Origin of the sequence: Periweissella ghanensis, from assembly GCF_918814755.1 — a bacterium.
Taxonomy (GTDB): domain Bacteria; phylum Bacillota; class Bacilli; order Lactobacillales; family Lactobacillaceae; genus Periweissella; species Periweissella ghanensis.
Window position 1 is genome coordinate 57,672 of sequence record NZ_CAKKNT010000003.1, and the last position, 56,600, is coordinate 114,271.

Annotated in this window: 63 protein-coding genes and 2 pseudogenes (2 of these 65 cut by a window edge); 21 read left to right on the forward strand and 44 right to left on the reverse strand. The window is 40.1% G+C overall.

Features of this window, described 5'->3' with window-relative positions:
• Together LQZ76_RS01940 and LQZ76_RS01945 are read left to right on the forward strand one after the other, a co-directional pair.
• Positions 1-1,781: the 3' portion of a sucrose-specific PTS transporter subunit IIBC gene (locus tag LQZ76_RS01940; RefSeq protein WP_230098082.1), read on the forward strand. 196 nt of this gene lie to the left of the window's left edge; only the last 1,781 of its 1,977 coding nucleotides appear in the window; the start codon falls outside the window, past its left edge; the stop codon is at positions 1,779-1,781.
• A 2-nt stretch (positions 1,782-1,783) separates the two neighbouring features.
• On the forward strand, positions 1,784-3,037 hold the full coding sequence (locus tag LQZ76_RS01945; protein ID WP_284706036.1) for a glycoside hydrolase family 32 protein: 1,254 nt from the start codon (positions 1,784-1,786) through the stop codon (positions 3,035-3,037).
• Between the two features lie 65 nt (positions 3,038-3,102).
• Here LQZ76_RS01945 and LQZ76_RS01950 read toward each other — a convergent pair whose 3' ends face one another.
• The 4 genes from LQZ76_RS01950 to LQZ76_RS01965 all read right to left on the reverse strand — a co-directional run bounded on the left by LQZ76_RS01950 (position 3,103) and on the right by LQZ76_RS01965 (position 7,438).
• The gene (locus LQZ76_RS01950) at positions 3,103-3,429 is read right to left on the reverse strand and encodes a hypothetical protein (protein WP_230098083.1); all 327 of its coding nucleotides are present in this window, start codon (positions 3,427-3,429) and stop codon (positions 3,103-3,105) included.
• A gap of 34 nt (positions 3,430-3,463) precedes the next feature.
• Entirely contained in the window at positions 3,464-3,784 is a 321-nt protein-coding gene (locus LQZ76_RS01955; protein WP_230098084.1) for a hypothetical protein, read from the reverse strand.
• A gap of 144 nt (positions 3,785-3,928) precedes the next feature.
• Positions 3,929-6,157 (reverse strand): Cna B-type domain-containing protein, encoded by a 2,229-nt coding sequence (locus LQZ76_RS01960; RefSeq protein WP_230098085.1) that lies wholly within the window; start codon positions 6,155-6,157, stop codon positions 3,929-3,931.
• A 300-nt stretch (positions 6,158-6,457) separates the two neighbouring features.
• Positions 6,458-7,438, reverse strand: coding sequence for a DHH family phosphoesterase (locus LQZ76_RS01965; RefSeq protein ID WP_230098086.1), 981 nt, complete (start codon positions 7,436-7,438; stop codon positions 6,458-6,460).
• 211 nt (positions 7,439-7,649) lie between these two features.
• On the opposite strand from LQZ76_RS01965, the gene LQZ76_RS01970 reads away from it, so the two are divergent.
• The 3 genes from LQZ76_RS01970 to LQZ76_RS01980 all read left to right on the forward strand — a co-directional run bounded on the left by LQZ76_RS01970 (position 7,650) and on the right by LQZ76_RS01980 (position 9,536).
• Entirely contained in the window at positions 7,650-7,877 is a 228-nt protein-coding gene (locus tag LQZ76_RS01970; protein ID WP_230098087.1) for a hypothetical protein, read from the forward strand.
• Between the two features lie 199 nt (positions 7,878-8,076).
• Positions 8,077-9,255 (forward strand): MFS transporter, encoded by a 1,179-nt coding sequence (locus tag LQZ76_RS01975; RefSeq protein WP_230098088.1) that lies wholly within the window; start codon positions 8,077-8,079, stop codon positions 9,253-9,255.
• A gap of 185 nt (positions 9,256-9,440) precedes the next feature.
• The gene (locus LQZ76_RS01980) at positions 9,441-9,536 is read left to right on the forward strand and encodes a putative holin-like toxin (protein ID WP_432443418.1); all 96 of its coding nucleotides are present in this window, start codon (positions 9,441-9,443) and stop codon (positions 9,534-9,536) included.
• Positions 9,537-9,688: 152 nt separating this feature from the next.
• On the opposite strand, the gene LQZ76_RS01985 is transcribed toward LQZ76_RS01980, so the two are convergent.
• Both LQZ76_RS01985 and LQZ76_RS01990 read right to left on the reverse strand, forming a co-directional pair.
• Positions 9,689-10,420, reverse strand: a complete 732-nt coding sequence (locus LQZ76_RS01985; protein WP_230098089.1) for a DUF4767 domain-containing protein — start codon at positions 10,418-10,420, stop codon at positions 9,689-9,691.
• Entirely contained in the window at positions 10,360-10,692 is a 333-nt protein-coding gene (locus LQZ76_RS01990) for a hypothetical protein (RefSeq protein WP_230098090.1), read from the reverse strand. The genes LQZ76_RS01985 and LQZ76_RS01990 overlap by 61 nt, the downstream gene beginning before the upstream one ends.
• Before the next feature lie 360 nt (positions 10,693-11,052).
• Here LQZ76_RS01990 and arsC point away from each other — a divergent pair, with 360 nt between their 5' ends.
• On the forward strand, positions 11,053-11,481 hold the full coding sequence (gene arsC, locus LQZ76_RS01995; protein WP_230098091.1) for an arsenate reductase (thioredoxin): 429 nt from the start codon (positions 11,053-11,055) through the stop codon (positions 11,479-11,481).
• Between the two features lie 420 nt (positions 11,482-11,901).
• On the opposite strand, the gene LQZ76_RS02000 is transcribed toward arsC, so the two are convergent.
• The 3 genes from LQZ76_RS02000 to LQZ76_RS02010 all read right to left on the reverse strand — a co-directional run bounded on the left by LQZ76_RS02000 (position 11,902) and on the right by LQZ76_RS02010 (position 16,774).
• Entirely contained in the window at positions 11,902-14,001 is a 2,100-nt protein-coding gene (locus tag LQZ76_RS02000) for a methyl-accepting chemotaxis protein (RefSeq protein WP_230098092.1), read from the reverse strand.
• Positions 14,002-14,184: 183 nt separating this feature from the next.
• Positions 14,185-15,507 (reverse strand): 6-phospho-beta-glucosidase, encoded by a 1,323-nt coding sequence (locus tag LQZ76_RS02005; RefSeq protein ID WP_230098093.1) that lies wholly within the window; start codon positions 15,505-15,507, stop codon positions 14,185-14,187.
• 13 nt (positions 15,508-15,520) lie between these two features.
• Positions 15,521-16,774, reverse strand: coding sequence for a PTS sugar transporter subunit IIC (locus tag LQZ76_RS02010; RefSeq protein ID WP_230098094.1), 1,254 nt, complete (start codon positions 16,772-16,774; stop codon positions 15,521-15,523).
• A gap of 165 nt (positions 16,775-16,939) precedes the next feature.
• On the opposite strand from LQZ76_RS02010, the gene LQZ76_RS02015 reads away from it, so the two are divergent.
• Positions 16,940-17,692, forward strand: coding sequence for a MurR/RpiR family transcriptional regulator (locus LQZ76_RS02015; protein ID WP_230098095.1), 753 nt, complete (start codon positions 16,940-16,942; stop codon positions 17,690-17,692).
• A 179-nt stretch (positions 17,693-17,871) separates the two neighbouring features.
• The gene (locus LQZ76_RS02020) at positions 17,872-18,390 is read left to right on the forward strand and encodes a hypothetical protein (RefSeq protein WP_230098096.1); all 519 of its coding nucleotides are present in this window, start codon (positions 17,872-17,874) and stop codon (positions 18,388-18,390) included.
• A gap of 154 nt (positions 18,391-18,544) precedes the next feature.
• On the opposite strand, the gene spxB is transcribed toward LQZ76_RS02020, so the two are convergent.
• Positions 18,545-20,260 (reverse strand): pyruvate oxidase, encoded by a 1,716-nt coding sequence (spxB, locus tag LQZ76_RS02025; RefSeq protein ID WP_230098097.1) that lies wholly within the window; start codon positions 20,258-20,260, stop codon positions 18,545-18,547.
• A 677-nt stretch (positions 20,261-20,937) separates the two neighbouring features.
• Between spxB and LQZ76_RS02030 the strand changes: the two genes are divergently transcribed.
• From LQZ76_RS02030 to LQZ76_RS02040, 3 genes are all read left to right on the forward strand, one after another.
• Positions 20,938-21,486: a helix-turn-helix domain-containing protein gene (locus LQZ76_RS02030; RefSeq protein ID WP_230098098.1), complete on the forward strand. Its 549-nt coding sequence runs from the start codon at positions 20,938-20,940 to the stop codon at positions 21,484-21,486.
• Positions 21,487-21,495: 9 nt separating this feature from the next.
• Positions 21,496-22,458, forward strand: coding sequence for a multidrug resistance efflux transporter family protein (locus tag LQZ76_RS02035; RefSeq protein ID WP_230098099.1), 963 nt, complete (start codon positions 21,496-21,498; stop codon positions 22,456-22,458).
• A gap of 93 nt (positions 22,459-22,551) precedes the next feature.
• Entirely contained in the window at positions 22,552-22,701 is a 150-nt protein-coding gene (locus LQZ76_RS02040; RefSeq protein WP_230098100.1) for a hypothetical protein, read from the forward strand.
• An 81-nt stretch (positions 22,702-22,782) separates the two neighbouring features.
• Here LQZ76_RS02040 and LQZ76_RS02045 read toward each other — a convergent pair whose 3' ends face one another.
• Together LQZ76_RS02045 and LQZ76_RS02050 are read right to left on the reverse strand one after the other, a co-directional pair.
• Positions 22,783-23,577, reverse strand: a complete 795-nt coding sequence (locus LQZ76_RS02045; protein ID WP_230098101.1) for a hypothetical protein — start codon at positions 23,575-23,577, stop codon at positions 22,783-22,785.
• Positions 23,578-23,656: 79 nt separating this feature from the next.
• On the reverse strand, positions 23,657-23,845 hold the full coding sequence (locus tag LQZ76_RS02050) for a hypothetical protein (protein WP_230098102.1): 189 nt from the start codon (positions 23,843-23,845) through the stop codon (positions 23,657-23,659).
• A 210-nt stretch (positions 23,846-24,055) separates the two neighbouring features.
• On the opposite strand from LQZ76_RS02050, the gene LQZ76_RS02055 reads away from it, so the two are divergent.
• A complete protein-coding gene (locus tag LQZ76_RS02055) occupies positions 24,056-24,337 on the forward strand; it encodes a helix-turn-helix domain-containing protein (protein WP_230098103.1) in 282 nt (93 codons plus the stop codon).
• 111 nt (positions 24,338-24,448) lie between these two features.
• Here the strand turns inward: LQZ76_RS02055 and LQZ76_RS02060 are convergent, their stop codons facing one another.
• The 3 genes from LQZ76_RS02060 to LQZ76_RS02070 all read right to left on the reverse strand — a co-directional run bounded on the left by LQZ76_RS02060 (position 24,449) and on the right by LQZ76_RS02070 (position 25,185).
• Complete coding sequence (locus tag LQZ76_RS02060; protein ID WP_230098104.1) at positions 24,449-24,589, reverse strand: hypothetical protein; 141 nt, start codon at positions 24,587-24,589, stop codon at positions 24,449-24,451.
• Positions 24,590-24,693: 104 nt separating this feature from the next.
• Positions 24,694-24,861 carry a hypothetical protein gene (locus LQZ76_RS02065; protein WP_230098105.1) on the reverse strand — a complete coding sequence of 56 codons (168 nt, stop codon included), beginning with the start codon at positions 24,859-24,861 and terminating at the stop codon, positions 24,694-24,696.
• A gap of 96 nt (positions 24,862-24,957) precedes the next feature.
• Positions 24,958-25,185 carry a hypothetical protein gene (locus LQZ76_RS02070; protein ID WP_230098106.1) on the reverse strand — a complete coding sequence of 76 codons (228 nt, stop codon included), beginning with the start codon at positions 25,183-25,185 and terminating at the stop codon, positions 24,958-24,960.
• A gap of 222 nt (positions 25,186-25,407) precedes the next feature.
• On the opposite strand from LQZ76_RS02070, the gene LQZ76_RS02075 reads away from it, so the two are divergent.
• Complete coding sequence (locus LQZ76_RS02075) at positions 25,408-25,851, forward strand: GNAT family N-acetyltransferase (RefSeq protein ID WP_230098107.1); 444 nt, start codon at positions 25,408-25,410, stop codon at positions 25,849-25,851.
• An 81-nt stretch (positions 25,852-25,932) separates the two neighbouring features.
• Here the strand turns inward: LQZ76_RS02075 and LQZ76_RS02080 are convergent, their stop codons facing one another.
• From LQZ76_RS02080 to LQZ76_RS02115, 8 genes are all read right to left on the reverse strand, one after another.
• Positions 25,933-27,198 (reverse strand): PH domain-containing protein, encoded by a 1,266-nt coding sequence (locus LQZ76_RS02080; RefSeq protein WP_230098108.1) that lies wholly within the window; start codon positions 27,196-27,198, stop codon positions 25,933-25,935.
• Between the two features lie 25 nt (positions 27,199-27,223).
• Positions 27,224-27,700: a PH domain-containing protein gene (locus tag LQZ76_RS02085; protein ID WP_230098109.1), complete on the reverse strand. Its 477-nt coding sequence runs from the start codon at positions 27,698-27,700 to the stop codon at positions 27,224-27,226.
• Complete coding sequence (locus LQZ76_RS02090) at positions 27,694-27,924, reverse strand: hypothetical protein (protein ID WP_230098110.1); 231 nt, start codon at positions 27,922-27,924, stop codon at positions 27,694-27,696. The genes LQZ76_RS02085 and LQZ76_RS02090 overlap by 7 nt, the downstream gene beginning before the upstream one ends.
• A gap of 150 nt (positions 27,925-28,074) precedes the next feature.
• A complete protein-coding gene (locus LQZ76_RS02095) occupies positions 28,075-28,386 on the reverse strand; it encodes a hypothetical protein (RefSeq protein WP_230098111.1) in 312 nt (103 codons plus the stop codon).
• Between the two features lie 44 nt (positions 28,387-28,430).
• Complete coding sequence (locus tag LQZ76_RS02100; protein WP_230098112.1) at positions 28,431-29,696, reverse strand: hypothetical protein; 1,266 nt, start codon at positions 29,694-29,696, stop codon at positions 28,431-28,433.
• Positions 29,674-30,270 carry an ATP-binding cassette domain-containing protein gene (locus LQZ76_RS02105; protein WP_349304828.1) on the reverse strand — a complete coding sequence of 199 codons (597 nt, stop codon included), beginning with the start codon at positions 30,268-30,270 and terminating at the stop codon, positions 29,674-29,676. The genes LQZ76_RS02100 and LQZ76_RS02105 overlap by 23 nt, the downstream gene beginning before the upstream one ends.
• A gap of 379 nt (positions 30,271-30,649) precedes the next feature.
• Positions 30,650-30,790: a hypothetical protein gene (locus LQZ76_RS02110; protein WP_230098114.1), complete on the reverse strand. Its 141-nt coding sequence runs from the start codon at positions 30,788-30,790 to the stop codon at positions 30,650-30,652.
• Between the two features lie 41 nt (positions 30,791-30,831).
• Positions 30,832-31,089: an NUDIX hydrolase gene (locus LQZ76_RS02115; protein ID WP_230098115.1), complete on the reverse strand. Its 258-nt coding sequence runs from the start codon at positions 31,087-31,089 to the stop codon at positions 30,832-30,834.
• Between the two features lie 152 nt (positions 31,090-31,241).
• On the opposite strand from LQZ76_RS02115, the gene LQZ76_RS02120 reads away from it, so the two are divergent.
• The gene (locus LQZ76_RS02120) at positions 31,242-31,484 is read left to right on the forward strand and encodes a type II toxin-antitoxin system RelB/DinJ family antitoxin (protein ID WP_230098116.1); all 243 of its coding nucleotides are present in this window, start codon (positions 31,242-31,244) and stop codon (positions 31,482-31,484) included.
• The gene (locus LQZ76_RS02125) at positions 31,477-31,755 is read left to right on the forward strand and encodes a type II toxin-antitoxin system YafQ family toxin (protein WP_230098117.1); all 279 of its coding nucleotides are present in this window, start codon (positions 31,477-31,479) and stop codon (positions 31,753-31,755) included. Before LQZ76_RS02120 ends, LQZ76_RS02125 begins: the two co-directional genes overlap by 8 nt.
• Before the next feature lie 156 nt (positions 31,756-31,911).
• Here LQZ76_RS02125 and LQZ76_RS02130 read toward each other — a convergent pair whose 3' ends face one another.
• The 10 genes from LQZ76_RS02130 to LQZ76_RS02175 all read right to left on the reverse strand — a co-directional run bounded on the left by LQZ76_RS02130 (position 31,912) and on the right by LQZ76_RS02175 (position 42,912).
• Positions 31,912-32,208 (reverse strand): type II toxin-antitoxin system Phd/YefM family antitoxin, encoded by a 297-nt coding sequence (locus LQZ76_RS02130; RefSeq protein WP_230098118.1) that lies wholly within the window; start codon positions 32,206-32,208, stop codon positions 31,912-31,914.
• Between the two features lie 43 nt (positions 32,209-32,251).
• Positions 32,252-33,238: a type II TA system antitoxin MqsA family protein gene (locus LQZ76_RS02135; protein WP_230098119.1), complete on the reverse strand. Its 987-nt coding sequence runs from the start codon at positions 33,236-33,238 to the stop codon at positions 32,252-32,254.
• A gap of 250 nt (positions 33,239-33,488) precedes the next feature.
• Positions 33,489-34,676: an MFS transporter gene (locus LQZ76_RS02140; protein ID WP_230098120.1), complete on the reverse strand. Its 1,188-nt coding sequence runs from the start codon at positions 34,674-34,676 to the stop codon at positions 33,489-33,491.
• Positions 34,677-35,051: 375 nt separating this feature from the next.
• Positions 35,052-36,371, reverse strand: coding sequence for a 2-hydroxycarboxylate transporter family protein (locus LQZ76_RS02145; RefSeq protein WP_230098121.1), 1,320 nt, complete (start codon positions 36,369-36,371; stop codon positions 35,052-35,054).
• A gap of 157 nt (positions 36,372-36,528) precedes the next feature.
• Positions 36,529-37,911 carry a triphosphoribosyl-dephospho-CoA synthase CitG gene (citG, locus tag LQZ76_RS02150; protein WP_230098122.1) on the reverse strand — a complete coding sequence of 461 codons (1,383 nt, stop codon included), beginning with the start codon at positions 37,909-37,911 and terminating at the stop codon, positions 36,529-36,531.
• 51 nt (positions 37,912-37,962) lie between these two features.
• Positions 37,963-39,501 carry a citrate lyase subunit alpha gene (gene citF, locus LQZ76_RS02155; protein WP_230098123.1) on the reverse strand — a complete coding sequence of 513 codons (1,539 nt, stop codon included), beginning with the start codon at positions 39,499-39,501 and terminating at the stop codon, positions 37,963-37,965.
• Entirely contained in the window at positions 39,491-40,405 is a 915-nt protein-coding gene (citE, locus tag LQZ76_RS02160; RefSeq protein WP_230098124.1) for a citrate (pro-3S)-lyase subunit beta, read from the reverse strand. The genes citF and citE overlap by 11 nt, the downstream gene beginning before the upstream one ends.
• A gap of 2 nt (positions 40,406-40,407) precedes the next feature.
• Complete coding sequence (citD, locus tag LQZ76_RS02165) at positions 40,408-40,701, reverse strand: citrate lyase acyl carrier protein (protein ID WP_230098125.1); 294 nt, start codon at positions 40,699-40,701, stop codon at positions 40,408-40,410.
• Positions 40,691-41,746 carry a [citrate (pro-3S)-lyase] ligase gene (gene citC, locus LQZ76_RS02170; protein ID WP_230098126.1) on the reverse strand — a complete coding sequence of 352 codons (1,056 nt, stop codon included), beginning with the start codon at positions 41,744-41,746 and terminating at the stop codon, positions 40,691-40,693. Before citC ends, citD begins: the two co-directional genes overlap by 11 nt.
• Positions 41,747-41,763: 17 nt before the next feature.
• Positions 41,764-42,912, reverse strand: coding sequence for an NAD(P)-dependent malic enzyme (locus LQZ76_RS02175; protein WP_230098127.1), 1,149 nt, complete (start codon positions 42,910-42,912; stop codon positions 41,764-41,766).
• A 224-nt stretch (positions 42,913-43,136) separates the two neighbouring features.
• On the opposite strand from LQZ76_RS02175, the gene LQZ76_RS02180 reads away from it, so the two are divergent.
• The 3 genes from LQZ76_RS02180 (at position 43,137) to LQZ76_RS02190 (ending at position 44,956) form a co-directional block, all read left to right on the forward strand.
• The gene (locus LQZ76_RS02180) at positions 43,137-44,084 is read left to right on the forward strand and encodes a sugar-binding transcriptional regulator (RefSeq protein ID WP_230098128.1); all 948 of its coding nucleotides are present in this window, start codon (positions 43,137-43,139) and stop codon (positions 44,082-44,084) included.
• Positions 44,085-44,244: 160 nt separating this feature from the next.
• Positions 44,245-44,451: a helix-turn-helix transcriptional regulator gene (locus tag LQZ76_RS02185; protein WP_168721207.1), complete on the forward strand. Its 207-nt coding sequence runs from the start codon at positions 44,245-44,247 to the stop codon at positions 44,449-44,451.
• Positions 44,438-44,956 carry a DUF3278 domain-containing protein gene (locus tag LQZ76_RS02190; protein WP_230098129.1) on the forward strand — a complete coding sequence of 173 codons (519 nt, stop codon included), beginning with the start codon at positions 44,438-44,440 and terminating at the stop codon, positions 44,954-44,956. The genes LQZ76_RS02185 and LQZ76_RS02190 overlap by 14 nt, the downstream gene beginning before the upstream one ends.
• Positions 44,957-45,039: 83 nt before the next feature.
• Here the strand turns inward: LQZ76_RS02190 and LQZ76_RS02195 are convergent, their stop codons facing one another.
• Entirely contained in the window at positions 45,040-45,198 is a 159-nt protein-coding gene (locus LQZ76_RS02195; RefSeq protein WP_230098130.1) for a hypothetical protein, read from the reverse strand.
• Positions 45,199-45,506: 308 nt separating this feature from the next.
• Here LQZ76_RS02195 and dld point away from each other — a divergent pair, with 308 nt between their 5' ends.
• Positions 45,507-47,192 carry a D-lactate dehydrogenase gene (dld, locus tag LQZ76_RS02200; protein WP_230098131.1) on the forward strand — a complete coding sequence of 562 codons (1,686 nt, stop codon included), beginning with the start codon at positions 45,507-45,509 and terminating at the stop codon, positions 47,190-47,192.
• An 86-nt stretch (positions 47,193-47,278) separates the two neighbouring features.
• On the opposite strand, the gene LQZ76_RS02205 is transcribed toward dld, so the two are convergent.
• Both LQZ76_RS02205 and LQZ76_RS02210 read right to left on the reverse strand, forming a co-directional pair.
• A complete protein-coding gene (locus tag LQZ76_RS02205) occupies positions 47,279-47,806 on the reverse strand; it encodes a GNAT family N-acetyltransferase (RefSeq protein ID WP_230098132.1) in 528 nt (175 codons plus the stop codon).
• Positions 47,807-47,917: 111 nt separating this feature from the next.
• A complete protein-coding gene (locus LQZ76_RS02210) occupies positions 47,918-48,259 on the reverse strand; it encodes a hypothetical protein (RefSeq protein WP_230098133.1) in 342 nt (113 codons plus the stop codon).
• A 389-nt stretch (positions 48,260-48,648) separates the two neighbouring features.
• Here LQZ76_RS02210 and LQZ76_RS02215 point away from each other — a divergent pair.
• Positions 48,649-48,765: pseudogene (locus LQZ76_RS02215) on the forward strand (hypothetical protein); the annotation flags it as partial.
• Positions 48,766-49,278: 513 nt separating this feature from the next.
• Here the strand turns inward: LQZ76_RS02215 and LQZ76_RS02220 are convergent.
• Positions 49,279-49,806 (reverse strand): DDE-type integrase/transposase/recombinase, encoded by a 528-nt coding sequence (locus tag LQZ76_RS02220; RefSeq protein WP_230098135.1) that lies wholly within the window; start codon positions 49,804-49,806, stop codon positions 49,279-49,281.
• A gap of 19 nt (positions 49,807-49,825) precedes the next feature.
• A complete protein-coding gene (locus LQZ76_RS02225) occupies positions 49,826-50,020 on the reverse strand; it encodes a transposase (RefSeq protein ID WP_230098136.1) in 195 nt (64 codons plus the stop codon).
• A 91-nt stretch (positions 50,021-50,111) separates the two neighbouring features.
• Between LQZ76_RS02225 and LQZ76_RS02230 the strand changes: the two are divergent.
• Positions 50,112-50,393 (forward strand): annotated as a pseudogene (locus LQZ76_RS02230) (DUF4352 domain-containing protein); the annotation flags it as partial.
• Between the two features lie 38 nt (positions 50,394-50,431).
• On the opposite strand, the gene LQZ76_RS02235 reads toward LQZ76_RS02230, so the two are convergent.
• The 6 genes from LQZ76_RS02235 to LQZ76_RS02260 all read right to left on the reverse strand — a co-directional run.
• Entirely contained in the window at positions 50,432-51,238 is an 807-nt protein-coding gene (locus LQZ76_RS02235; protein WP_230098137.1) for a hypothetical protein, read from the reverse strand.
• Positions 51,239-51,380: 142 nt separating this feature from the next.
• The gene (locus LQZ76_RS02240) at positions 51,381-51,812 is read right to left on the reverse strand and encodes a hypothetical protein (RefSeq protein WP_230098138.1); all 432 of its coding nucleotides are present in this window, start codon (positions 51,810-51,812) and stop codon (positions 51,381-51,383) included.
• A 188-nt stretch (positions 51,813-52,000) separates the two neighbouring features.
• Positions 52,001-52,879: a hypothetical protein gene (locus tag LQZ76_RS02245; protein ID WP_230098139.1), complete on the reverse strand. Its 879-nt coding sequence runs from the start codon at positions 52,877-52,879 to the stop codon at positions 52,001-52,003.
• 384 nt (positions 52,880-53,263) lie between these two features.
• The gene (locus LQZ76_RS02250) at positions 53,264-54,154 is read right to left on the reverse strand and encodes an ABC transporter permease (RefSeq protein WP_230098140.1); all 891 of its coding nucleotides are present in this window, start codon (positions 54,152-54,154) and stop codon (positions 53,264-53,266) included.
• Position 54,155: 1 nt separating this feature from the next.
• Positions 54,156-55,091, reverse strand: coding sequence for an ABC transporter ATP-binding protein (locus LQZ76_RS02255; RefSeq protein ID WP_230098141.1), 936 nt, complete (start codon positions 55,089-55,091; stop codon positions 54,156-54,158).
• Between the two features lie 525 nt (positions 55,092-55,616).
• Positions 55,617-56,600 carry the 3' portion of a DUF3644 domain-containing protein gene (locus LQZ76_RS02260; RefSeq protein WP_230098142.1) on the reverse strand. Its footprint extends 12 nt past the window's final position, so only the last 984 of its 996 coding nucleotides appear in the window; the start codon falls outside the window, past its right edge — the gene reads right to left on this strand; it ends in the stop codon at positions 55,617-55,619.

Below are 56,600 nucleotides of genomic sequence, written 5' to 3' on the forward strand. Positions count from 1 at the left end.
CTGGAGACGTTAATAAGGTTTATGATGAATTCATTAAACAAACTGGTGTTAAGACGGCCACACCGGAAGAACTTAAAGAAATTGCGGCGCAACAAGGTGCTAAACAAAATCCTTTGATGGCCATCATCAAAGTTTTATCTGATATTTTTGTGCCCCTTATTCCAGCCATGACTGCCGGTGGTCTCTTGATGGCCTTAAATAATATTCTAACTGGTAGCAATTTATTTGGGGCCAAGTCACTCGTCCAAATGTATCCACAAATTGCCGATATTGCTGCCATGGTTAATTTAATGGCTTCAGCCCCCTTTGCATTCTTGCCAATTTTAATTGGATTTACGGCAACGAAACGGTTTGGTGGTAGTGAAATTCTTGGGGCAACTGCCGGCATGATGTTAGTAATGCCATCACTTGTTAATGGCTATAACGTGGCCGAAGCGGTTGCCGCAGGTAAAATGCCATTTTGGCACATTCTTGGCCTCGATGTTGCTCAAGCTGGTTATCAAGGGCAAGTCCTCCCAGTGATTGGGGTGGCCTTCATCTTGGCAACCTTAGAAAAATTCTTCCATAAACGCCTTAAAGGGGCCATTGATTTTACATTCACCCCTATGCTTTCAATTATTATTACCGGCTTTTTGACTTTTATCGTTGTCGGCCCAATCTTACGCACCGTTTCAACTGGGATTACTGATGGCTTAGTTGCCTTATACAACTCACTCGGCTTTATCGGGATGGGGATTTTTGGAACTTTCTATTCTGCCATCGTGGTTACTGGGCTACACCAAAGTTTTCCAGCGATTGAAACCACGTTATTAGCTGACATTTCAAAAACGGGTGGTGATTTCATCTTCCCTATCGCGGCTGTTTCAAACGTGGCTCAAGGAGCTGCTACTTTTGCGATTTTCTTCCTTGCTAAAAATAATGAAAAAGTACGGGCCCTCGCTTCATCTGCTGGGGCGTCTGCAATGTTAGGTATCACTGAACCCGCGATGTTTGGGGTCAACTTAAAATACAAGTTCCCATTCTTTATTGCCCTTGGTTCAGCTGGGATTGCCGGCCTTGTGATTGGGCTATTCCATGTTCTTTCAGCCTCACTTGGCCCTGCTGGGGTGATTGGTTTCATCGCCATTCCGGCTAACAAATGGATTGGCTTCTTCATTAGTATTGCCATTTCATTTACGCTTGCCTTTACCTTTACTTACTTGTACGGTAAGAAAAAATTCGCGCTTGCAACCGTAAATGTTCCAACCGCTAGTCCCGCAACTGCAACATCAACTAATGTTACCGCCACTGAAAATGCAAGCTACACCCCTAGTGAAACTGATTTACTCGTTACCGCCCCAGTCAGTGGAACCACAACTGAACTTAAGGATGTTAATGATCCCGTATTTGCCAGTGGTGCGATGGGCGCAGGTATTGCAATTGATTCAAGTAACGGCCATGTTACGGCACCGGTTACTGGTACAATTAGTGTCGCATACCCAACTGCCCATGCCTACGGACTCGTCAGTGACGACGGTGTCGAAGTATTAATTCACATTGGCATTGATACCGTTAACTTAAATGGAACTGGGTTTACCAGCCAAGTAACCCAAGGCCAACGCGTAAAACAAGGTGATGTCCTCGGTAGTTTTGATAAACAAGTCATTACAGATGCCGGCCTTGATTCGCATGTAATGGTAATTATTACCAATTCCGCTAATTACACGGCGATTAAGACTACTATCACTGGGACCGTTAAAGTTAATGAAACGTTATTAGCCTGTGTGAAGAAAGGAGTTTGATTTTGATTGTAAATGATCAACAACAATACGAACAATATCATATCTATCCCACTCATGGCCTACTAAATGATCCGAACGGTTTAGTTTACTTTAAAGGCCAATACCATGTTTTCTATCAATGGAATCCGCATGCAACTAATCACAAATATAAGGTTTGGGCCCATGTAGTTAGCGATGATTTGCGTAACTGGGAACGCTTGCCAATTGCCTTAGAGCCAAGTCTGGCTGAAGATCAAGGCGGCGTTTACTCCGGAACGGCTTTGGTTGTCGCAGAAAAATTATACCTATTCTATACTGGTAATGTCCGCAATGATGCTGGTGAGAGTATTGCTTCATATCAAATGGCTGCCGTTTCCGATGACGGGATTCACTTTGAAAAGTTAGGGAAATTATTTGACCAACCTGCTGGTTACACGCGCCATGTTCGTGATCCTAAAATCTTGCACGTTGACAAAATGTATTATCTTTTACTCGGTGCGCAGCGACAGGATTTGACTGGTGATATCATCATATACTCATCCCCAAATCTTAAAGACTGGCAATTTCGAGGCTCATTACTTGATGAGCAATTACCAGCTTTTCGCGGTTACATGATTGAATGTCCTGATTTACTATTTATTGATAATCAAGCCGTGCTTGCATTTTCACCCCAAGGCTTAGCTGCTGATGGTAATCATCTACAAAACATTTATAACACTGGCTATGTTTTAGGCGGATTTGACGCTGAAAATGCGAAGTTTAAGGTGCACGGTGCTTTCCAGGAATTTGATAACGGTTTTGAATTTTATGCGGCCCAATCGTTAACCCACCATGCACGGACCCTTTTGTGGGGCTGGGCTGGAATTATGCCCCCTGAGCGTGAACAAACTTTGCCAACTATTGGTCAAGGTTGGGCCCATGTCTTATCGTTACCACGTGATTTAACAATTCAAGATAGACGATTACATCAAAATCCGTTACCTGAAATGGGCATTTTTAAGCTGGTGAATACTACGAACGAAATTTCAGGACCTGGCTTATGGGAATTACCCGCGACTGCAGATAAGTGGTTATTGAATCTCACCTCAACCTTTCAAATTGAACGCCAAGCCGATTGTTTAACGATGCGCCGCCGACAATGGGAGTCAGGAATTTGGGAAACTCGCATTATTGAAGGTGATCTTGCCAGCATTAAGCTAGTTATTGATACTGATATCGTCGAAATATACGCTGGTAAAGGTGCCTTTGTCATGACAGCACGGTACTTTAATAATTAGCAATGACCTTTAAAGCACAAAACCCCTTAGATTACTGCATCGCAGCGATCTAAGGGGTTCTTTTTTTACAAGACGACGGATAGCGTACCGGCACCAAAGTGATGAAGCCACATCCCCACCATATAAATAAGCAAGCTACTAACGGGACTGGCGATTAATGCCAAGCCTGCTGCAACTAGATGACCGTCTTTGTACCAAATGTAAGCTTGCGCGGCAAATTCAAACAGTGCACAGATTGACACCGCTGAAACGGCAGGCAGTAACATGCCAAACAGGGTAAAATCACCAGCTGAAAAAATTGCATAGGCAATCGCCCAAAGCATGATAATACTATATAATTGCCAGTTCGCCAAACGTTTAAAATAGCGTGTTGGCGCTTTTTTGTGTTGCATTTCTAATCCCTCATTATTCACCCAACAACTTGCTTTAATGGGTTAAGTGTATTTTAGTCGTAGTTATGTCCGCTTGTTTATTGACATGATTTTGCCACACAACTAGCCCGGTCGTTAATAAATAGATTACGATTAACCCGAGGATGCCACTTTTTTTCAAATCAAGCCGCTTAGTGCGATATTCAAACGGGGCTACGTATAAGAAGAGCCACACATTGGCCCCCATCCACAAAGTATTAATCAAAGAATCATACAAATTAATGCTTAATGTCCACGTAAATTCCCCGACCGATAGTAATAATAGTGCTAATAACCACGGGCGCTCCGTTCTGATTAGTTGCTTAACTAAATTCATATTGTCCTCAATTTACCTTTTACTTATTATCATCGTTAATTTTGCTTTGTAACCATTATACTACAAGCACCCCTATGCGCACGTAGCTAATAGCTACAAAAAAAGATTAGGCAAATTAATTCCTAATCTTTTACCGTATTGCTATTAATCTTTGCGTTTTTGTAACTTTAAGAATTGCGCAAACGTAATAATAATTAATCCCACCCCAGTCGCTAACATTAACGTGTCTGATGTTTGGTCAGTCCGCGGTAATGTTTTACCTTCGGGTTTCTTAACATAATTCATGGGATTGAACTTAACCTTTTTTTGATTAACCACGGGCGCCTTAGTTGGTGCCGTTGGTTTAACTGGTTGCGGTGCTTTGGGGATTGCCGGTGCACTTGGCGTTGGCTTTGGTGCCACCGGTTGTGGATCTGCTTGATGCGGCGTTACCGGTTGTGGGTGGACCGGATCTGGTGCCACCGGTGTTGGTACTTTGGGATCTGTGTTCGTTGGGGTACTTGGTGTATCCGGTCCCGCAATCGCGGTTGACGAACTCGTACTACTATCAGATGGGTCAACCGGATCTGGGGCAATTGGCGTTGGCTCATCTGCTGAAGATGTATCATCCGGTGGTAGGATTGGCTCAGTTGGTGGCGCAATCACCGGTGTGGTGCTACTGTCTGTGTTGCTTGGATCAACTGGATCTGGTGCCACCGGTGTTGTTGGTGTAGTTGAGCTAGTGTCCGTGCTGCTGTTTGTTGGTTCTGGTTCTGGTTCCGGTTCTGGTTCTGGTTCTGGTTCCGGTTCTGGTTCTGGTTCTGGTTTTGGTTCTGGTTCTGGTTCCGGCGTTGGTTCTGGTTCTGGTTTTGGTTCCGGCTGTGGATTGTACGTATTGGTAATATCATAATTACCATTTGCACCATCCCCACCGGTTACTGAATAACCATTCGGAGTTGGCACTTCTTTTACAGAATATTTAATGGGCGTACCATTACGATCATTTTTGAGTAAATTAGCAAAGTCAAATTGCCAGCCATTTCCCGTAGAAACTTCAATTGATGTTGGTCCATCGATTTGCCCAGGTTTTACTTCCTGATCGTTTGCATAAAGTTGGACGTTAACACTTGCTGGCCGCGTTTGGTCCGTATTATCGTTCCATTTGATTTGACCTTTTACGTCAGCAACTTCGGACGTAGATGGTTTGTTCGAATCTGTTGGATCGGTGGTAATGGGTGTAGTGATAATTTTACCATCAGTACCTATCCGTAAATAATCTGATTTTTTAGTTAATTCTTGGTCACCATTTACTAATTGAACGCGTTTTCCATCATTTTGTAAGAACGTAGTATTAGAAAATTGCGCTTGGAAAGTTTCTTGGGGAATTATTTCATAAACTTGAACTAAGTAAGCGGTATCCGAATCCCCTTTTATATCTACGGTAATCGTACCATCATTTTTTGTAGTAACCTCATATTGTTCTCTACCAATTGGTTCATAATTATTTGGTGTTGTATCACTATCTCGATCGATAACTTTGGATACTATAGTACTAGTACTGTCCTTATCCCACTGAGAATCCTTTGAACTTAGTTTTGAGGTTACGGTTAAATCTTTTATCTTATCTAAAGTCTGATATTTTTCACCATTTAGACCGACATTAACTAAAATTGACCACTGAACGCGAATCGTTTTATCTTCACCTTGTGTAAATTGACCATTTTGATCCAAAATTGGTTCCGGTTTACCAATAGAATTATAAGTAAGGTCGATATTTTCATTAGGGGTGTTTTTCAAGTTCCAATCTAATATAACTGAGGTTGGTGTCATACCAGCTTGTACTACAGCATTCAATTGATCCGCATTCCATTGGGCCGTGGCATTAAAACTACCAGTTAATTCACCCTTGTACTTGGTAATGTTTTCATTAAACGTAATGGTAATACTATTTGAGCTAATTTGCACGGCACCAATATCTATTGGCTGTAACGTACTATCGTTAATAGTAAATTGTAGCGAAGGACCGACCACAAACTTCAATTGACTGGGTAGCTGAACCGTCATCGTATCGCCAGGTTTAATTTGTTTAGTGTCTCTAATATCAAAATTCCATACCGCCTGAACTTTTTGGTGAATTTCACTACTATCTATCTGCTTAAGTGAATTATCATCGTTACTTGCGATATAGGCCTTGGTTATAAATTGGCTGCCGTAATCAGGTGCCGTACTTGATGCTGGTGTATCCGAATTATTTGTTCCATTTGAATCAGTAGTACTCGAACTATTTGAACTATTTGTATCGCTATTCACATCAGCAAATGCGGTCACTGGGGTTGTCGCTAATGACAAACTCAGGACGCATAAACCGAACATCGCGATATGCTTTCTATTCATGGGACGCGCTTGCTCCTTGCATATATATATTAATTATTAATACCTTGCATAATAATTTTAATTATTCTATGGTAAAAGTTATGATATTAAAACAAAATACACTAAATATTAACAATTGATATTATATATTATTTTTCTATATATTTATACATAATCTTTATAACTTATAAATTTAATTAAACATTATTTAATAATCTGATAAACATTTTTGAATGTATGTATATTATACAAACCACCCTTTAAATTACAAAAAAAGCCGTCGAAACGAATTTCGACGGCTTTTAATATTCAATTTATTAATTATTCTACGGATGGGATGACAACTGATGCTTGGATGAGTTGGGCGTAATCAATTAACAAGCGACCACCGGCAGCGTGTTGGTGGCCCCCACCTTGAAAGGCTGCCGCGACGGTTGCCAAATCAACTGGCGCCTTTTCGCTACTACGTAATGATAAGCGGTTACCGTTGACGACAATCCCAAAATCAGCATCCGGTAATTCGGCCAGCATATTGCCAACTTCCGACATATTTTTAGATGCTTGCACATACGCGACGTGATAAGTTTGCTCACCAATATGTAAATCCATCATGGCTGCCGCGGCTTTTTTACGGCCCACATATTTATCAATATCCAGGAGTTGTTTTTCAATAATTGTGTTTAAGAGCGGTCCAAAAATCGTCGCACAATCTGGGGTCGTTGCTTGATTAGCAGCGGCATTGAAGGCCGGCACGTGTTCCATAAAACCATCTTTACCAAGTAAATTTAAGGCAACGGCGAGCTTTTGGGCTAACTCAGCCGTCAATGGTGAATCAGGATTATTATGCCAATCCCACGTATCAATTTCACGGACTGCTTCGATGATCAAAGCTGATTGCCCGGCGACTGGATAGCGTTTTGCAACCATTGAAGTCGCACACGTTTGCTTACCATCGGTGTGTTCGTTGTAGTTGGTAATGAATGGAAATTCGTTGGCAAAGTGCGCCGTTGAGGCATGGTGGTCGATTACTTCAACGATACAATTATGTGCCTTGGCATATTCAGCTAATGCCGCAAGGACATCTTGAGATGGGGTTAAATCAGTAATCCCAATATAGGCTGCCTCAGGATTAGTGGCCAGCCATTCTTTAATTGAACGGTCAATGCTTCCAAATGAGCCGGTCGATTCAAATGAATAATTAACCGTGGCATCGGGGTATTTATCCTTGGTGCCCGCCATCAAAGCATAGGCTGACATCACCCCATCAAGGTCAGTATGTGAAAAATATCGTAATTCAGTCACGTGGTTCCCTCCAACAATTGTGTTTTATTAATCATACCATTTTTAGGAAATTCACGGCAGTTATGACATAGCATTATTGGCAAAAAAACGCGGTAAATCAAGGTTTATTGACCGCCGCCTAAATGGGCCCGCCTTTTTAAAACTTTTCACTAGTAATTACGCCGGGCTTTAATTATTATAAGTTTAATTAGGAATTAAAAGGAGTACGAAAATGTTTAACATGCCGCCCCATCGACGGGCATTATTAATTGCCATTATTTTTACTGTTTTAACGTTTGGAACCTATTTGATTGGTGGCCGGTCGTTTGATGCGTGGTTTAAAATCACCAACATAGCCCATGAATCAAGCTTTACGACTGGTTCATCATTTTTACTATTGTTTGCGCTCATTACAATTGTAGCGTGGATCAACTTTTTTATTAAGTACCGGAAGCGATAGAATAGCGCTGAAAAAAGCCCGCGGTCAGGCATACCGTGGGCTTTTGTTATTTAGTTAAAATTGCGGCAAAGACTCCATCCATACTCCTCAGTTACGTGCTGTTCAGTGCGGCTAGATGAATTAAATCTAATTTATTTATCATCAAAATATCATTTAGTGCTATAATTACCCAAACACTATACTTTGGATGGTTAATCATATGCTTGCAAAACAAAATCGCATTCTTCTGCCGCTAACTGCCGGGCTAAATGCTTTTAATTCGTTGCTACTAGGGATTGGTGGTCTTTTAATTATTCGTCAGTTATCGCATTCGTTTCTACTATATGGCGTCGTTTCAGCCATTAGTTCGATTGCGATTATTGGTTCGACGATTTTCATTGGGGCTAAAATCGACACGCTTGATAAACGCAAAGTTTTCATAACAGTCAATTGCATCGCCATTATTTTGCTCCTCCTCTTAGTGCAATTTTGGGGTTCAAGCCGCTTTTTAATATATTTCATGGGCTTTGACTTATTAATGGGTTTCTTAAGTCTGTTTGCAGGCATCGCATTTAGCGGTAGTATCAAGGAATTTACCGTTCCCGAACAACTTGATCAAGTCGTTAGTCGAATTTCAACTAGTCGGATGGTTGGTATTTTAGCTAGTATGGGGACCGTTTTTCTATATGCGACCAGCTCGCACCTCATCCCCTATCTGCTAGAAACTGTCGCAATAGCAACATTCATCAGTATTATTAGTAGTCTATTTATTAAGCGTGCAACAACCACTGTTATTCAAAATACTACATCGCTGACTTTACGTAATATCAAACATGCGAGTCTACAAATTTGGCATGATGAGTTAATTAAAAGTATGATCATGATTAATATTTTCATCCTCACAATTCAATCAGCTTTCAACGGGTTTATCATTTTCTTTTGGTCAACGATTGATCCAAATTACAGTAAATTAAGTTCGTTATTAATCGCCTATGCAGTTGGTATCGGGATTGGTTACTTGGCGTTACGCATTAATCAAAATGGTCTGCGGATGCTATTGATGTTAGTGACAATTAGTTGTGCATTGTTATATGCGTTCGTGCAATCGGAAAGCACGTTAATTGCCGTTATTATCAGTATTATGGCGGTCAGTTTACCAGTTGAAAACTGGACCCAACGCAATATTATCAAGTACTCTGACGTACGGGTTCAGGGCTTACGTGAAGGCTATGTTAGCTTCTTTAGCGCCATTTTAGATACCCTATTTAGTACAGTAATTGCTGGTGTATTACAGGTTTTACACCATGAAAATGATTTCTTTTTGCTTCTAATCGTACTAGGAACAATCATATTTGTATATTACAACAACAAAATTAAACAGCTGAAAAAGGCGATTTAATCGTAACGAAAAAAGGTCTGGAAGTGATATTTCCAGACCTTTTTTGTATCTATTTAGCACCATCTTCGTACTCTACTAACAGTAGAGAAGTTAAGGCGGTGGCTATTTCTGTTGAGGAGGTGGTGCTTATGGTGTAACAACTATAACCTCACATTCTAGGAAAGGAATAGTTCGGAGTGTCTGTAATGGACGCTCTACAGCTAATGCTTAGTTTTGGCACTTTTATTGTTGCCTTATTAAGCTTAGTTGTTGAGTTGATTAAGTCAATCAACAAAAAATAACCGCCTTAGCTCTGACCAGCTAGCGGTTATTTAACCAAATGCTATAGTCACCGTCTTAAACGGCCCTACTAAGGGGAAGGTTTGTTGACGCAAGCCTTCCCTTTTCATTTGCCATTTTAACATGGTTATCGGTACTTGGCTAGTTAAGGAATTTAACTCAATGGCACCATCTGGGCAGCCATATTAACATCATTTTGTTGGGCCGGCGTTTGATAAGTTGCTTTAACTAAATCAGCCAAACTGACATCGACTTTTTTACCGGATTGATTCCAGGTTAAATGGACTCCGTTTTGATCATAGCTATAATTAATGGCTGATTCAAAATCACGTGTGGCAACTGTCAGGCGTTTGTCCACTAATCCGATTCCAGCAAACGGGTTAGTTCCTAAGAATTTAACCAACGTTGTCACTTGTGGATTTCCATATTTGAAAACCATCACCCCAATTTGGCGGTAATCAAATTTTGCTCCTTTATATTCAACAATCGGTTCATTTCGAATTGGCTGACTGGGCGAGTTAACTAACTGAGCAAATTTATTGGCTATTTCTTGATTAGCAGTTGGCACAAAATGTAGAAGATTATCGGGCATACCTTGATTTTGTTGTGTAATTAAAACCACTGGTTTCCCGTGATGGATTGTCATCAAATACAAATGAACCCCCATTGTTTCACCGTCTTTGTAATCCGAGTAAATTGAGACGACATTATAATCGTATTTATCAGCACCATTTTGACTAACATTAATATTGACATGATCGGCATTGACCGCGATATTATTTTTGCTAAAATCTTGCGGAAATGTGTAACCAATGAAATTCGGCACTACTTGCACATAAGGAAAGTAATTAGTATATTCCTGTGCGGGATTAAACCGTTCCCCCATGCACTTACAAAAGCGTTTAAGGCAGCTTGTTTTTGGTTATCCCAGATTAACTTAGGCACTTTGACACTAGCTAACGTGTCTTTATTGTGCGGGGTAACTGCTTTGTGCATTGTGGTTTGCGAACTCATTTTACTTTTATGACTAGCTTGCGCACTTGAATGACTCGCAGCATCGCCATTACTTGAATGACTAGAGCTACCTTGACTACCGCATGCACTTAAGACCACCGCACTCGTTAAGGTTACTAAGCCAATCCACATTCGTTTACTCATTTTGTTAATTCCCCCGCATATTTTTATGAATACAAGTATAACATTTTTGTAAAAAGATTAGCAAAAAGTTAACCGTTAATCTTTGTGGTTCAATTAAACTCATTTATTTAAATGCGTCTACGCACGCCTTGAATAATGCACCAACTACCAAGCAAGCCAGTGCAAGCTTACTTGGCTTACGCCGGAAGCACCACTAACCAATTAGTATTGTACGCATAGCAAATCAAACACGCCAAAGGAATTTCCTTTGACGTGTTTTTTTAGTTTTGTATAGCGTAACTACTTAATTATTTCTTTACTTGCTGCTAGTCACACTATCCATTACAATTAAGCAGCAACATTTAAAATTGGAGTAATTTAATGGCTAAAAAACGAATCTATTTCCTATGTACTGGTAACTCTTGTCGTAGCCAAATGGCTGATGCATGGGCCCACCAATATCTTAACGCTGATGAATGGGACATTCGTAGTGCCGGCATCGAAGCTCATGGCCTAAATCCCTTGGCGGTCAAAGCCATGGCTGAAGTTGGCATTGATATCGCTAACTACACATCAAATATAATTGATATCGATTACTTAAATAGTGCTGACTTGGTAATTACGTTATGCGGCGACGCCAATGATCGCTGTCCAATGACCCCACCAAATGTAACGCGAGTTCACTGGGGCTTTCCTGATCCCGCTAAAGCGACTGGAACGTTAGAAGAAAAATGGCGGGTCTTTCAAGATGTTCGTGATGGTATTGCTAAAAAAGTCCAGGCCTTTGCGGCAGATGGCAGTTTGAATTAGCAATTAAAAACAATCTTGTATCTATTGCACACCCTAAATAGGGAGTGTGACGGCAGGCGGGCGATATCGAGAAATACACTAAAAATCCTCTATGAAGAAAATTCTTCGTAGAGGATTTTGTCGTATTTCGAATATATCAGACTTTTGGAAAACGTTCTAGCAGCAAATTACCACCAGGAAAGAGTTATGTCACACCCCGCTTTTTTTACTTTATCAGCATAATTACGATTCAATCTAAGCTCACGTCTTACCAGATGAAGGCTCATATTAACACCTCAGCAATAAAGCTTATTGATATATACAAATAACTATCCAAATCATGGTTCGATGGTTACGGTTGGTTATTTTACGGATATAACTTAAACTTACATTGTTCTAGCAATAGCTTATTTCAAAGGATATTGTATTACACAAAATGCATCAAACTTCGGTAACTTTTGTAGTATCAAACCGTTTCGTCAACGTATTTAAGTTTTCCGCTACCTGTGTCAAATCAGTAACGTTACCCGTGAACTCATCCATCGTAGCTAAGACTTCTTCAGTATTTGCTGAAACTTCCTCAGTTGAGGCTGAACTCTCTTCCGTGGCTGCCGAAATTGATTCCAAGTTAGCTAAAACCGTTGCTTGTAAGGTTTCAATCCGATGGCTAATTGTAACTAACTGATCGATGCTCGTTACGAGATGCTGATTATTTTCATAAACTTGTTCGGTTGAATCCAGTGACTTGTCCAACAAGGTCGTTTGTGCTTGCCCACCCGTTACTGAAGCAGAGGTTTGCGATACCATTTCTTCTGATTTAGTCCGAATTTCTGTGATAATCTTTGCTATATCCGTGGCCGCCACACGACTTTGCGCAGCAAGTTTGCGAATTTCAGTCGCGACGACCGCAAACCCTTGCCCAGCTTGACCGGCACTTGCAGCTTCAATTGAGGCATTTAAGGCCAGTAAATTCGTTTGTTGGGCAATATCATTAATTGTTTGAATAATTTGCGTAATATTTTGCACTCGGGTATTCATTGTGGTCATATTAGCCATTAAGGTTGTCATTTGGGACATTTGGGCTTGCCAATTACGTTGAACTTCATTGGTTACTTCGAGGTTATCACGATTTAAATTGGCGGCATGTTCGGCACTCGTTGACATTGCCGTTACATTAGTGTGCAATTCATCCACAATTTGGGATAACATTTGGACTTGGTCAACGCCCTGTTCCGTTTCGATGGCTTGGGCTGCGGCAACTTCAGCAATTCCCGTAATCGTATTTGCAACCTCTTCGGTAGCGACATCCGTTTGTTGGGCTAATTCGAGCAACGTTTTAGCGCCGGTTGCCACAGTCTGACTTTCCAGTTGAACTTCATTGATCAAATCACTCATTGACCGAATCATGTGGTTAAAGTTACTGGTTAATTGGTTAAATTCATGCCCATTTTCATCAGGTGCCGTAAAACGCTTAGTAATGGCCTCAATTGACATGCCGGTGCGGTGGGTCGCTTTAATTTGAATTAAGTCGCCTTGACTACCATGAGCAAAGTAACGCACATACCGTTTAAGAATCGCACTAATCAATTTCACTAGCCACGTCGTTATTAACACCACTAAGATTAATACAATCAACATAACAATAACTGAGCTAATAATTAGCGCGCTTTGTTCGGTACTAATTTCGTTACCACCAACTTGGGTAATAATCCAACTTTGACTGCCAGTTGGTCCTTTATCAAAGTAAACTTGCGTATGTTTAAACCATCCTTGCGCGATTTTAATGTAACCACGGCGGTGATGATCATTTTTAACAGCTTGATAAACTTGGTTCGTATTAATTTGTTGATGGGGCTTGAAATTCAATAGCCCTCCCTTACTGTGTGCATCGACAACTAAGCCACTGTTGGTCACAATTGCCGCGCTCCCGGTCCGTCCAATTTGAAGCGTATCGACAATATTATGGATGGTCGTATATGGATAATTAACGAACAAAACGCCGGTTTGGCCACTTTGGTTGCTTATCACGCGTGAGACCCCGGTTACCATCTGCTTAGTAATAATATCTTCGTAGGCTGCCGAAATAAAAACGGACCCATTGGCCTTCACGGCCCCTTGATACCATGGCCGCACCAATGGGTTAAAGCCCGGTGCTGGTTGTGAAGTTAGGGCAAATTTCCCATCGGTCGTCGCAAAAGTAATGTTAAGCAGTTCCCCATTACCAGTTGCTTTTACCGCTTTAATCTCCTTTTGAATCAATGCTAAATCATAGGTCTTGGCTTTTAAGGCGGGTAAATTTTGTAACTTGGCTAATTCCTTTGTCGCTCGGCCGTACAAATCAGTTTGTGTGGCTTGTAAGCTACTAACGGCACTTTGTTGGGCAATGTTGGCCCGCTGCGTTATCAAATTACTATTAATAAAATACAACGCCCCAACCATAATTATTACCGGCACAATTGCAATCCCGATTAACCCCGGATATAAGAACTTCCGAATACTCTTCTTGTGCCTTGCTCCTGTGGTACTAGCTTCGTTTTGCATATTAAAAATCTACCTTTTTCTATAAAATCAACGCCTACTGCCAGGTTGCTGCGAAACAATTATCATTGCCTCTGTCATTATCGGCAAATCGGTCCTAAGTTTAAGGTTAATTTCACAAATCCAACAAAAAAGCCCACCCGCAGGTAGACTCTTGTATATTACATTAACTTTTAGATCAAGGGCTTATTTGAAAAATGCTGGAAGGAATTCTTTGTGTGCTTCAAGCATTTCTTCCATTACTTGCTTAGCCACATCCCCACTTGTCACTAACGGATTGATGGTTAAGGCTTGTAATAATGTACCGCGATCACCAGTTACAGCCGCTTCAATCGTTAATTGTTCCATGGATTTCATCAATTGGAGTAAGCCACGTTCTTGTGGTTTGAAACTACCAAAGTTGTATGGTACCGGTCCATTACCAGTTAACGTACATGTCACTTCGACGGCACAATCATCCGGCAAGTCTTTGACCGTACCATTATTACGGGTGCTGACGGTCATGGTTGTCCGTTTGTCATTGTAAATTGACGTAATCGTTTCACACGCCGCTTCACTATAACGCGCACCACCACGTTCTTCGAGTTGCTTAGGTTTGTAGTCTAATTCGGGGTCTTTGTATAGGTCAAATAACTCGGCTTCAATTTGTTTAACCTTTTCCGCCCGCGTACCATTAACCTCAAAATCAGCGAGTTCTTCAGCCAACATTTTATCTGTGTGGTAGTAATAGTTGTGATATGGGCATGGCACCATGTGGAGGTTTTCAACTTGTTCAAAGATCAAATTATTATCCTTGATATTAGCAACAATTTCCGTATTCGTGCCCGCCCCATACATCAGTTTAATTAACTCATCCGTGCGGTCAACCCCTTTGCTATCCATGACCGTGTGCCAGTGCATGTGATTGATACCAGCAAATTGGAAGAATAGCTTTTCGGGGGCTTCATCGAGTAATTCCGCTTCATTAACAACCGCATTAACTGGGATATTGCATAACCCAACTACTTTTGGCCAGTTACCATAACGTAAGACGGCTTCGGTTACCATCCCAGCTGGATTAGCAAAGTTAATCAACCACGCGTTCGGGCACAATTCTTTCATATCTTCAACGATATCTAGGATTACTGGCACCGTCCGTAAGGCATTGAAAATCCCCCCGGCACCATTAGTTTCTTGACCAATCATCCCGTGACTCAATGGAATGCGTTCATCCAAAACGCGGGCTGATAATTGACCAGCACGTAATTGGGTGGTCACAAAATCGGCATCCTTTAAAGCTTCGCGCCGATCTAAAGTTAAATGGACCGTACAATCAATGCCCGCTGCTTTGACCATTCGTTGGGCCATGGCGCCGACAATTTCGAGTTTTTCCTTACCCGCTTCAATATCAACTAACCATAAATCAGTTAATGGAAATTCTTCGTAGCGTTTGATAAAGCCTTCAATTAATTCAGGGGTATAACTTGAGCCACCCCCAATGGTTACTACTTTTAAACTTTTACGCATCATTTTTTCTCCTTTTCTAAATTCGATTATCAATTGCGGCTAATTCAGTTTCGATATCCGCTTCTTTAACTAACATTTGTTTTTCCGCTACTTTGAAAAATGGCCAGTAGATAGCAATCGCAATGACAATTTCAACGGCTGACCAAACGGCTGCGCGCCAATCCCAACCAGTTGCCATTAGCGGTCCAATAATTGGTGGAATTGTCCAAGGCACTACCGTGGTTGGCCGACCAATGATGTTACCGGCCATCAGTAAGTACGTGCCCACTGCTAATACTTGGGGGATAATCACAAACGGAATCATCATCAAAGGATTCATGATAATGGGAAAACCAAAGATAACTGGTTCGTTAATTTCAAATAATGAACCCCCAATTGCTAAGCGCCCTAATTCTTTATAGGTCTTAGTTTTGGAACGAAGCATCAATAACACTAATGTCAAGGTTGCCCCGGTCCCCCCGACGTTCACGAATAGACTTGAAAAACCAGCCGCGGTAATATATGGAGCAGCCTGGCCATGCGTAAATGCGGCGGCATTGGCGGTAATGAAGGTTAGAAAAATTGGATCGGTCACCCCTTCTAACGTAATATCTCCGTGAATACCGGCACACCATAATAGACTAACTAACAGTGTGTAGACCATAATACCTGGCAACGTGTTTAACGCGAACAATAATGGACCAAAAATGTGGTCAATGAACAGTGCCAAGTTAAAGTGCAATGGTACCCGAATTGTCCAAAATAGTAGTAAAACAATTGCGGTGGGAATTAATGAGACAAATGAATTACTAACGGCCGGTGGCACACCAGCTGGTAAGCGAATAATTAGCTTGTGCTTCAAACACAACCGGAAAATTTCCGTCGTACTAATCGCGGCAATAATCGCCGTAAATAAACTCCCTGATCCAAATGTCGCTGGATCAATTACTAATTTATCAGATAGTTCAATCGTTAAAAACGCAATTAATGCTAACGCTGCCCCAGAAATCGCATCAAGCTTGTAACTTTTGGAAAGTTCATAACCAATGCCAATTGTCCCAAGCAATGAAATAATCCCAAATGAAACACTAACGGCAGCGGCTAACATCGGCTGATACGGGGTAATGAACTTTGTCCAAGCCGGAATCGGAATATTCCCGACAATCAAGAATAAACTCCCCACAATAATGGCCGGTAACGCTAAGGCCAGCCCATTACGGATGGCGACGAGGTGGCGTTGGTTCCCAATAACACTTAACGGTGGTATCAATCGATTTTGTAACCAATTCATGAATTTGTCCACGGTGCTATCCTCCTTTTCGTATGCTTTGAGAATAAAGGTTTTACATTCTTTTGTAAACGCTTACAATAGATTATGGAACAGTTCGATTAAAATGATTAATGTATCATCAATGAAACACCTCGTTCCATTTAACTTATACCCGGGGGATCGCTTATGTTATTTTTACCTTATAATATCAGTCTAAAGAATACCGAAATTGATATTTACAACTATATTATTAATAATCTCAATCAAGTCGGCTTAATGCGGATTCGTGAACTAGCAGATGCCACCCATGTTAGTTCATCAACGATCTTGCGCTTTTGTCGTAAATTTGAATGTACGGGCTATGCCGAATTTCGCCTCCGCTTACAAGCCTACAATAAATCACTAGGGGATCATCGCTTGGCCATTGCTCCAGTCGATGAATTTCCCTTTTTGGAATTTTTAAAACATACGCACTATCCAGATTTTCAAGAAAAGATTACCGCGGCGGCTAATATTTTACTTGAATCTGACTTAGTATTATTTGTCGGGGTCGGGACGTCAGGGATTTTTAGTCGCTATGGGTCCTACCTATTCTCTTCCTTAGTATCGTTGGCGCTAAATATCGAAGACCCGCTCAACATGCCGTTGTATAATTTAGTCGACAACCGCCATCAAAAAATTTGCTTAGTAGCCCTGTCGGTGAGTGGTGAAAATGAAAGCATTATCAACTATATCAATCATCTCAAAGCCCATCATGCTAAAATCATTTCGCTGACTAACAGTGGTAATTCAACAATTGCGCAATTATCGTCGGTAAATATTGCCTACTATAATAATCTGGAAATGTATGAAGATACGAATATCACTTCCCAATTAGCGGTGACCTATATTTTGGAAGCCCTTGCCCGCACGGCGCACCAAGCTAAATGTTCAAACTAGTTAATCGGTAATATCGCTGACCCTTTAAATTATTTAAAACGGGACTATTTTTATTGTATTTAAAAATTTAAGTGCTTATAATTATTAAAGTCCATATAAGGTTTACCGACGTGGTAAGCTTAAGCACACTTAAAATATTAATATGGATCGCAACTAAATAAATGTATTAGGACGGACAAATGAAAAAAACATTAACTATCATTGCTGCCACTGGCCTTCTCTTTGTCTTAGCAGCCTGTGGTCACTCATCAGCTACCAAACACGCCCACCACGACGAGCAAAAAACTGCCATGACGAGCAGCAGTTCAAGTACGAGCTCAAGTTCAGACGACAGCACAACTTCTAGTTCTACGGCTAGTTCAGCTGCACCAACTAGCTCACAAGCAACGGCTAGTTCATCAAGCACCGCCAGCAGTGCAGCTAGCCAAAGCTCGCAAACTGCCGCTAACAGTAGCTCACAAGCAACGACTAACAACCAGCAAGCTGCTGGCGCTGTGACTAGTGCCGCGCAAGCAATCAGTGTTCTCCGGGCCCAATTGGGTGCCAACGGTAAAAAAATGGAACTGCTTGCTAATGGTACAACGACGGTTAATGGCCAAACGCTTTACGTTATTGATGCTTACCAAGATGCATCGGCGAAAGCACCATCTGCAGCTTACCTTGTTTCACAAAGTGGTAAAGTTACCCAACAATGGTAATCAAAAAGCCAGCGAACTTTCGCTGGCTTTTTTGTGTGCAAGCATTGCTGTTGGCACAACTTGTTATCCGCAAAATCCCTTTTCACCCCACAAAAAAAGCCGTCTAAAGTAATTTAGACGGCTTTTTAAGCTTAACTAGTAAGCCCCTAATAAATTAGAAGCTGTACTTGTTGTCGCTTGTTTCTTTGATGTAGTTAGAAGTAAGACCTTCTGCTTCAAGGAATTCGCGGAATGGTACTAATTCTTGTGCTTCGTACTTTTCCTTGTATTCTTTAACAATGTCTTCACTGTATAAGTTAGTGTCAAGCTTCAAAGTTTCAACAGGGATTGGACGATCCTTAGTGATCTTAGCGTCAACAACAACAACACGACCTTGGTTGTAGTATTCAACGGCTTGTTTCATCACGCTGTCAATGTCTTCGATACGGCTAACAGTTAAACCAACGGCTCCTTGAGCTTCACCGATCTTAGCGTAGTCAACATCAGTAAAGTCAACCCCGAAGTTGTAAGTGTTAGTGTCTTCGTACTTGTTCTTAATGAAACCGTACTCAGTGTTAGTGAAGACCACGTTAATAACTGGTAAGTCATAACGGACGTTTGTCACAACATCTGGGTAAGTCATTGAGAAGGCACCATCACACATCAAGTTCCAAACTTGACGATCTGCGTAAGTCTTCTTGGCAGCAATACCACCTGGTAACGCGATACCCATTGTTGCAAACAATGGAGAAGTACGCCATAAGTTCTTAGGTGTCATGTGCAAGTGACGGATTGACATTTGTGTAACGTTACCAACGTCAGTAGAGAAGATTGCGTCTTCTGCAGCGTACTTGTTAATGGCGTTGTAAACTTGGTAAGCTTGAAGAGGACCTTCAGTCTTGTGTTCAAGTTTGTTCATGTAATCGCGCCAGTTTTGCACGTTCTTAACGTTAGCAGTCCACCAAGCTGATTCTTCAACTGGTGAAACTTTAGCAAGGATTTCGTCAATTGCTTGACCAGCATCCCCAAGGATAGCAACGTCAGTTTGGTGACGTTTACCCAACATTGCTGGGTTGTTATCGATTTGGATGAACTTGTCAACGTTACGGAAAGTACCTTCAACTTCAGAGAATGGGAAGTTAGTACCAACGAACAAGACAGTATCAGCTTCAAGCACAGCTTCGTTAGCTGGCTTCCAACCAACACGGAAAGTTGAACCAGTGAAGGCTTCAAAGTCCCATTCGAAAGTTTCAAAGTTCTTACCAGTAGTGATGATAGGTGCTTTGATCTTACGAGCCAATTCTTGTACGGCTGGACCGTGACCCATTGTACCAATACCAGTGTAGATGATTGGACGCTTAGCTTGGTTCAACAAAGCAACGGCTTCATCGATGTCAGCTTCGTCAACTGGAGCTGATTTGTAGTTTTTGAACTTTTCACCAGATGAGTAAAGTGGTGTTGAGTAAAGTGATTCTGCATCAAGTTCAGCAAAACCAAAGTCAGCAGGGATTTCAAGAACAGCAACCCCGCGCTTAGCGATGGCAGTACGGATAGCGTCATCAACCAAGTGTGGTAATTGTTCAGCAGTGGCAACACGACGGTTGTAAACTGCGATGTTGTCGTACATTGGGTTTTGGTTCAATTCTTGGAATGAATCCATGTTCAATTCACGAACTGGTTTTGAACCTAAGATAGCCAATACTGGAATGTTATCCATAGCAGCATCGTATAAACCATTAATTAAGTGAGTTGCACCAGGACCACCTGATCCAACAGTAACCCCTAATTTACCACCAAATTTCCATTGCATTACAGCAGCCATGGCACCAATTTCTTCGTGCTTAACTTGCAAGAATTCGATGTTGTTTTCTGGGTTACCCATCGCATTCATCAATCAACTCAAAGTACCTGATGGAATACCGTAGATGGTGTGAACACCCCATCCTTCCATGACCTTCAACGCTGCTAAACCAGCTGAAATCTTCTGTTCTGACATAATATCTATCTCCTATTTTCAAAATGTAACCGTTTACAAGTATAGTATACTCACCCAAAAATAGCAATACGTACACCTTTTTTAAAAACATTAATAATCTTTTTATAATACAAAGGTAATCTTCCAGTATTTATACACCTTGCCAGTTACACCTAATTCTATATTTTTAAAGAATATAAGTTAATTATAAATTAAGTCATAACGTTTGACAATACATTATATAGTAATAGTTAGTTAATCTAATTGTAATTATTCTCCCATGCATTATGAGTACTAATTTCCGAGTTTGTATATTGTTACACTAAATATCACATTACTTGCAATCATTACCTTTTAGCTTCATTTTCTCCCCTGTGCTTAACAATTAATACCCCGTGATGTGAAATACCTACCAAACAAAAACATTTCCACCGTTTTATCAAAATTCAGGCAGAAATTGGCGTTTTTTTAACCGTAAATTCGCCTTAAAATGTGCCAAATTCTGCACGTTTTTCCCCTTTCCGCATTGACAACGGGGCGGATTTTTTCTATGATACTAAATAAAATACAATATCCTAGAAAAGAGATTGCCTATGATTACCGAAATTGTCGGCGAACGACTCTTAGATTTGCGTCGTAATCGTCAGCTTACCCTCCAAGAAACAAGCGAGCTCACCGGTGTTAGTACCGCGACGCTCAATAATATTGAACGCCACACGACCTCACCATCAATTGATACTCTCTGGAAAATTTCAAGCGGGCTTGCCGTGCCGATTAATTATTTTTTTGCCACCGATACGGTTGATTTTGAAATTGCTACGCCGCGTGATTTTCACGAAATCACGAGTAATGATCCGGCTGTGGCTGTCCAATCAGTTTTCAGCACGCTCGTTAGTTCGAATTTTGAAGTCTTTCATTTGACCCTCGCCCCCCAAGCACAGCGCCAATCAGCGGCTCACGTGCCCGGCACAACTGAAATGCTCATTGTCGAAACTGGCACCCTAACCGTCATGATCAATGAGCAACCGCATGTTATTTACGCCGGTAGCATGGCCAAATTCAATGGAACTTTTGCGCATACCTACCATAATATGGCTGCTACGCCGACCACTTTCATCAGTTTGATGATTTACGATCGCTAGGAGGCCCTGATGAATCTTAAAGCCATCTTCCTTGGTATTTTAGCCGCGCTATTCTTCTCGTTGACATTTTTACTGAACCAATTAAATTTACAAGCCGCGGGTTATTGGCTATGGGTCGCTAGCCTGCGCTATTTATGGATGTTACCGATGATTGCCCTCCTTGGGACCATCCCCCAACTACATGCCGATTTTGCTAAAGTATGGCGGGCCATTAAAGCCGCCCCGTGGTACTGGCTTGGCTGGAGTAATGTCTGCTTTGTCTTATTTTATGTCCCCTTAACGTGGTCAGCGCAATTTCTCCCCGGTTGGCTGGTCTCAAGTCTCTGGCAACTGACAATTATTTTTGGGGTGCTAACAACGCCACTGATGAAAGTCGCTGACAGTACTGGTATCGCCCAACGTTTAACGATTCCGCGCAATAAGATTAAATGGATGCTAGTCATCTTAGTGGGTATCACGCTGACAACCTTACAAGCCCAGGGCCTCCATGGTGTTAATCGGGGCTTTGGCTGGGCGATTTTGGCGATCTTAATGGCTGCCATTTGCTATCCGCTAGGTAATCGCCAAATTGGTATTCGTTATGGGCATTTCAACGGCCTTGAACGGGTCTTTGGGATGTTACTAGCTACCTATCCAACTTTTATCGTGCTAAGCATCATTAGTTATCTTCGGGTTGGCCGCCCGGATAGCGCGACGTTACTGAGTACCTTTGGGGTCGCCTTGGCTTCTGGGGTCATTGCGACGGTTTTGTTCTTTCATGCAACCGCATTGGCGGGCCAAAACATGGAAACGTTGGCCACGGTCGAAGCAACCCAATCATTTGAAGTTATTTTCACCGTCCTCCTAGGCTTACTATTTTTAGGTCACGCGCTACCAAGTCACTTACAAATGGTGGGCTTACTGATTATGTTGCTCGGCATTATAGGTATCAACTTCACTGGCGTTCTCCATCGTACTAGCAAGTGGCGCTAGTTTGACAGGTCAGTGTGGCTCTGTTAACATCAACACATAAAACTTAATTATTAATAAGCAAATATCAATAATTATTTAAAGGAGGCCATCCCGATGAGTCTGTTTCAAAAAATTTTAGCGACAATCCTCGTGATTTTAGCCGCCGTGGCAAATCACTTTAATTTGGATTACGTCAGCATGATCCTCTCAGTGCTCACCTTATTAGTAATCTTCATCCCCGTGAAAGCTAATCACGCCAACTAAAAATACCAAGCGGAATTATTCCGCTTGGTATTTTTTTATGCTATTTAGAATTTGCACCCTTGTCTGTACCTAAACTTAAAGTTAGCGGGCATAGATTTGGACCGTTTTATTCGCGCCGTTCCAAAGGTAAATTAAGTCGTGTTGCGTACCGAGCTTTTTACCATCAACATAGTAGTTATTGGGCGTGCCTTTTGGTTGTATGACCATTTCCCAACTAATAGGGGCATTTTCGGCAATCACGTACATCGCTAACATTTGATTGTTCAACGTATATGCAATGGCATGACTCCCATGAGCATCATATAAGGCTTGGTTTTTAATTACTAAACCGCCCCCCGCTAAGCGATTGTTAGCAACAACTAGTTGACCAGTTTGGCCGGAACGTAATTGGCCTTGACTACCATGCGCCGTGGCCACCAAACGCCAAGTCCCAGCAATACTACTAAAATTACCTTGCTTAACTTGCCACAAATTAACGTTAGTAATTGGTTGGCGCACGGGTGCTTTAGCAACTGGAAGGGCGACTGGGGCCTTAGCTGGTGATAATTGCTTAATCCCAAAACGCAACTTATTGGCCGCATCATTGATTCGCCATTGAGCAATGCCACGCGTATTGTTAACCCATTTTGCATATACCAATGTATTTTGTAATACTTTAAATGTGTTCGCCGTATGCCAAGCTGCATTAATACTTGTCGCTTGTTTAATCAGTGCCGTTAATTGTACCTTAGTAACGTTAACGGTGGCCGCTTGAACGGAAACATTATTCTGATTGAAGAGCGCACTGGCGACTGGTACCCCACTTGCACAAATCGTTGTACTAGCCAAAATCATCGTAAGTAACTTTTTATTAATCCGTGATGCTAACTGTGACATTTTTTAATCCCCTAATTTATCGGTATTTAAATAACAAAATTTATCTATTAGTATACCACCTGAATAATGAATTAAGTGCTTAATTTTTGGCCGGTTGCTTGTGGTAGTTCGTGTCAAAGAAGGTCGTGAGAATATTAAAAATAAGCATACTGTACCCGGTTATAACAACGGTCGTATCACCGTGGTAATGCTGTATCAAATACGTGGCCAAAACGGCAAATGCGATCCGAATAATGACATCCCCGCTTGTGATTATTATGTTTTTCATGTAAGGCTCCCTCTGATTTACGCAGACCAAAAGTGGCTATGCGCAATAATTAAATTTGTTATAAAACCATTAAAGTATAAGTGAAAACTAAAGTCAATTTTTGCATTAAATTTCATGGGGCTGAATCACTGAAAGCACCTCCTTCATTCGTTTGTATTGTGATAGCTAAAATGCTATCGTGATGGCAACTATTTCACAGGAGGCCACACAATGACTAAAATTGATGATTACATCGCCAAACGTTCCCAAGACAATCCTAAATTCGCACAGATGCTTGAACAAGTTGATTTAAACCTTGAAATTGGGATTCAAGTACGTAATTTACGTGAAGAACTCAAGATGAGTCAACGTGATTTTGCGCCCTTAATTGGTAAACCCCAATCAACGATTGCTAGAATCGAAAGTGGCACCACGAATGCCAATACGATGACCCTAGCTGAAATTGCCCGTGCCACCCATCAAAAAATTACGATCCAATTCACACCAATTTAATGGTATCACCCCTTCAAATACGCCCAGCTGCCCTGAAGATTTACTCTTCTAACGCGAGCTTGGCGTATTTTTGTTATTAATCAAAAAAAGCCCACTTAAAATGCCGGTAGACTAGGCGTTTTTTGATTGCTGTTTAAACTGTGAAATAATAGCTTGAATAATCACAAATACCACGGTAATCCCGATTGTGTCGAGAGTGTAATCCCCGAGATAGTAGTGCCCATGCACGCTAAGGTCGTAAATACCACTCACGATGAACTTGTAATAACGAGCGCGACAACCAGAAATAACGTTGTCAAAGTCCGTTGAGTTTTCATATGAACGCCTTTGTCAATGCCTATATTAGTCTAGATCGATTAATTAACCTTTTTAACCTTAAGGATATACCCTAACGCATAGGCAATTAAACCAAATGTGGCGGCCATTCTAAATAACTTGATAAATAATGTATCGATACCGCTAGTCGCTACTAATAGAATTAACAAACTGGCAATAATAATTCTTGAATTTTTAACTTTTAACATGCTACTTTTCTCCTAAAATTTAACACTATTTGTGCTGACTAAGTCGGTAATACCAAAATAAGTATCTACCGAAGTAAATTACCCATAACCTACCATTCAATCCTGATGACCCTCATGCTTACGGAATTTGATAATATCGACTAAATACCACCCCGCAACTGGCACATTGCATTCCAAAAATAGCAAAGCGTACCATGTGAACGTATGGAGGTTGTTAGTAATGAGATCTAAACCGATTTTCACTAAGAGGACTACGAAAAATAGCCCGGTAATCCCTGTCAGGCGGTCTTGCCACCAATCTAAGGTGTATTTAAATAATTGCATGGCTGGTCCTTTTGCTATTTGCTACTCATCTTATTGTTGTATCTATAATAATTTTACCATACCACCATAATTTTACGAAATAAAACGTCGATCATTACAGCTGTTCGTGAACGCCTAAAAACATCCATATTCAAATTTTGAGTTAGTTGCTTCCACCCGATTGCATTTTCATGCGACTTAGCTTAAGCTGATTACAAATACCAAATGAAAGGCGGTTCTACAATGCTACAACAGCACCGTGTAATCCCCACTGAATACCCATTAATTTTAGCCATCTGGGAGCAATCTGTCGCAGCTACGCATACCTTTTTGCATCCTGCTGATTTTGCCTTTTACCAAGCGCTCCTCCCAAATTTTCTAGCCCAGGTCGATTTACGGCTATGGTTAGTTGATAATCAACCAATTGGCTTTAGTGGAACTAGCGGGGATGAATTAGCGATGTTATTTCTGGACCCTACCAAAATTGGTGCTGGTTATGGCCATCAAATTTTAACGTGGTTAATTACCAATCAGCACATCACGAAAGTTGACGTCAATGAGCAAAACGACCGGGCGCACGCGTTTTATTTAAACCATGGTTTTCAAATTGTTGGCCGCAGTCAACGCGATGATTTTGATAAACCGTATCCAATTTTACATTTAGCAATACGTGAGCAGCAGGTGTAAATTTCTCGCCAATGGAAACCATGTACAACTAAAAAGACATTAGTAACTAGTAATTTAGCTACTAATGTCTTTTTAGTTTATCTATTTACTTCCCCTAAGCCACAGCCGTTTAATCTTGTTTAGCCGATAGCCCAGATACGTATACTGATAACCAATTAACTTCATATCATGATAATTAGTCCATTCGACTAATGTCTGATCATAGATATAGTGGTGTTGGACGAGCCATCCTTGATGGACAACTTGTTTGGAAATACTTGCCACGACATTATTAAAGAATAACAATACCGCCAATAATAAGCCCGTTGGCAACGCATACCACCATGATGCAAAGGACGTTAACAGTCCTAATCCAACTAAAACCGGTCCCCATAGTAATGGCCAATAATGCGGTGTTACATTCAGCTCCGGGACGGCAAATTCAGGTAATAATTGGTTGGTTATTTGGGGCAAATCAACTAATTTGATAAAAGGTAGTACCTTTTTAACCCCCGCCTGCCGCTGATTATCACCTAACACGGTTACCGCCACACTGCCATAGCCGAGTAAGCGCTCGAGTACATTTTGACTTACGACGATATTTTGCAGCTGCTTGAGCGGAATTTGTTTCGTTTGGAGGGCCAAAAAACCGTTACTAAGCGTCAAGTAGTTAGCGTGGCGTTCGACTTTGAAATTGCCATACTCAAATACGCGCACGACGACACAAAGAAGCAAAATGCTCAATAAATACAAAGCAATATCAGTGGTGGTAAAGCCTAACCGGATATGTAACCGTTCAACGCCGCTATCACTCAACCAGCCCACTAGTGCTAACAGTAAAGAAAGCACGGCTAAAACCGGTGGCGCCATCCAAACGGATTGCCAAATTAGCGGCGGCGTTAATTTAAATGTCGGTATATTAACAACCGGTGCTGCTGATGTACTATCCATACTATTGGGGCTTGGCAACTGTTCGCCACCATTTAGCGCCTGTTGTAATGGCTGTAATTGCTTGGCCGTTAAGCCGACAATTTTAAATTTATCCCGCCCACTGAGTTGGGGAAAATCGATGGCTAATGTATACAAATCAACCATGCGCTCAAAAACCGTTTGTGTCACTAAGACTGCTTTGACATCTTTTAAATTGTAAGCTTGCCCTTTTTTATTAATCACGCCGGAATTAAGCTTAATTTGGTCAGTGGTAATGGTCCAACGATAACACCACCAAAAGTCCACAAATTTAAAGCCGGTGGCAATCGTGAGGAAAATCGTCGAAACTAAAATTAAATTGGCAATCCACTCCGGCCCGACCCCCTTCGTTAACAAATACCCCATGATAGGTAATAAGTTACTTCGAACAAATTCCATTCCAATGACTAATAAATATTTCCGACTAACGCGCTGCATGGCTATTCAACCAATTCTGTAAGTCATGCGCTTCGGTAGTTGCTAAGCCCGCGATGTCGACATCATGATCGACCGTTTTAACAATAATTGTGGCAATGTCAAAATGTTGCATCAAAATATTTTGGCGGAATTCAACACTATAAATTTTACTTAGAAAAATCGTTTGCCGCTTAAAGAACCACCGTCCTTGCGTCATCTCTAGCGCTAATTGTGAGCCTTTTACACGATATGTTCGCGCTTTAAACAACATATAGCTTGCATCCCAACTACTGATGAACCAAATAATTGCCGCGATAATGTACAGCCAACGATTATTCCAAATGTTAAACACCACTAAGCTGCCCGCAAAAATTAACAGGCCCAACCAAAAAATCAACGTCCTTACCATCACGTAACGCCGATATTTTGGGCCCATCCCGATGCCGGTAGTCAACCATGATTTTCCAGCGGCGGTTGTTACCATAGGATGGCCTGCAAGGGGATGTATGGGCCAAAACTGATTGCCAAAATCCCTAAAAGGACGGTGTAATCAACCGGTTCATGGTCGTGAAATGCGACTGCCACGACAATCCCCATTAAAATTAATGGTAAAACACCGGCTAAATACCAATTTTTGATTTTCTTAATCGCAATATATTGCCAGACTAAGATGACGATTCCAATTAAAACTCCTAAAAATACTGCCATTAATCATGTTACTCCTCGTTAATTAAAGCTTTTTAAACATAGAACTAATTATATTATAAAACTCCGATGACCGCGACTTGCATTTAGTCAATCCCTCGATTATCTAAAAAAACGACCACCTCACTGATTGAGATAGTCGCTTTCAGCTACTTATTTGTATTGTTGAATGCGCTTATAATTGTACTTCCCGCGGGAAACCTTTTTAAATGTGTTCACATCAATATCTGGCAAAGCTTCGGCAAAAAGTAATTCGCCATCACCTTTAAAGCCTTGTAGCAAAACTTCTTCATTGTTCTTAGTCACATAGAACCGATTAGTTAAATTTCCGCCAGCAAAATAACTAGCTTCATCAGTTACACCATCCGTTAAAAAGCCCAATAACGTCGTCTTCTTTTGGGCGATGACCCCAATCACAACTTCATTTTCGTTCATTAGTTTTTCAGTAATAAAATTTTGTTTCATTATTCTCACTCTTCCTTCAAGTTATTTAATAGTTAAAAACATGCTCACGACCAAATTGCCGCCAAGGTTCGCTGACTGAGCGCCCACCTTAAGGCTAGCCAGATTACCCCAATCAACACTACTGCCATCACTAAGCTTGGTAGATAGAATTGCTTGACAAAGACTAACGCCAATCCCAGGAACACATAGATGCCAAATTGGGCGATGGTCAGCCAAATTTTAGTGTGCCGTGCGGTCACGACCATGTAGAGGTAGTCGGCAAGCATCAGCCCAAATGAAACGAGGATAAACAAGCTGTAATCTTTGAAACTAACATCTTGGAGCACCAACGCTCCTAGCATGGCCAAAATGCTAAAAATTAGCCATGCCCCGATACTAAATTGCAATTTTTGGCGATGGACTTTTTCGATATCCGCGGCTAATAACTGCTCGTTCCAAAACACAGTATCGGCCGTGGTCAGGATATAGGCTTTGTGCCGGTCCTTTTTAATGAAGAAACTATTGAGGCCCCGATAGATGACGAGCACAAAAATCAGATAATAGCTCACGGCCCCACGCGTTGCAAACAAAATCATGAACAGGCCAAGATTGACCAACGAACTAAAGAACGCCGGGTACATGAAGATCACATCGCGGAATAAAAATAAATCGACTTTTTTGACCAGTCGTAATTGATCTTCAAAGCGATCAGTAAAGTTATTCTCCCAGCTACGGGCACGAAATGAGAGACCATAGATGATCATGGCATACCCTAGATAACCACTTATCAAGACTAACCAAGCTAATGGCGTGAGACCTTTGAGCGTCAAAAATGTGAAGCCAATCAAAAAGCCGGTTTTAATGACCAAGGCGATTGTTGCTACGCCAACGCGATTGAAAAATACTAAGTGCTCACTGGGCGATAACAGAAAATGCAGGCAATACGCCAAGCCGAGCATGCCCGCATACGCCGGGGATTGGTAGCATAAAAATACCTCCAAGCCGATAAACACGAGACTATTGGCAATAAACGCATCCCGCAAGTAACGTTGCACAATATAAAAGCTGTCAAAGGCTACCGTGTGGGCCTTAAAACCCAGCATGTTTAAATCAAGTTCGTTTAAAAATTTTTTGGTTGCTAACGCGATCATCGCCCCATTTAGATATAAATACAGCAACACGATAAAATCAAAGATGGCATGGTTTTCAAGGAATAACACCGCCAACATCGCAACCAATAAAATGGCAATGCCCGTTTGTTTTAGCACCGTCTTGAGCGTGAGATGACAGCAAGTCAAGCGGATGAATTTACCCATGAACTGATAGCTCATTTAGGGTCCCCCCTTCCATGACATAGACTTGTTCAACACTTTGCTGTAAGTATGCTAAATCATGGCTGACAATGACTAACTCCTTGTTGAGGCTTGGTAAAATCTCCAGTAGTGCTTGATTACTAGCCGCATCAATCGCTTCAAACGGCTCATCAATTAGGAGTAATTCACATCGGGAGGCAAACGCGATCAATAACGCAATTTTTTTATTTGTGCCTTTGGACAAGTTGCGAATCTTTTTAGTAAAGAATTGATCAACCTGCAACTTGGTCGCTAATTGATACAAGGTGTCGGCGTTAAAAGAGGCCAAGCTAGTCAGCATGTCAAAAAATTCAGCCACGGTAAAGGCCCCGTATTTTTCTAAATCATAATCGACTAAAAAAGTTGAGGCCGAACAATTAATCGTCCCGGTGTACTTTTGCCGCCCTGCGATTAAATTCAACAACGTTGTTTTACCAATCCCGTTGTTCCCGATAATACCGATGCGTTGATAGGGAATTTTTTTAGTTAAGTTCTTAAAAATGGTGTCGGTTTCATTATAAGCAAAGCTCAGCTCATTAAATTCAAGTATCAGTCGTTACCTCCATTAAAAATAATTAATCAATGCGGGCTACATTTACCTTTTATCATTAAAATTATTAATATAATTATATTAAAATTACCTTTGCATTACTATTAAAAATCAATATTCTAAATAATAACTTAATAAAATCCCTCGATACTGAGTAATCACCGCTGGAAGCATTGCCTAGGCATGGGAGTCGAAGTGGTTAATAGCGTTACTTACGTTAATTTTGCCAGTCCTGAAGCAAGTTTGGCGTTCTTGAATAACTGAATTAAGTGCAAGGGCACAAGAACGGGCTGATCCGCAGCTGATACCAAAAATAAACCCTTGAAGAAAATTCTTCAGGGGTTTATTTAACCTTGTATCTCAATTTGTCGGGTAATTTCATTTATCGTTTCGTTTCCAAAGCAGCTACGGCACGATTCAGTTCACTGATTTCTGCTTTAACATCGTTTGCAAAAGTTGCGTCCCGTAGATCTTGCGCAAATAACTCATCAAGATCTGTTAAATAACTTTGATTATTCAGCATGTTTAGCTCCCTCTCACTCTGGTGCATCCCCCGTCACCCTATCACTTCCAGCCATCCTCAACATACGAAATCAGGTTATCAGGCAGCTCATTGACATCAACCCAGATAAGTTCAGCATTTTTCTCTGGTTCAACAATTTTAGGTGTCCCTAGATAATTTTCAACGGTGAAGTAGCCATTGAAATACGGCACATTCGTATCACTGTAGCGCTTATGCATCATCAAAGCAAATCCCAGCGAGTTGGCATCAATCGTTAAGCCAAGTTCTTCTTTTAATTCCCACGCCATCGCTGCTTTCATCGATTCACCCTATAAATAAAGTTGTCCAGATATTTAGTATAGGAGCAACTTGTGATGTATTCAATTGAGGTTCGTATCATGTGAGTACCCAACTTGATTATACCGGTACCACGTGGTACCATTATACCGTAATATAAGGGAGGTAAATTATTATGAATTCACAAGTACATTTTCGCATGGATGAGCAAGAAAAAGCAGCTTTAACGAATATCTACAATGCGCAAGGACTCTCAATTAATGATGCCTTTCGGATATTCGCAAAGAAATCACTGGAAGTTGGTGGTTTCCCGTTTGAATTGAGTAATCCTAATGCCCGTTTGCAAGCAGCCATCAATAGCGATGATTATGTAAATTTTGCAAGTGCTGAAGAAGGATTGGCTTTCTTGAATGACTGAATTTAAGTATAAACCATCGTTTGAAAGTCGTTTTAAAAAGCACTATAAAAAAATGATTAAAGGTGGGCGTTATCAGAAAATTGATTTTGAGATTGTCTATCGTAAACTTTTATCTGATGCTCCACTCGATGACCATTACAATGATTACCCTCTGAAAAATCGTAGACCAGAACGTGATTTACACATTAAACCCGATTGGTTGTTGATTTACAAGTATGATGGTGAATACGTGAAATTTATTGATACTGGCACACATTCAGACTTATTTTAAGCACAAAAGTACCAGAATGTGCTAACCCGCAGCTGATACCAAAAATAAACCCTTGAAGAAAATTCTTCAGGGGTTTATTTAGCGTTGTATTTGTATTGCAATTAATCAAGTAATTTCATTTACCGTGTAGTTGCTTTTTTGATATTAACTTGCCAATTATGCATGCTCAATCGCTGCAATCATCCTGGCTAAATCTACTGATTCATCATTCTCACGGCTTAATGTTGCTTGCATTTGACCGTTCATGAATAGCGCCATCGTTTCTTGTAGAGCATCGTAATCTTGCTTACCCATTAACACTGCACTCTTGCTATTGTCAGCACCAGCAATCAAGATCGGTGCTGAATCACGATTAGTTGCTTGAATAAGGGCTAATAAATTTGCTCGAGCTTCAGTTGGCGTTACGATATCCATAGTTATCACCGCTTTCTTTACTTTATTATCTAAAACCAAAGTATCACCTCGTAACCTATTTTTTAGTTAGCATAATTCCCCCTCACCGCTTCACCTCTGCAAACTCCATGACAATTTCTTCATTTGGAATTTGCAGCTTATATTCCCCAGCTTGGTACGTCCGCGTCCACGCACTTTCATCGCTATGCGTTAATGCACGTAAGCTGGCTGCTTCAAAATGCCCGTAATGTGCCCAAACATAGCTTAAGACACCTCCCACTTCGATATCTTCACTAATATTTTGTTGCTGTGCAAGGATTTGCGTAAGAGCTGCTTGATCCAGCGTTTGTAAAATATCTAATTCCCGTTGGCCATGGAATTGCTGAGCAACTGAATCATAGACGGGCCCATGCGTATAAGCTAAGGTGTCCTCACTAAATAATAGCCTTTGATATTGCTTCATGAATATACCTTGGGCAAAATATAGTAACTTTTGCAATTTCATTTGGGTTAACGTTGATACGGTAACATCAACCTGGCGTTGCATATAGTCTTGGGCCATGAACCAAGCAGCAACATCTAAGGCCTTTTGAAAACGTGCCCGTTCAAGTTTTTCAGCCGTTAGTTTTTGTAAAACATCCATATCGTTATTTGAATACTTCTTTACATCTGAATCAACAAACATTTTCTTCAATGTCGTAACATCATAATCCGCAACCCGTTCAATTAAATTACTATTGGCCCGCGTTGGTAACGAACCGGCTTCATATTGTTCAATGGTTGATTTGGCCAGACCTAAGAAATTAGCAAAGCCGCGTTGTGACAGCCCGAGGTGGTGCCGAATCGCTTTGATTTCAGGCGTTGTCAACAAATTGTTACGGCGTGCATAAGCAGCAAATAACCGTTCATCGCGGACTTGAGCCAAGTCACGATCAAACACTTCTTCATTAGTTGCTGCATAAATACGAACGGGAATTTTTTCAATTGAAATTTCAGTTCCTTTGACTTTGGCGGTAATATCTTGGTAAACGACATTGGTTGCCGAAATTGGGACAAACTCATCTAAACTCTCAACAAAAAATTCATTCATAATATTACCTCCTAATAATCTTCATGAACTGAAATAATCCAACCACGCCCTTTTAGTAGCGTAATTATATCGTCGCCCCGAATAAAGGGCAAACATTAAAATTAAGCTATTCGCAACGCAACAAAAAAGCCAGGTAACGCGGAATAACCTCGCTACCTGACAATGTTTGAACGGGATTGTGGCATCCCCGATATTTAATATTGTGCATATATATTAGTCGTCTAGGACATCCTTCAACACCGGCCTACTATTAGGCATTTTGCTTACCGCGCATCACTACCAGCCCAATAATTATAATCATAAATCCATATAGCAAATATAACTTGGTTGGCGAAATCCCGACCATCAGAATCGACACTAAGGCCGCCCCAATTGGGTACACCATTTCTTGAATCGTATAATACCAGGTGATAACATCGGCTCTAGTTTCTTCACTCAAAGATGTTTGCATTGCGGTATAGCTAATTGGACTCGCAAACGTACTGATTAATGAGATTGCCATGCTCACAATCACTACCGCAACTAAGGCCGCTGTTTTGGACGTAATCCCAAACATGAAGGCTAATATTAGATACAGGGCACCAATTGATATGGTTGTGACTCTTAATATTTTTAATGCATTGGGCGTCTTTTTAAAGAATGCGACCGATGCGCCGACCACTGCCCCGATACCAGCAATCCCTTGGACGAGCCCCAAATATTTTTCCGTAACAAACCCGCCCGTTACTAGAATATATGGGATGGCCACAATTTCTGATACCAAAAATATCCCTAAAAGCGTCTCTAACAGAAATACTTTTCTTACAGTTGGTTGCTTTAATACTGAAGCCACCACCATTTTGAAGCTTGGTAGCGCTGCATTATCATCCGCACTACGCACACCTTGATACTTAACCCGCGGTAATAGGACAATCCCAATCAGCGAAATTCCCACTGCCACCCAGAGCGTATTTGGCAAACCTATCCATGCCCACAACAAGGCCGTTATGATCGGGTTAACGATTTGCAGCACTGAGATACTCCCTTGCTCTAACGCGTTTAGTTGCTGAATATGATCTTCGCCGACAATGTAAATTTGATTATTCATATAAGCGTAATTAAATATGCGCATGAATACTCCATTAATGCTCAAAAACAGCACCGCGGTATAGACCATTGCTTTATTATCACTGATGAAGAAACTATATAGCAACATCGAAAGCGTTGCCCCGACTAATCCAATCGTAGACAATAAATGATTATCAAATTTATGAAGCAACATGGTAATTGGCTTGGCAAGGACCAGGCCGATGATTGGGCCAGTTATTAACCCCAGACCGAAACTGACGGAACTATGAGTTTTATTAAGCAACTCCAAACTCGTCCCATAGTTAAAGATTCCGTTGGCAGCCAAAGTCGCAAACATAATTAAGGCCGGAATCATTATTTTTATTTTCATACGCTACCTCCGAAGTTCACCCCATTCGCCACCAATTGTCCGCAATTAGCATTTAAACGAATTGTTTGATTAGAATTTTATAATAATTTAACACATTCCAACTTCACTAACAACTTCCTTTTACCAGAATTGAATCTTTTTTGAGTATCTGTAACGGTTCTTTTTTATTCTTATCCACGATATTACTCCTTCCAGTTGCGTGATTGCTTATCGTAATTATCCTTGCCACTGTTACAAGATAATTGATTGAAGGTGTTGGTCAATATTTTACATCTAATAATAACACTAAGAATCGACTACTCCGTCATAATTTTACATAAACAAAAAGCTATCCAAGAACCAAGTTCCTTGATAGCTTTTCGTGTGATCTGAATATTAATGCATAAACGAAACTAATAACCCAGCGACCACTAACATAATGGCCCCACCAAGTCGATTACCCATTTGAGCAAAGGCAATTAAATTCATCCGATTAGATGCGGCCAGGACTGAAACGTTCCCTGTTCCACCCATTGAGTTATTACATAAACCAGCGGTAATTGTGGCTTCAAGTGGATACATACCGAATAATTTACCGATAAAGCCTGAAACGACTGAAATTACAATCACACTAGTTAAGCATAAGACTACGAATTGCCATGAAAGTGAGGCGGCCAATACACGCAAGTCAAGTAATGACATTCCGACCCCGCAGAGTAAGGCATGCGTCATATTGTTAACAACTACGTCACTAAACATTACGACTGATTGTTCGTAGTATTCTGGTAATAAGCCGAATCCTTTAACTAAAATAACAGTCAAAATAATAAAGGCATAGCTGTTAATTGCAGGTATTAACATGTTAAGTAATGTTCCAAGCATAAAGAAAGCCATCGCAATTACTAAACCAATCCCCATGCGTGTCGCATCAAGGGGGGCTTTTTTCTTTTGTAACATATCATCACTAACGGGCATTAACACACCGTTACCGTCAATTTTAGAACCTTGTAAGACTTTTGAAAGCATCCCAGCCCCAACAATTGCTAATAAGTTACCAAACGTAGTTGCAGGGAATAATTGTGACAAGATATGCGCTGCCGGTTGGCCAAAGGCGTGACTGTAAATCCCTGACAATGGCACAATTCCGGCCCCAACACCACCGGCCATAATTGGAATTGAGACGTAGTAAATTGAGTGAGCAAAACCTTGACCTAAAAGCATCCCCACGCCACCAACCGCAAAGAGGGTCACGGCCATTGAGATAAAGGCAACTGGTAAGAAACGAACGGCTGCCCGGAGTAATAATTTACGGTTCATCCCTAAAATTGAACCAACAATCAATGAAACAATGTAGAAATCAAGGAAGTCCATATTGTTAACAAAGGTCTTACTGATGTTAACCACACTTGGTGGAATTATGCCATACGTAACTAGTGCCGCAGCGGCAAAGATGGTAAAAACTGATCCACCGCCAAGATACGTTTTAAAAATTGGTAAATTAGCACCCATATAATAGAACAAATGTCCAAGAAGAACTAAAACTAAGATTGCCCCTAACATATTATTAGGCAAGGCATGTAGATTGATCATTAGTAGTAAGATTACGGCTAAAACGATATATAGTGGTAAGCCAATCCCACTAATTTTAAACTTTTCAAGCTTACTCAAGAAGTTGGGTTTATCTAAGGGCGTTACACCTTGTGCTTGTTGATCCATTTATTTAACCTCATAAATTGGTAGTGATTATAATTTTTCACATGAATTGAGCTAATAAGTGAGCCACAACTGTCCATGATTGCGCTAACTTATTATGACGACGCTTCTGAATTTCTTCTCCAAAATATCTTCCTTAGTTAAATCTTATTAAATCTCGTTAAATCGTTGCTGTTAATAATCCCGTGTAGATGGTTAAGATTAATAAATCTGCTGAACCACCTAAACTCAGGTTGCGTTCCTTGAATTGCTCATCTAATTGCTGTAAAAAGGCAATCCCATCAGTGGTTTTACTGCCACCTAAATTAAAGTACAGGTTAGCCCATTCATGCATTTCCGCAAGAACCTCAAGTTGACCAGCACGCTTAATTAAATTTGAATCACGCGTATTACCAGCAATATACATTAATGTGTCTAATAGCCGTTGTGGTAAGGTTCCGGTTGTTTTTTGTAACTGGGGTAAAGCTAGCTCAAAGACCGTGGGGTAACCAGCGGCGGCTTCACCACGAATGCCGGTCACTTGGTATTTTAAAAACTGTTCTTCTCCGGCTGTTAATGTGGGTTTATTCGCTAAACTTTGAAAATCAGTCGTAATTAACGTCGCTAACATCGCTTTAATCGTGGCTTGTAGATGCGTTAAAGTGGTTAGCTGTTGGCGATAACAATAGCCCGTTGCCCCGAGTAAAATCCCTAATGAAAAGATGGCCCCTTTATGCGTGTTAACTCCATTAGTTGCAGTAAACATGGAGTTTTCTGCCACAATACCGTGTTGGCGTAATTGCGCAAATAACTGGGTTAAATCATCTTCATGAAAATTAAAGCCCGTTTGGTAAGCGGCATTAAAATATGGTGTCAATGCCAAACTACTATCAATAAAGGTAAACACATCCATATCATGATGGGCTCCAGTGCTAGCTGGATCGACTAATCCAGGTTTAGGATTCAAACTAACCTCGTATAATAAGCCTTTTTGGGCAAAATTAACGGCGTTGCTTTGATTCCAACGAAAATCATTGAAGTACTGGTGATAATGTTGTTCAATCACGGCTAAAATTTCTGCATACGTGTGGGCTTGGGTTTTGGCACATATCTTCGCATCTTGGTCACATACCAAACATTGCCGGGCTGGAAAACCGAGGGCTTGCCGGGAAAGTTGGGTTGCATTTCCGGCGGCCATTACATCAATATCAAATAAGCGCCCCATGGGTAACTGCGTTTCAAGTTCCATCATCACTTTTTTGACGGCGACAATTGGGCCATCGACAATGATAAAAGCTTCAGGTCCAGTTGCTAATTCGCGGTATTCAACGGTATGTTGCACGGGATACCCTGCTTGGTTAAGCGCGGCTAAGATATTGTACCAACCATCAACAAAGATGTTTACGATTGCGGCATTGGTTTTAACATTACCGGGAATATTTAATTTAACGGCACAAATTATTTGTTCGGGGTAAGACGCTTGGAGTTGTGTTTGCCGAGCACTGCGTACATCCTTACTCGTCAAAATATCCGTTAAGCTAACCACTTGTCCTTCTGTAAACATCACACGTTTCCTTTCAATTAGGTGATTCTGTTATTACTTAAATTACTTATCTTAATCTTTTACTTCACGAATCACGTCCATAATGGTCCCGTCACGATATTCGATTAAGGCCACCACGCGATCTGTAAATTCAAGCGGTTTTGGTGTCCCAACTTTTTTCTCCGCCATTTGTTGGAGTTCATCGATGGTAAATACAGGAACCCCAGGCACATTACTTAGCGCGGCTAATAAATCTTGGCGTAATGGGTTAATGGCAATCCCAACTTCAGTTACGAGCACATCAATGGATTCACCTGGCGTCACCACCGTTGTTACATCTCGAACCACTGTGGCAATTCGGCCCCGAACTAATGGCGCTGAGATAATCGTCAATTTAGCGGTGGCCGCATCTTGGTGCCCACCGATGGCCCCACGAATGACTCCATCAGAACCAGACATGACGTTCACGTTGAACTTCGTATCAATTTCTAATGCTGACAAGATCACAACATCTAACTTATCAACCATCGCACCTTTGTTAGCTGCATCGGCATACCAAGACGCATCGATTTCTTGTTGGTTCCGGTTTTTGTGCATGGACTCGGCCGCACCCTTATCGAAATCTTGAACATCCATCAACCGACCAATCAAGCCTTCTTCTAAGAGGTCAACCGTTGGTTTGGTAATCCCACCAAGGGCAAATGAAGCTTTGATTTGGTTATCAAGCATGGCTTGGCGTAAGAACCGCGTTACCGCTAGAGCTGCCCCACCCGTTCCTGTTTGGAATGAAAAGCCATCTTTAAAGTATGGTGAGTGAGTAATCACATTATTAACCATTTCCGCAATCTTTAATTCTTTCGGATCTTTTGTGAAACGAGTGGCTCCTGAACCAATTTTTTCTGGATCGCCGACAGCATCGACTTTAACGACGTAATCCACTTGAGTTTGCTTAATTGATGCTGGTGTGTTGGGGTATGGCTTCAAAGTATCCGTGATTAAAACAACCGTTTGGGCGTATTGGGCATCCATTAAGGCATAACCGAGGGAACCAAACGCTGAATCACCGTCCATCCCGTTGGCATTTCCCATTTCATCGGCATTTGGCACCCCTAAGAAAGCGACGTCAATTTTGATGGCGCCGGTTTCAATGGCCCGCGCCCGATTCCCATGAGAACGGAAAATAACCGGATTAGCTAACGCCCCATGTGAGACAGCATCCCCTAATGTTCCGCGCATCCCAGATGACGTAATGTTAGTAACGACGCCCTTTTCAATCGCTTCAACGACAATATCGTTCATGACATTGGTCAAAGATGATGGGGCTAAGGTCAAATTTTGATAGCCGTTATCGATGATAATGCGCATAACTTTGTTAAAGACATAGTCACCTTCCCGGAAATGGTGGTGAAATGAGATAGTCATGCCATCACGGACGGTCTTGTTGACCAAATCAGCTAATGAATCAACTAACTTATTACTACCGGTAGTCGCCTTAAAAGTTGGCAACACCCGTTCAACTGGCATCCCTTCGATGTCGGTTGATGTAAATGGTTGGTAGTCATAGCTTGCTAAGATTTCATCTGGGATGTTGCGATTTACTTTATTTTCCAATGTATTCACCTTCTGCATCTACTAAATTATTGGCTTTGGCTAAACGCATCACCCGTTCTGCTCGGAGCACGACGGGCCGGTCAACCATTTGCCCATTCAATGAAATAACGCCTGAACCCTTAATCCGGGCTTGTTCAATGGCCAAGATAACTTGTTGGGCATTGCGAATTTCTTTTTCCGTTGGTTGGTAAACTTTATTAACCATCGCTACTTGGCGTGGGTTAACTAATGACTTACCATCAAAACCAAGTTGGTGAATCAATTCGGTTTCACGATAGAAGCCCGCTTCATCATCCATGTTGGTAAAGACCGTATCAAAGGCCGCAATCCCGGCAGCCCGTGCCGCATGTAAGATCACATTGCGGGCATATAATAATTCTTGCCCATCTGGATAACGGTGCGTTTTCATATCCGTTGTGTAATCTTCAGCGGATAACGCAATCCCAATCATCCGCGGAGAAGCCGCCGCAATTTCATTAGCGTTAACGACCCCTTTGGCTGATTCAATCGCGGCCATTAAATTGGTACTACCAACTTCACGGCCAAATTCAACTTCAGCGGCGGCAACTAATGCTTCTAACTCATGAATCATCTCTGCTGTTTCCGCTTTTGGTAAGCGAATGACATCAATGCCGGCTTTAACCATGGCTTTAATATCATTTTGGTAATATGGCGTATCTAATCCATTAATCCGGACTACTAATTCCGCGGTACCATAATCAATCGTGGTGATGGCTTCATAAACTAAGTACCGGGCGGCATCTTTTTCCGCCATTGAAACGGCATCTTCCAAGTCAAACATGATTGAATCAGCCCCAAAAATACCGGCGTCTTTAATCATTGCGGGGTTATTACCAGGCACAAACATCATGGTGCGGCGAAGTCGTTCTTTGCTATTTGCCATAATTACATCACCTCCCAATTTGGTGTATCCACAATTGCTAAAGCGCGTTGAACAGCAGTTAGTGCCCGGGCTTTGATAACTAAGTCAAGCGCCCCTTTATCAACGACACTAATTTGGGCGTTTTCAATCGCATAAGCTTGTAAGACGTTGGTAATAGTTGCTTTAATTTGATCACCAAATTGCTTGGCGACGTCTGATTCTAATTCAAATTCATAACCATTGGTACCGGCACGTAAGATGATTTGGATATCTGATGATTCCAAGGTCCCGGCCATGGCAGTTTGTTTAATTTCCATTGATATTTTGTCCCTTCGAAATTCTTGTTTGTAACGTTAATAGATTATTTTGAATAAATGCTAAAGTCGTTGGTGGCACTAATGCAGCTAAGTCCGCTAAGGTCCCGGCTTTAATTAATTGCCGGACATAACTTGCCGAAATTACTTGTGCTCCAGCCGTTAACCGCGGCAAAATCTTAACCGCAACACTTGGCGTTAAGATGCGCTCCAAGCTGGCATTATATAGGGCCGTTGTATGCGAGAGTGGCTCACTGCCTAGATAACGCGTCGTAATTCCTAAGACTGGCGTAATTTGTTGCTTGAAAATGCTCGCATCCAGCTCCGTTTGATAACGAATGATGGCATCGTTATCTTTAATGAAGTACGCCGGGAAACTGACAAAACTGACTAAGTAATCTTGGCCATTGACGACGACCACATTTGCTAAATCACGCGTGCCCTCACGTACCAGTTGAAATCGTTCCGCCGTTGAGAATAATGACACATCCGCATTAACCACAAAGACATAGACCACATCATTTTGTTTAGCTGCTTCAGCCACTAAGTAACGATGCCCATTCGTAAAAGGATTAGCATTCAACACAATGCCAGCAACTTTTTTGGCAGCGGGAAACTTAGGAATTGCGGCCAGATAATCTTTGATATTGGGCACCCCTTTTTCTAGGATGGCACCTTGCTCAGTTGATCCCAGTAATTGAAAGCCGACGTATTGAAAACTAGGGATATACGCTGGCTTAGTGAAAACAAACTGATGAAAAATACCTTGCGCCCCTAAGCGATTCGTTAATTCGGAAATCAATTGATTAAACCGGGCCCCTTTAGTCGGCGCATCTTGATCACACACCGCGACAAACTTAATGATGTTATTGGCAATTGAACCCGTCCCGACTAGTTGGTGTTCTGCATTGTATAAACCAATTGTTTGATCAATTGTCGTGACTTCTTGCGGATTAAAATTCGTAATCCCACGGTCAGTTAAAAACGATTGCCACTGTTGTTGCGTATGCTTATCGCTTAAATATAAATCACAAATCGTATCCATCAATTTGCCTCCACGGTTGACTATTGTGCTTGGCTGTAACTAATTACGGCTTCGGTAACAGCATCCACCACCCCCGATTGGAAGACTCCGGGCACAATGTTTTGCGCATCAGGGGTCGTAATCAAATCAGCTAACGCTTGGGCGACTTTGATTTGTAAGTTCATGTCGACGGCTTTTAATCCACTGGCCAATAAACCTTTGAATAAGCCTGGGAACGCCAAGATATTGTTAACTTGGTTGGCCCATTGTGATGAACCAGTTGCTACAACACTGGCCCCCGCTGCTAAGGCTTCTTCAGGTAAAATTTCTGGCACTGGATTAGCTAGCGCCATAATAATCGCGTTGTCAGCCATTCGTTGCACTTGTGCACCACTTAACACATTGGCATCTGATAAACCAATGAACACATCTTGGCCATCAATAACATCATCCAATGTCGTACCCGCAGTTGGGTTAATAGCGTTTAACAAATCAAGTTGATATGGGTTGTACTGTGTATCTTCTTGGTGAATAACCCCATCAATATCAACGAGCGTTAAGTTTTTACAGCCTGCCGCAATTAAAATTTTGGCAGTGGCTACTCCAGCAGCACCAATTCCATTAATGACAATTTTGAGGTCGGTTAAGGGCTTGTCAACGACTTTAGCGGCATTAATTAATCCCGCCAATACAACAATCGCTGTGCCAGTTTGGTCATCGTGATATACCGGCATATCAAGTTCCGCAGCGAGGCGCTTTTCAATTTCAAACACGCGGGGGGCGGCGATATCTTCCAAATGAATGCCGGCAAATGAAGGGGCCATGTTCTTAACTGTGGCGACAAATTCATCAATGGTTCCTTGTTCAAAGGCCAACGGAATAGCGTCCACGCCTGCAAAGTTTTTATATAGCAATGCCTTACCTTCAATGATTGGCAAACTCGCACCAGGACCAACATTCCCTAATCCTAAGACCGCTGAACCATCCGAAATAATGGCAACGAGCTTACCACTCATTGTTAGTTTAGCCTTTTCACTAGGATCAGCATGAATCATCTTAGATAACTCAGCAACGCCTGGTGTGTAAGCTTCCCCTAGGTCTGTACGATTTTTAACATCAAAACTTGGTTTTATTGATAAAACACCAGTTTCTTTAGTATGCAAATCGATAACCCGATTAATATCAACCATTTTTAAAACCTCAATTCTTTTAATGACATTCGCTTGTTACTTTCTTAACAAAATTGATTCTAGTCCTTGTGCGCATTTTTGTAAAGCATTTTGTTGAAATATTTCAAAAAACATTTTTAAAATAGCCTTTTATTTTAAAATTTTAAAATAAAAAGAATTTTATCACTGACAAAGTATGGAAATCATGTACAATAAAGGTAATAAATATGACGAGGCATTTAACTATGAATCAAGATGAACTAATTGTCGCGGTAGCTGAAGACTACTATCTCAATAAGGAGTCTTTTGCGACAATTTCTAAAAAATATAATCTAAGCCGCTACCTAATCAATAAATATCTCAATGATGGTATCCAATCGGGCTTAGTTCGCATTGAAATCCAATCAAATTCGAATCGTAATCAGCAACTGGAGCAGCTTTTAAGTGCACAATTTCCTGGCGTTCAATTCACAATCATTAAAGATGCTGCCGATGGGATTGAAAGTATGCATCGCTTAGCCGAAAATAGTGCCAACATCGCCCAGCAACTAATCCAAACGCGTAAACCGAAAATTCTCGGATTAGCCTGGGGTGAATCAATCTATAACTTGATTGATAACTTTAATAATATTCCGCTGCGTGATACCTACTTTATCCAGTTTATTGGGGAAAATATGAAGTATCATTCAACAGTTGGTTCAACACGGATGGTGGAAAAAGCCGCGACAAAGTTTTCCTGTGAATTTCGCACCTTACCCGCACCATTGTATATTTTAGATGATCAAACCCGACAAGGCTTAGCCCTTGAACCAGCCACGCAGAGTACCTTGGCGATGGGGGCTGATATGGGAATGCTCATTACGGGCTTGGGAACGCTTAAATCTTTGGAATCGATTGAACCATGGCATGCTAACTTGACGGCAATTATTCCCGCCAGTGACCTTCCCAATGTCGCCGGTCTAATCTATGGGCGGCCCTATGACATCAATGGCCAGTTCTTAAATGTGGCCCATGATAAGGCATTTGGCTTGTCTCTTGAAACAATTATGCAAGTGCCCACCCGCTTTTGCTTTGTCCGCGGTAAATTCAAATCGCTGGCAACAATTGGCGCCCTTAAAGGTAAGCTAGTAACGGACATTGTCTTTAGTGAATCACTGGCGTACCGGATATTAGATGACTTGAAAACCCTTTGAGGTGGTCCAAAATAACTATAAAAAAAGGCAGCTTTCCGTTGGAAGGCTGCCTTTTGTTCGTGGGTTGTAATTAACCAAGGTTTCAAATCACCATTGACTATCCCCATAATTTGCTTTATATTTGTCACATATATATGACAAATAATGATTGAGGTGTTATATGAATCGGGTTCGTGAGTATCGCAAAGATTTAAATTTTACGCAAATGGATTTAGCGCAATTAGTTGGGGTCGCGCGCCAAACGATCAATTTAATTGAAAATGACAACTATAATCCATCATTAGCATTATGTATTAACATCGCTAGGGCTTTAGATACTGATTTAAATACCCTTTTTTGGGAGGAAATTAACCATGAAAAACAATAAACGCGCCAATTTTTTAATCAAACAGTTTTACGGCATTGAGGATGTTTTAGATGAATATAAGGAAAGTCAGGTGAATCGCTTCGGCAATATCGCCTTCATTACCTTGATCAGTTATTTAATCCTATCAACGTTCATCGCGTACCTTATTTATCTGGTCAGTCTTAAATGGGCGTTCATCTTCATAATTACCAGCAACACCCTCTTATGGTTTATCTGCCTATGCGTAGGTGCATGGTTTGTCCGTTTGAAGAAATTAGACCAGCTTGATGTTCAATCTGATAACCTTAATCGCATTAAGCAGCGCTATCTAACGCGTGCTTGGGGCGCCGGAATTGGGTTGGGGATTGGTATCTATGCCCTCAACATTATCCTTGATGTAATCTCGGGGGCGCGACCATTTTACGCAAGCATTGGGGATGTCTCTTACATTATCACGGCTTTGTTTGTCGGCGTGATATTTGGCGGGTGCACATATTACTGGTATTTACGTAAATTAAAAAAATGACCGCATTAGAAAATCCGGCCAATTTTTTTAAATTTCAAACATCAATTTGTACATGTGAATTATATCATGCAGTTCCGCATGACTTAGGCTTTCAATAATAGCGTTATCGCCTTGCTTTGCCATTTTAATTCGTTACCTACTGCCTCGCCCCAATCTAATTCTGGTTCTCTAATATCGTCATCTTGCCAATTTTTGAATGCTTCCGCGAGCGTGTTGGGTAATTTTTTTGGTGTCATCTCCATGCCATTCTCCTTTTTTTGATATTTTCCATAAGTTAAGTATATACAAGTATATCCTAATTTTCGAGAGAAAGTATTTACGCAAATTAAAAAACTGACCGTCCGGCCCTAAGCAACCGCGTCTAACTCTTTAAATTTTGCTTTAGTTGGTATCCATTGCATTGATTGCTAATGATAGTATAATTATAATAAAATAGGTTTATCTAAAATATTTGCATCAAAACCAGCTTTAATGGTTTTACTAACCAAAATATCAAAAAAGCGTAATTATCAAACGTTTTTTACAAATGTTATAGAGGAGAGAAGTTATTATGGACTTAGTAGAAGATCTAGTTAATATTGTTGGTCACAAGAATGTCATTACCGATGCCGCAAAATCGTTACGTTTTCGCAAAGGCTATCGCTCAGGTAAAGGTGACGCGGTGGCCGTCGTCTTTCCAACGACGTTAATGGAAATGTGGCGCGTGCTGAATGTTTTGCATGACCACAATATCATCATTATTATGCAAGCCGCCAATACGAGTTTAACTGAGGGATCGGTCCCTGCTCCTGGTTATGACCGGCAAGCCGTGGTTGTTAACGGGATGAAAATTAAAGATTTAGCGTTAATCAATCACGGGGAACAAGCCCTCGCTTTCCCTGGGACAACCCTATTTCAATTAGAAAATAAATTGCGGCCCCTTAAACGGGAACCCCACTCCGTTATTGGCTCATCTAACTTGGGGGCCTCAGTCATTGGGGGAATTAACAACAATTCTGGTGGGGCCTTGATTCGCCGTGGACCCGCTTATACCGAATTATCATTGTATGTTTGGATTGATGAACATGATGAAATGCACTTAGTTAACCACTTAGGTATTGATTTGGGTGAAACACCGGAAGAAATCATTACTAATTTGGAAAACCGCAATTTTGATTTGGATAATGTTCCTGCTTCTGAACGGCATGGTTCAATGTACGACCATGAAGCGGTGGTGCGTGATGTTGAATCTGATCAACCCATTCGCTACAATGCAAATCCCAAAGAATTGTACGAAGTATCTGGTTCAGCTGGTCACGTGGCAGCCTTGGCGGTGCGCTTAGATACCTTCCCAATGGATGAACAAACCCAAATGTTTTACATTGGGACCGATAATCCCGATGAGTTGGAAGATATTCGCCGCCACATTATGACGACCTTCAAAGAATTACCCGTTTCTGGTGAATATATGCATAAAGATGCTTATAAATTGGCCAAGAAATATGGGAAAGATTCATTGATTGTCATTGAAAAAATTGGGACCGGACACTTGCCTGAAATGTTTGCGCTTAAAGCTTGGGGTGAACGCTTCTTGAAGCATATCCCTGTGTTCAAGCCTTACTTCCCCGATCGCTTACTCCAAACGGTAAGTAATGTCTTCCCTAATCAAATGCCTAAACGCATCGATGATTATTACGAAAAGTATGACCACTACCTCCAATTGGAAATGGCCGGGGATGGGATTGATGAAGCCCGTGCATATCTCAAAGAATACTTTGGCAATGCGCGTACGAGTGGGGATTACTTCGAAGCCGATGCCAATGAAGCTAGTAAAGCCGCTACCCACCGGTATGTAACTGCTGGGGTGGCAATTCGCTATCAAGAATTAAAACAAGATAGTATTGATATCTTGCCTCTTGATATTGCGTTGGCAAGTAATGAATACAAGTGGTTCGAACAATTGCCTAAAGAAATTGAAGACCAAATCGAACACAAACTTTACTACGGGCACTTGCTTGATCACGTTATGCACCAGGATTATATTCTAAAACCCGGTGTCGATGCGCATGCCCTGAAAGCCAAAATGCTTAAAATCTTGGATGAACGCCACGCCGTTTATCCCGCCGAACACAACGTTGGGCACTTATATGTGGCCGCACCAGCCTTGGTCGAACACTATAAGAAAAATGACCCCACTAATAGCTTCAACCCCGGTGTTGGTAAGCAAACCATGTCTAAGCACTGGGGCGCATATTAGCAAGAGCGTGAGATCGACCGGGAGCTAGTGCGGACTACACTAAATAACCGTCTTGAAGAATTTTCTTCAAGGCGGTTATTTTTGTTTTACATCTCATTGCCATTGGGGTTGTTCAATTTTAAAAAATGTTCCAGTCGGTTTTCGTGCAATAACGTGACATCAACCGTCCGCGATAATTGATAAGTGAATCCGACTTTTTCCTGCACCCGCTTTGATTGGTCATTGCCATCGTAGTAGCCACACCACAAACTGCCATATTGCAAGTCATTAAAACAATGCTGAATAATTGCCCGTACGGCTTCGGTCATTAAGCCCTGCCCCCAAAATTCTTCGGCAAGCCAATAGCCAAGTTCGGCGGAATCAGCCGCCATAAAATCTTTGGTGGGCGCTTTAATACTGATACTGCCAATGATCTTATCCGGGGTTAATTTAAAGGCCAGTGCAAATGTCTGATCAGCCATTAAGACATTTTTCAAGATACTAGTACTCTCGGCGAGATCTTGATGCGGTTGCCACCCGGCATTTAACCCGATTTTGGGATTTTTGGCGTAATGATATAAAGCAGCTGCATCACTAAGTTCAAATGGCCGTAAAATTAACCGTGCTGTTTCCATGAAATACCTCTAATCTATCGTTGCTTGGACACGCTACATCTTCAATACCGTGATTTTTGGGTTTAATAATTACGGCGGTTGAAGCTTTAATTTCGGCCCATTTTTGTCGGATTACTTATACTGTTGGAGTCTTTGATAATTATATTGCCCGTTGGAATCGATTTTAAAAGTATTAACGCCAACATTGTTCAATGCGTCAACAAAGAGTAATGCTCCGTCGGCGTTAAAGCCTTGCAAAAGGACTTTCACGTTATTTTTAGTTGCATAGAAGCGATTGGTCAAATCACCGGCTTCAATTTGAGTGGCTGCATCGACCAAGCCATTGGTAAGTAAATTTAAGATGGTCGTCTTTTTTTGTGCACCGACCCCGACAACAACTTCATTTTGTTCCATTAACTTTGGCGTAATAAAATTTTGTTGCATTTTGCGCCCCATTTCGTCTTGCTTACCCATTTCTTTAACATCCAATGCCCCGTTACGTTAACTCTTAAACGCTGTTTTGAAAGCACCCGCTGGCCAATGGTGAATGCCGCCACCGCTATTTCATAAGTTTGAATTATCGATTAGTTTGGATTAATAATAACACAATAAAAATAGTTTTACATGACTTTTATTACTATAATTAAAAATAAAACGACCAACTTAGGTTCCAAGTTAGTCGTTGCAATAATCTGGATGTAGCAAATTTTTTAGGCGCTAATTTTAACTCATAGCTTAATATGTGCGCGTCCAGGCACTTTCATCACGATGCGTTAATGCATAAAGGAAACTAATAATCCAGCCACGACTATCATAATCGCCCCACCTAGTCGGTTACCCATTTGGGCAAAGGCAATTAAAGGCACTTATATGTGGCCGCACCAGCCTTGGTCGATCACTATAAGAAAAATGACCCAACTAATAGCTTCAACCCCGGCGTTGGTAAGCAAACCATGTCTAAGCACTGGGGTGTGTATTAGTGAGAGCGTGAGAGCGACCGGGAGCTAGTGCGGACTGCTAGCAACAAATTACTACCAGAAAAGAGTTATGGCATGTTACAATACATGGGTCAGTTAATTACGTAAAAAGAACCCGATGCTGTAACATCGAGCTCTTGATAATTAATAGATTCGCAAGGATCAACTAAATCACTTAGATAATCGCTAGCTCTGCAAAGCTAAGGCGATTATCTTCGGTTGTTGATACCAAAATTGCCAACTTGTGCTACATGTACCAAAACTTCAAAGAAATTATCCATAATCTGTCAATTTTCTTTTTACTAGGAAGTTTGTACCATTGCGTGCAAAAAGACTACTTAGCGTAAGTGCTAGGTAGTCTTTTATTTTCCGGTGAGTTACGAGGGCTGCAAATTCAGGGCCCGCCTCATTTTAGCTAGTGATTAATTCAATGATCTTATCATGGTAATGTTCGGAATAAGATAAGATACAGGCTAAGTCAATAGTTCGGACCATTTTTTCTCTAGTATTAGTTGGTTAAGCGGATTGTAATTTACGACGGACGACGCTGATGCGATCACTATTGAACCAATCAACGTATTTTGAGACCGCCAAAATAAGATGCGCAATTGATGGGAAATGAAATTGATAAATCATTTCACGTTTTAATGATGAATGGAAACTTTCAATTTTGGCGTTATCATAAAGATGGCCCAATTTTGAATATGAGTGGTTAATCGCATGTTGTTTTAAAATATTTTCAAAACTAAAACTAGTAAATTGACTACCCATATCAGTGTGTAAGTAATTTGGCTTGCGGTGTTGACTTAAAGCGCGCTGCATCGTTGATACTACTATCTTAGTGTCCATCGTAGCACTGATCTGGTGGGCTAAAATTGTCTGGGGCCGTAAATCGAGCACCGAGGCTAAGTAAACCCACTGACCATTATTTAATTTTAAATAAGTAATATCCATACTCCATGCATTTGCATCACGTAAACCTTTAATTAAATTAGGGCGTTGCTTGTATTCAACTGTTGGTGGTTTATTAAAACGCTGAACCATAACAGAATAAATACCAGCTTCATGGCATCAAATTCAGTCTGAGTAACTGTTTGCCCATTGGTGTCAGTGCCGACAACTTGCGCTTTTTTACCCAGCCAGTTACTGTTTGAACAGCAAGATGGTATTCATTAGCTAACGAATTGGCTGAGCGGCCCTCGTTGTATAAGGCGACGATTGAGGCTTTAAATTCAGTTGTGTATTTTTTAGTTGGCATAATTAAAAACTCCTATACTTTTATTACCGCGGATTTCGCCCTAGAAATAAAGCGGTCCGGATATTTAGTATAGAAGTAAAAGCCTGACAATGGCAAGCAATACGTTAAGGTTAACATCACGATTACTAATACTGGTTCAGATAGCTTTGACTACAATCCATACGACTTCAAATTAAATGATAAGGGTAACCAAACTGATTTGGATGAAATCACGACTGACAGTGATAACCCATTAAGTTCAGGAACGCTATCTAAAGGTGGCACAGTAACAGGTAACATGACCGGACAAGCTATTAAGGGTGACAAGCTCCAATTGTTCTACAAAGGCTCAATTTTCGATAAAGACGAAACATTTTCAATTGATTTGAACTAACAAAAAAGCTGCGTAGTAAATTAATACTACGCAGCTTTTTAATTAGCTTTTAAATTAATGATTGCATTATTTAAATTAGATATTTCATTTTGAAAATAAGCTTGATCATCTTTTGGAATATTTAATTTTTTAGATAATATTAATAATTCATCAGCTTTATTAACTTCTTCCTTAACATTTTTTATATTTATGTTTGTATCAGTACTTTTTTTTGGTATATAGTTATTCGCTAATTTAATTGTTTGCTGTAATTCATATCTATAATCTGTTGGCACAGTTGGTTTTGGAATTGATAAATACGCAAAATAAACACCTACAATAGATGCAATCCCTATAATAATACCACTAATAGACGTAATTACTTTAAAAGGCGTTTTTACATTAATCGCAATCAAGATAATTAAACATATTATAATAATAATAGCTAATAATTTAAGAAGAAAAATGCCGGTATAAACAGTAAAATTATTTTTATGTTTGCTGTAACAAATTGCTAATAGTATCTCTAAAGGAAGACAAACTATTAAAGTATAAGCTGGTATGCTTACTATCATACTCTCTAATTTAGAGTATCGAAATAATGATATTATAAATAGAATCATCAAAAAAATAATTGAACTTATTTCCAATTCTAAGCTCCATGAATTTGGTGACGCTGAATTTAAAGCGATACTACCAAACATCAAAAGAATTAATAAGCCCCATAGTATTTTAGTTTTTTTATCTGGGTTATATTCTAATTTGTTTTCCTCATCATAAGGAGTCGTACTAAACGTATTAGTCTTTAAGCTATTTATTCTATTAGCAAAAATTTTTTCACCAAATTTGTTTGTATGTTTTTTCATGTTTCATTTCCCTAAATTTATAATCATATAAAATTTGATCCTAAGTCAATAGTCCGAAATATTGACTTAGCGTATTTTTGTATCTTTTAATGAAAAACTGACTGACATAATACTATGTTCTGTCTCACGTGAAATTTAACCTTTAATCATTAAATTGAGGCTGAAATAACCCAATAGCAAGATGCTCATCTTTTAAGATGGTATCTTTTACGCAGCTATAGGGAATATATTTAACGATAAAATTTTTTTTGAAATCCCACTCTTCCTCAGTTAAGTTATTTCTTTCAACGTATTTAATTCTAAAGGTACTTCCACTACTTTTATTTCCGTATTGACCAACACGATCCCTTATAACCCATGTATCACTACTCGCAGAACCAATATAAAGTGGTGATTGTAAAGATACATCTGACATATCAAAAATAAAATACACGCCAGGTTCTTTTCCACTTTTACCGTCATCCCAATTTAAATTAACCCAATTTTCACGGAATTTATTCATCTGGTCTGTTCCGGTTAGCTTAACATCTAAAATAGTGTTATTGAGTAAAGTATTTACAAAAATGTTATCCATAAACTATTACTGCTCCTTCTAGTTTACATACGAATTATTATCCTTAATTGTTGTTATATCAACGTTTATAGCACTTTGTGAAATTACGCTTGTGAAATCTACCTATGTTCGCATGTTGTTCGTACTGATTTAAGTAGGTTTCGACTTCACAAACTTTTCATATTTAGATTATTGAACTAATGAAAAAACTAAGATAACTTTTGAACAAAACTATTATCTTTTAATTCTTTATAGTCAATCTCTATATACTTATATCCTCTATCAATAGCGAATTTCTTTTTATATCTATCCTTATACTTTTGATATTCAAAGCCTAATTCATTCCTATGGAAAACAGGAATGAATCTATAGTGCTGGTCGCCCTGCACCTCAATAATAGTTTTTGAATCAATTAACTCAAAATCATAAGGAAGTGGGTAATTAGCTTTTGGGTTGATGCATTTGAGTGTATCAAATTGTGTCTTAAAATTTATCCCTTTTGAAGTTAGGTACTCATTAATGATCCGCTCTCCTAAAGAAACATGTTCAGGACACCGATGTCTAACAACCCCTATGGAACTAACTTCTGCCACGTTAATCATTAATTCTTGACCGCAAGCATTACAAGTGATGATGCTTAATGGCTCTTGATATGTCCCTCTGATTGAGATTAATTTATATTTGGCATAATAAGCATTAGACTTAAATAGTTCAAATAAATATGAAAAATCCCTATGTAACTCTTCCGAACTAATCGTGTCTGGTATTTTATTCTCGCGTTTACGCTTATTATCCTCTCTGGTTAACTCTCTTGCAGTTGATGTATATTTCCAATGATCATGATGCTCTTTAAACCATTGTTTAATCACATCATGATCAGATGATTGAGTATACACCATTACCCAATGTAATTTTGCGGTTGAAATAGGATATTCATAGTGTTCAATTTCTTGAATTTCTTTAGCTAATTTTTTACATGACAAACAAGCTCTGGATCTATGTTTAAATGGTTTGCCACACGCTCTACAAGCTCTTTCTGTCATAGGTTTTTGACGTTTATTTGCTTTTTTATTTTTATCATTTGTCATTAACGACACCCGTATTTTGCATAGTGTTATATAACACTTTAAACAGACTGTTTGGCCAAGCTGGTCTCAAACAGATTGTAAAATGATTTGTAAACGAATCCTTTTAGATTTGTGATTCCTTTATTTCGGTAAACTTCAACGATGTTGATTGCTCCTATGCTAAATATCCGGCCTACTTTATTTCTAGGGCCAAATCCATGATAACGAAAGTATAGGAGCTTTTAATTATGCCAACTAAAAAATACACAACTGAATTTAAAGCCTCAATCGTCGCCTTGTACAACGAGGGCCGCTCAGCCAATTCGTATTAAACAGATCCACTAAGAGCAGTGCCTATCTCTTCGATTATCAGGGCTGTAGATTTCGACAGATTATTGTGCATAACTATCTTCTACCATTTATTTTCATCAATTTCGTGATAATAAAGCCTAAAATGATCAAAGCAACAGCTAAGATGCTTATATACTCAAAAATAGTTATATTTGTAAAGTGTGTCCCATTTGGAAAACGTAGCAACACCCCATAGTCTATTTCATAACTAGTTCGAACACCACTTGGTGCATTTTTAAATACCTCGTTTAACGAATCTTTCATAACTAGATGCTTGATTAACGAATTTATAGGTGTCAATGGGAACCAAGTTATAACATTTTTAATTGAAGCTGTTACAGAACCAATCGAAATATATACACCCGTCAAAAAACCGATTGCTGTTCCAATAATTGTACTAAATGAAGCAAATTGTGAATTAGTTTTAATTAAATACATGAACGGGTACACAACTAATAATGAGAGTGCGGATGACAATATGATAAGTAACATCACTTTTAATGTCGTCAAAAAACCAATTAGTAATCCTGTTCCACCAATAAGTACTACAACTGATATTACGTATAACAAAAAAGTGATTAAAGAACCAATTGCTACCGCAGCAATCATGTAGCTAACTTCAATTTTAATCGGACTAATCAACGTTAACATAAAGTCATCAACTCTATGATGTTGCCGATCATCCACAGAAACTCCATATGCTCCTAATGTTGCTGACATACTAGTAATTGTGACCAACCCCGAAACAAGCCAATAATTTACCATTGTCACAACATCAGATGGCGCATTCTTAACCCCCATCGCAGCCTTGATACCATCAATTTGAATTTGGCTTAAAAAAACTTTGTACAAAATCAATAAGATCAGTACCGACAAGAGCGAAAGGAAAAATGCCATGCGGTCACGTACAAAAATTTTCATATTCCTTTTAATTAGTGCTATCATGCTACTCTCCCCCTTGAACAAGAGCTTTTTCATTTTCTAATAAATTTAGATATGCTCGCTCTAAAGTAGCGTGACACACTTGAAAATCATTAACTTTGGCTATCTCTTTAATCTTAGCTAAAATATCAATCATTTCGAGAGCGTCTTGAACAAACACTGTTAGAGTTGTATTTTTAAAATCCACATCATACTTGGCATCTAAATTCTGCTCAACTAATTTGATATCAGTATTGTCGTTTAGTTTTACCAAGAGTTGCGTTTTAGAATGTTCCTTTATGAAACGATCAACATCACCAGTATAACGAACATGACCTTTTAATATCACCGAAATTTGGTCACAATTTGCCATCTCTTCAAGATAATGTGTAACTAAAATCACAGTAAGATTGTTTTCTGAATGAATTTTGGAAATCGCCTCCCACATGCCTGACCTAGTCTGCGGATCAAGACCTGTTGTTGGCTCATCAAGTATTAAAACTTCTGGACTGTGTAATAGCGCTCTAATAACGTCACATTTACGTTTTTGCCCTCCCGATAAATTCGCGTAGCGCTGTTTCATAATGTCATCAATCTTAATATACTGGCTTAAATAACTAATTTTTTTATTAATTGCTTTTTTGCTCATGCCGTACATTTTTCCTCTAGACATAAGATTTTCGTACACAGATAATAGCGGATCCAATCGATTATCTTGAAATACAACGCCTAAAGAACTTTTAATTTCTAATTTACTGAGCTTATCACCATCATTAATCCACTCACAACCCCCACCATCCGTCGAAATATTACCAATAATTATATTAATTAAGGTTGACTTACCAGCTCCATTAGGACCAAGAATGCCATAAAATTTACCACTATCAAAAGTCAAATTCACATCCTGTAGCGCATAAAATCCAGAAAACTTTTTAGCTATATTCTTAACTTGTATTTTCATTTTTGAGTCACCAAGCTCCTTCCTTACACGCTTGCTTTTCCGATACCACAACTACCACATGTAATCACTTTCTGAAAAACTAATGCTTTTTTCTTTAACCGCAAGCCCGTCAAATGTATTATGCATCTCAAAAATTACTTCATTGCTTTTAGTTTATTAATTAATAAGATACACCACAAAGAATGCATTAAAAAGCTTTACTTTTGTTTGAGGCACGCCAAACTAAAACCACTACCCTAACGCTCGTCAATGTCGTCGCTGGTATGAGGGGTAAGTGAAAAGGCAGCTTCCGTGGGGAGGCTGCCTTTTGTGATACTATTAGGGACACTAAGGCTTGCATCTCGAGCTATTCTTAATGAATAATGTTGCATATTATCTTTGCCATGCCTTTATCAATATCAATTGACAAATCATCAAATTTGCTTGATAATTACTTTACAGATAACTTGAGACGGATAAAGCTGGGTCCCTGAATTGGGGTAGGTAGATATTTCTACTGAGAATTCCTTTGCTCCTGGGGTTGTCTTATTTTTTTGCATTTAAAACCTCATTAACAAATAAATTCGGTCCTTTTTTAATTTCTGAAAATATAAAATCAATAAGTTGTTGAGAGTAAGTATACTCAACTCTGGAACCAATCTTATGTTTATATGCATACTTAGTATTATTTTTGAAATCATAGAAATTCATTATTGCATTTAAATGACGTGATGTGAATTTTGTTTGTATTCCAACTTTTTGCGTAACTTCAAAATGGACGTTGGTTGCTGTAATCTTAGAATTTATACCTGTAATTATGTCATTATACGCGTACGGGTGTGTCTTAGTTGGATCTTTTAACTCTTTGATTTTTTGGACATTTGTATCTGACTGATTATCAATTGCTACTAATAAATCCGCATCATCCTTATTTTTTGTAATATATATATTTTGACTGATTGGAATTGAAAATTTAGTTTTACCATTCAAATTATCTAATTTTGACCCAATTGTATTTTTTGTATCAATTAATTTTTTGGCAATTACGGGAGAATACGTGGCTTTTATTTCTGATGATGTCAATTCTTCCATATTTATAGAAAGCGTCAGAAAATTTTGCGCAATATACGTCGTTATATCTACACTATGCCTCTTACTTAATTCAGAACTAAAGTTAATTACACACGCTTGAAAAAGTGGTGCATAGATAGTTTCATAATCTTGTGTTATAAAATGCGTACTCATATTACGAAGTTCTAATATTGTTTCCAGATTTTTTCGTAACGGATCATTCTTATTGGTATATACTTTTTTTATAGCATCAGTCAAAGAAATTGTTCTATTCGGATTATCACGGTAATAAATAGATTTTTCACCATCCCTAGTTATTAAGTACGCCTTCAACATCAATTCCCAAGCATTAGTGCAAAAAAAAGAAAATCCTTCTATACGATACTTTATTGTTGGCTTATTATATACCTCAAGCCCTAGAATGAAAGATTCTATACTCTTTTCTAAAAGCCTTTTCTC

Bases quoted from the DNA above. Each gene is read 5' to 3' on its own strand.
- LQZ76_RS02070 (WP_230098106.1), bottom strand. From the start codon at position 25,185: ATGCAATTATTTAAATACACCTTAGATTGGTGGCAAGACCGCCTGACA.
- LQZ76_RS02140 (WP_230098120.1), bottom strand. From the start codon at position 34,676: ATGAAAATAAAAATAATGATTCCGGCCTTAATTATGTTTGCGACTTTG.
- LQZ76_RS02135 (WP_230098119.1), bottom strand. From the start codon at position 33,238: ATGAATGAATTTTTTGTTGAGAGTTTAGATGAGTTTGTCCCAATTTCG.
- LQZ76_RS02075 (WP_230098107.1), top strand. From the start codon at position 25,408: ATGCTACAACAGCACCGTGTAATCCCCACTGAATACCCATTAATTTTA.
- LQZ76_RS02185 (WP_168721207.1), top strand. From the start codon at position 44,245: ATGAATCGGGTTCGTGAGTATCGCAAAGATTTAAATTTTACGCAAATG.
- citG (WP_230098122.1), bottom strand. From the start codon at position 37,911: ATGTTTACAGAAGGACAAGTGGTTAGCTTAACGGATATTTTGACGAGT.
- LQZ76_RS02210 (WP_230098133.1), bottom strand. From the start codon at position 48,259: ATGGGTAAGCAAGACGAAATGGGGCGCAAAATGCAACAAAATTTTATT.
- LQZ76_RS02095 (WP_230098111.1), bottom strand. From the start codon at position 28,386: ATGAAACAAAATTTTATTACTGAAAAACTAATGAACGAAAATGAAGTT.
- LQZ76_RS01990 (WP_230098090.1), bottom strand. From the start codon at position 10,692: ATGAGTAAACGAATGTGGATTGGCTTAGTAACCTTAACGAGTGCGGTG.
- LQZ76_RS01985 (WP_230098089.1), bottom strand. From the start codon at position 10,420: ATGGGGGAACGGTTTAATCCCGCACAGGAATATACTAATTACTTTCCT.
- LQZ76_RS02050 (WP_230098102.1), bottom strand. From the start codon at position 23,845: ATGAAAAACATAATAATCACAAGCGGGGATGTCATTATTCGGATCGCA.
- LQZ76_RS02120 (WP_230098116.1), top strand. From the start codon at position 31,242: ATGAATTCACAAGTACATTTTCGCATGGATGAGCAAGAAAAAGCAGCT.
- LQZ76_RS02205 (WP_230098132.1), bottom strand. From the start codon at position 47,806: ATGGAAACAGCACGGTTAATTTTACGGCCATTTGAACTTAGTGATGCA.
- LQZ76_RS02100 (WP_230098112.1), bottom strand. From the start codon at position 29,696: ATGAGCTATCAGTTCATGGGTAAATTCATCCGCTTGACTTGCTGTCAT.
- citE (WP_230098124.1), bottom strand. From the start codon at position 40,405: ATGGCAAATAGCAAAGAACGACTTCGCCGCACCATGATGTTTGTGCCT.
- LQZ76_RS02020 (WP_230098096.1), top strand. From the start codon at position 17,872: ATGAAAAAAACATTAACTATCATTGCTGCCACTGGCCTTCTCTTTGTC.
- LQZ76_RS02035 (WP_230098099.1), top strand. From the start codon at position 21,496: ATGAATCTTAAAGCCATCTTCCTTGGTATTTTAGCCGCGCTATTCTTC.
- LQZ76_RS01975 (WP_230098088.1), top strand. From the start codon at position 8,077: ATGCTTGCAAAACAAAATCGCATTCTTCTGCCGCTAACTGCCGGGCTA.
- LQZ76_RS01960 (WP_230098085.1), bottom strand. From the start codon at position 6,157: ATGAATAGAAAGCATATCGCGATGTTCGGTTTATGCGTCCTGAGTTTG.
- LQZ76_RS02250 (WP_230098140.1), bottom strand. From the start codon at position 54,154: ATGATAGCACTAATTAAAAGGAATATGAAAATTTTTGTACGTGACCGC.
- LQZ76_RS02055 (WP_230098103.1), top strand. From the start codon at position 24,056: ATGACTAAAATTGATGATTACATCGCCAAACGTTCCCAAGACAATCCT.
- spxB (WP_230098097.1), bottom strand. From the start codon at position 20,260: ATGAATGCGATGGGTAACCCAGAAAACAACATCGAATTCTTGCAAGTT.
- LQZ76_RS02110 (WP_230098114.1), bottom strand. From the start codon at position 30,790: ATGCTGAATAATCAAAGTTATTTAACAGATCTTGATGAGTTATTTGCG.
- LQZ76_RS02125 (WP_230098117.1), top strand. From the start codon at position 31,477: ATGACTGAATTTAAGTATAAACCATCGTTTGAAAGTCGTTTTAAAAAG.
- LQZ76_RS02180 (WP_230098128.1), top strand. From the start codon at position 43,137: ATGAATCAAGATGAACTAATTGTCGCGGTAGCTGAAGACTACTATCTC.
- LQZ76_RS02195 (WP_230098130.1), bottom strand. From the start codon at position 45,198: ATGGAGATGACACCAAAAAAATTACCCAACACGCTCGCGGAAGCATTC.
- LQZ76_RS02115 (WP_230098115.1), bottom strand. From the start codon at position 31,089: ATGAAAGCAGCGATGGCGTGGGAATTAAAAGAAGAACTTGGCTTAACG.
- LQZ76_RS02045 (WP_230098101.1), bottom strand. From the start codon at position 23,577: ATGTCACAGTTAGCATCACGGATTAATAAAAAGTTACTTACGATGATT.
- LQZ76_RS01955 (WP_230098084.1), bottom strand. From the start codon at position 3,784: ATGAATTTAGTTAAGCAACTAATCAGAACGGAGCGCCCGTGGTTATTA.
- LQZ76_RS02235 (WP_230098137.1), bottom strand. From the start codon at position 51,238: ATGAAAAAACATACAAACAAATTTGGTGAAAAAATTTTTGCTAATAGA.
- LQZ76_RS01980 (WP_432443418.1), top strand. From the start codon at position 9,441: ATGGACGCTCTACAGCTAATGCTTAGTTTTGGCACTTTTATTGTTGCC.
- LQZ76_RS02040 (WP_230098100.1), top strand. From the start codon at position 22,552: ATGAGTCTGTTTCAAAAAATTTTAGCGACAATCCTCGTGATTTTAGCC.
- LQZ76_RS02240 (WP_230098138.1), bottom strand. From the start codon at position 51,812: ATGGATAACATTTTTGTAAATACTTTACTCAATAACACTATTTTAGAT.
- citD (WP_230098125.1), bottom strand. From the start codon at position 40,701: ATGGAAATTAAACAAACTGCCATGGCCGGGACCTTGGAATCATCAGAT.
- LQZ76_RS02220 (WP_230098135.1), bottom strand. From the start codon at position 49,806: ATGGTTCAGCGTTTTAATAAACCACCAACAGTTGAATACAAGCAACGC.
- LQZ76_RS02030 (WP_230098098.1), top strand. From the start codon at position 20,938: ATGATTACCGAAATTGTCGGCGAACGACTCTTAGATTTGCGTCGTAAT.
- LQZ76_RS02190 (WP_230098129.1), top strand. From the start codon at position 44,438: ATGAAAAACAATAAACGCGCCAATTTTTTAATCAAACAGTTTTACGGC.
- LQZ76_RS02005 (WP_230098093.1), bottom strand. From the start codon at position 15,507: ATGATGCGTAAAAGTTTAAAAGTAGTAACCATTGGGGGTGGCTCAAGT.
- LQZ76_RS02090 (WP_230098110.1), bottom strand. From the start codon at position 27,924: ATGGCAGTATTTTTAGGAGTTTTAATTGGAATCGTCATCTTAGTCTGG.
- LQZ76_RS02015 (WP_230098095.1), top strand. From the start codon at position 16,940: ATGTTATTTTTACCTTATAATATCAGTCTAAAGAATACCGAAATTGAT.
- dld (WP_230098131.1), top strand. From the start codon at position 45,507: ATGGACTTAGTAGAAGATCTAGTTAATATTGTTGGTCACAAGAATGTC.
- LQZ76_RS02175 (WP_230098127.1), bottom strand. From the start codon at position 42,912: ATGGTTGATATTAATCGGGTTATCGATTTGCATACTAAAGAAACTGGT.
- LQZ76_RS02085 (WP_230098109.1), bottom strand. From the start codon at position 27,700: ATGGTAACAACCGCCGCTGGAAAATCATGGTTGACTACCGGCATCGGG.
- LQZ76_RS02080 (WP_230098108.1), bottom strand. From the start codon at position 27,198: ATGGAATTTGTTCGAAGTAACTTATTACCTATCATGGGGTATTTGTTA.
- LQZ76_RS02245 (WP_230098139.1), bottom strand. From the start codon at position 52,879: ATGACAAATGATAAAAATAAAAAAGCAAATAAACGTCAAAAACCTATG.
- LQZ76_RS02145 (WP_230098121.1), bottom strand. From the start codon at position 36,371: ATGGATCAACAAGCACAAGGTGTAACGCCCTTAGATAAACCCAACTTC.
- LQZ76_RS02010 (WP_230098094.1), bottom strand. From the start codon at position 16,774: ATGAATTGGTTACAAAATCGATTGATACCACCGTTAAGTGTTATTGGG.
- LQZ76_RS02000 (WP_230098092.1), bottom strand. From the start codon at position 14,001: ATGCAAAACGAAGCTAGTACCACAGGAGCAAGGCACAAGAAGAGTATT.
- LQZ76_RS02225 (WP_230098136.1), bottom strand. From the start codon at position 50,020: ATGCCAACTAAAAAATACACAACTGAATTTAAAGCCTCAATCGTCGCC.
- LQZ76_RS01970 (WP_230098087.1), top strand. From the start codon at position 7,650: ATGTTTAACATGCCGCCCCATCGACGGGCATTATTAATTGCCATTATT.
- LQZ76_RS02255 (WP_230098141.1), bottom strand. From the start codon at position 55,091: ATGAAAATACAAGTTAAGAATATAGCTAAAAAGTTTTCTGGATTTTAT.
- LQZ76_RS02065 (WP_230098105.1), bottom strand. From the start codon at position 24,861: ATGTTAAAAGTTAAAAATTCAAGAATTATTATTGCCAGTTTGTTAATT.
- arsC (WP_230098091.1), top strand. From the start codon at position 11,053: ATGGCTAAAAAACGAATCTATTTCCTATGTACTGGTAACTCTTGTCGT.
- LQZ76_RS01950 (WP_230098083.1), bottom strand. From the start codon at position 3,429: ATGCAACACAAAAAAGCGCCAACACGCTATTTTAAACGTTTGGCGAAC.